Annotated in this window: 48 protein-coding genes and 1 riboswitch (2 of these 49 cut by a window edge); of the genes, 13 read left to right on the top strand and 35 right to left on the bottom strand. The window is 54.7% G+C overall.

Translation table 11 applies throughout. The annotated features are described in order from the left end of the window. The 5 genes in view from mrdA to IQ22_RS10225 are tightly spaced (at most 22 nt apart) and all read right to left on the bottom strand, a layout consistent with a single transcriptional unit that may run on beyond the window. Positions 1-223, bottom strand: the beginning of a protein-coding gene (mrdA, locus tag IQ22_RS10245; protein WP_145141390.1) for a penicillin-binding protein 2. It extends 1,667 nt beyond the left edge of the window; 223 of the gene's 1,890 nt are visible here — the first part of the coding sequence; it begins with the start codon at positions 221-223; its stop codon lies beyond the left edge, outside the window. A 15-nt stretch (positions 224-238) separates the two neighbouring features. Beyond that, on the bottom strand, positions 239-706 hold the full coding sequence (gene rlmH, locus IQ22_RS10240) for a 23S rRNA (pseudouridine(1915)-N(3))-methyltransferase RlmH (RefSeq protein ID WP_145141388.1): 468 nt from the start codon (positions 704-706) through the stop codon (positions 239-241). A gap of 8 nt (positions 707-714) precedes the next feature. Further along, a complete protein-coding gene (gene rsfS, locus IQ22_RS10235) occupies positions 715-1,065 on the bottom strand; it encodes a ribosome silencing factor (RefSeq protein WP_145141386.1) in 351 nt (116 codons plus the stop codon). A gap of 22 nt (positions 1,066-1,087) precedes the next feature. Next, a complete protein-coding gene (gene nadD / locus IQ22_RS10230) occupies positions 1,088-1,732 on the bottom strand; it encodes a nicotinate-nucleotide adenylyltransferase (protein WP_145141384.1) in 645 nt (214 codons plus the stop codon). After that, on the bottom strand, positions 1,732-2,991 hold the full coding sequence (locus IQ22_RS10225) for a glutamate-5-semialdehyde dehydrogenase (RefSeq protein WP_145141381.1): 1,260 nt from the start codon (positions 2,989-2,991) through the stop codon (positions 1,732-1,734). The genes nadD and IQ22_RS10225 overlap by 1 nt, the downstream gene beginning before the upstream one ends. Before the next feature lie 242 nt (positions 2,992-3,233). On the opposite strand from IQ22_RS10225, the gene IQ22_RS10220 reads away from it, so the two are divergent. Next, positions 3,234-4,571, top strand: coding sequence for a bifunctional DedA family/phosphatase PAP2 family protein (locus IQ22_RS10220; protein ID WP_145141380.1), 1,338 nt, complete (start codon positions 3,234-3,236; stop codon positions 4,569-4,571). Here IQ22_RS10220 and IQ22_RS10215 read toward each other — a convergent pair. From IQ22_RS10215 to IQ22_RS10170, 10 genes are all read right to left on the bottom strand, one after another. Further along, positions 4,555-5,133 carry an LON peptidase substrate-binding domain-containing protein gene (locus IQ22_RS10215; RefSeq protein WP_145141378.1) on the bottom strand — a complete coding sequence of 193 codons (579 nt, stop codon included), beginning with the start codon at positions 5,131-5,133 and terminating at the stop codon, positions 4,555-4,557. The two genes, IQ22_RS10220 and IQ22_RS10215, sit on opposite strands and share 17 nt — an antisense overlap. An 82-nt stretch (positions 5,134-5,215) precedes the next feature. Continuing rightward, positions 5,216-5,929: a PqiC family protein gene (locus IQ22_RS10210; protein ID WP_145141376.1), complete on the bottom strand. Its 714-nt coding sequence runs from the start codon at positions 5,927-5,929 to the stop codon at positions 5,216-5,218. A gap of 101 nt (positions 5,930-6,030) precedes the next feature. Continuing rightward, positions 6,031-8,283, bottom strand: a complete 2,253-nt coding sequence (gene parC / locus IQ22_RS10205) for a DNA topoisomerase IV subunit A (RefSeq protein WP_145141374.1) — start codon at positions 8,281-8,283, stop codon at positions 6,031-6,033. A 5-nt stretch (positions 8,284-8,288) separates the two neighbouring features. After that, positions 8,289-8,816, bottom strand: coding sequence for a retropepsin-like aspartic protease family protein (locus IQ22_RS10200; RefSeq protein WP_145141372.1), 528 nt, complete (start codon positions 8,814-8,816; stop codon positions 8,289-8,291). Then, positions 8,813-9,799, bottom strand: coding sequence for an esterase-like activity of phytase family protein (locus IQ22_RS10195; RefSeq protein WP_145141370.1), 987 nt, complete (start codon positions 9,797-9,799; stop codon positions 8,813-8,815). Before IQ22_RS10195 ends, IQ22_RS10200 begins: the two co-directional genes overlap by 4 nt. Next, positions 9,796-11,694, bottom strand: coding sequence for a DNA topoisomerase IV subunit B (gene parE / locus IQ22_RS10190; RefSeq protein WP_145141368.1), 1,899 nt, complete (start codon positions 11,692-11,694; stop codon positions 9,796-9,798). The genes IQ22_RS10195 and parE overlap by 4 nt, the downstream gene beginning before the upstream one ends. A 6-nt stretch (positions 11,695-11,700) precedes the next feature. Next, the gene (locus tag IQ22_RS10185) at positions 11,701-12,309 is read right to left on the bottom strand and encodes a YqiA/YcfP family alpha/beta fold hydrolase (RefSeq protein ID WP_145141366.1); all 609 of its coding nucleotides are present in this window, start codon (positions 12,307-12,309) and stop codon (positions 11,701-11,703) included. A 68-nt stretch (positions 12,310-12,377) separates the two neighbouring features. Next, entirely contained in the window at positions 12,378-13,187 is an 810-nt protein-coding gene (gene cpdA, locus IQ22_RS10180; protein WP_145141364.1) for a 3',5'-cyclic-AMP phosphodiesterase, read from the bottom strand. Between the two features lie 233 nt (positions 13,188-13,420). Next, positions 13,421-13,876, bottom strand: a complete 456-nt coding sequence (locus IQ22_RS10175; protein WP_145141362.1) for a DUF1249 domain-containing protein — start codon at positions 13,874-13,876, stop codon at positions 13,421-13,423. Further along, positions 13,867-14,487: an NUDIX domain-containing protein gene (locus IQ22_RS10170; RefSeq protein ID WP_145141360.1), complete on the bottom strand. Its 621-nt coding sequence runs from the start codon at positions 14,485-14,487 to the stop codon at positions 13,867-13,869. The genes IQ22_RS10175 and IQ22_RS10170 overlap by 10 nt, the downstream gene beginning before the upstream one ends. A gap of 191 nt (positions 14,488-14,678) precedes the next feature. Between IQ22_RS10170 and IQ22_RS10165 the strand changes: the two genes are divergently transcribed. Further along, the gene (locus IQ22_RS10165) at positions 14,679-15,428 is read left to right on the top strand and encodes an RsiV family protein (protein ID WP_145141358.1); all 750 of its coding nucleotides are present in this window, start codon (positions 14,679-14,681) and stop codon (positions 15,426-15,428) included. 368 nt (positions 15,429-15,796) lie between these two features. On the opposite strand, the gene thiC is transcribed toward IQ22_RS10165, so the two are convergent. Further along, the gene (thiC, locus tag IQ22_RS10160) at positions 15,797-17,674 is read right to left on the bottom strand and encodes a phosphomethylpyrimidine synthase ThiC (RefSeq protein WP_145141356.1); all 1,878 of its coding nucleotides are present in this window, start codon (positions 17,672-17,674) and stop codon (positions 15,797-15,799) included. A gap of 85 nt (positions 17,675-17,759) precedes the next feature. Further along, positions 17,760-17,887: riboswitch (TPP riboswitch) on the bottom strand. Positions 17,888-18,011: 124 nt separating this feature from the next. On the opposite strand from thiC, the gene IQ22_RS10155 reads away from it, so the two are divergent. Next, complete coding sequence (locus tag IQ22_RS10155) at positions 18,012-19,472, top strand: TolC family outer membrane protein (protein ID WP_145141354.1); 1,461 nt, start codon at positions 18,012-18,014, stop codon at positions 19,470-19,472. Between the two features lie 4 nt (positions 19,473-19,476). Here IQ22_RS10155 and waaA read toward each other — a convergent pair whose 3' ends face one another. Together waaA and IQ22_RS10145 are read right to left on the bottom strand one after the other, a co-directional pair. Next, a complete protein-coding gene (waaA, locus tag IQ22_RS10150) occupies positions 19,477-20,748 on the bottom strand; it encodes a lipid IV(A) 3-deoxy-D-manno-octulosonic acid transferase (RefSeq protein ID WP_145141352.1) in 1,272 nt (423 codons plus the stop codon). A 39-nt stretch (positions 20,749-20,787) separates the two neighbouring features. Further along, positions 20,788-21,672 carry a LysR family transcriptional regulator gene (locus tag IQ22_RS10145; protein ID WP_145141350.1) on the bottom strand — a complete coding sequence of 295 codons (885 nt, stop codon included), beginning with the start codon at positions 21,670-21,672 and terminating at the stop codon, positions 20,788-20,790. 83 nt (positions 21,673-21,755) lie between these two features. On the opposite strand from IQ22_RS10145, the gene IQ22_RS10140 reads away from it, so the two are divergent. The 4 genes from IQ22_RS10140 to IQ22_RS10125 all read left to right on the top strand — a co-directional run bounded on the left by IQ22_RS10140 (position 21,756) and on the right by IQ22_RS10125 (position 25,074). After that, positions 21,756-22,088: a DMT family transporter gene (locus IQ22_RS10140; RefSeq protein ID WP_145141348.1), complete on the top strand. Its 333-nt coding sequence runs from the start codon at positions 21,756-21,758 to the stop codon at positions 22,086-22,088. A 65-nt stretch (positions 22,089-22,153) separates the two neighbouring features. After that, complete coding sequence (locus tag IQ22_RS10135; protein ID WP_145141346.1) at positions 22,154-23,329, top strand: FAD-dependent oxidoreductase; 1,176 nt, start codon at positions 22,154-22,156, stop codon at positions 23,327-23,329. Next, positions 23,326-24,153 carry an aldo/keto reductase gene (locus IQ22_RS10130; protein ID WP_145141344.1) on the top strand — a complete coding sequence of 276 codons (828 nt, stop codon included), beginning with the start codon at positions 23,326-23,328 and terminating at the stop codon, positions 24,151-24,153. The genes IQ22_RS10135 and IQ22_RS10130 overlap by 4 nt, the downstream gene beginning before the upstream one ends. Before the next feature lie 18 nt (positions 24,154-24,171). Next, the gene (locus tag IQ22_RS10125) at positions 24,172-25,074 is read left to right on the top strand and encodes a metal ABC transporter ATPase (RefSeq protein ID WP_145141342.1); all 903 of its coding nucleotides are present in this window, start codon (positions 24,172-24,174) and stop codon (positions 25,072-25,074) included. Positions 25,075-25,097: 23 nt separating this feature from the next. On the opposite strand, the gene hldE is transcribed toward IQ22_RS10125, so the two are convergent. After that, positions 25,098-26,525 (bottom strand): bifunctional D-glycero-beta-D-manno-heptose-7-phosphate kinase/D-glycero-beta-D-manno-heptose 1-phosphate adenylyltransferase HldE, encoded by a 1,428-nt coding sequence (gene hldE, locus IQ22_RS10120; RefSeq protein ID WP_145141340.1) that lies wholly within the window; start codon positions 26,523-26,525, stop codon positions 25,098-25,100. Positions 26,526-27,031: 506 nt separating this feature from the next. Continuing rightward, on the bottom strand, positions 27,032-28,828 hold the full coding sequence (gene msbA, locus IQ22_RS10115) for a lipid A export permease/ATP-binding protein MsbA (RefSeq protein WP_145141338.1): 1,797 nt from the start codon (positions 28,826-28,828) through the stop codon (positions 27,032-27,034). 35 nt (positions 28,829-28,863) lie between these two features. Here msbA and IQ22_RS10110 point away from each other — a divergent pair, with 35 nt between their 5' ends. Beyond that, positions 28,864-29,466, top strand: coding sequence for a lipopolysaccharide kinase InaA family protein (locus IQ22_RS10110; RefSeq protein WP_145141336.1), 603 nt, complete (start codon positions 28,864-28,866; stop codon positions 29,464-29,466). Here IQ22_RS10110 and IQ22_RS10105 read toward each other — a convergent pair. The 14 genes from IQ22_RS10105 to glnE form a co-directional block, all read right to left on the bottom strand. Then, positions 29,463-30,023 carry a serine acetyltransferase gene (locus IQ22_RS10105; RefSeq protein ID WP_145141334.1) on the bottom strand — a complete coding sequence of 187 codons (561 nt, stop codon included), beginning with the start codon at positions 30,021-30,023 and terminating at the stop codon, positions 29,463-29,465. The two genes, IQ22_RS10110 and IQ22_RS10105, sit on opposite strands and share 4 nt — an antisense overlap. Next, complete coding sequence (locus IQ22_RS10100; RefSeq protein WP_145141332.1) at positions 30,020-31,237, bottom strand: O-antigen ligase family protein; 1,218 nt, start codon at positions 31,235-31,237, stop codon at positions 30,020-30,022. Before IQ22_RS10100 ends, IQ22_RS10105 begins: the two co-directional genes overlap by 4 nt. Beyond that, entirely contained in the window at positions 31,230-32,369 is a 1,140-nt protein-coding gene (locus tag IQ22_RS10095) for a capsular polysaccharide export protein, LipB/KpsS family (protein ID WP_145141331.1), read from the bottom strand. The genes IQ22_RS10100 and IQ22_RS10095 overlap by 8 nt, the downstream gene beginning before the upstream one ends. 28 nt (positions 32,370-32,397) lie before the next feature. Then, positions 32,398-33,666 (bottom strand): glycosyltransferase family protein, encoded by a 1,269-nt coding sequence (locus tag IQ22_RS10090; protein ID WP_145141329.1) that lies wholly within the window; start codon positions 33,664-33,666, stop codon positions 32,398-32,400. Then, positions 33,663-34,796 (bottom strand): glycosyltransferase, encoded by a 1,134-nt coding sequence (locus IQ22_RS10085; RefSeq protein ID WP_145141327.1) that lies wholly within the window; start codon positions 34,794-34,796, stop codon positions 33,663-33,665. The genes IQ22_RS10090 and IQ22_RS10085 overlap by 4 nt, the downstream gene beginning before the upstream one ends. After that, positions 34,780-36,537: a carbamoyltransferase family protein gene (locus tag IQ22_RS10080; RefSeq protein WP_145141325.1), complete on the bottom strand. Its 1,758-nt coding sequence runs from the start codon at positions 36,535-36,537 to the stop codon at positions 34,780-34,782. Before IQ22_RS10080 ends, IQ22_RS10085 begins: the two co-directional genes overlap by 17 nt. A gap of 20 nt (positions 36,538-36,557) precedes the next feature. Further along, positions 36,558-37,991, bottom strand: a complete 1,434-nt coding sequence (locus IQ22_RS10075; RefSeq protein ID WP_145141323.1) for a lipopolysaccharide kinase InaA family protein — start codon at positions 37,989-37,991, stop codon at positions 36,558-36,560. Beyond that, positions 37,988-38,743: a lipopolysaccharide kinase InaA family protein gene (locus tag IQ22_RS10070; RefSeq protein ID WP_145141321.1), complete on the bottom strand. Its 756-nt coding sequence runs from the start codon at positions 38,741-38,743 to the stop codon at positions 37,988-37,990. Before IQ22_RS10070 ends, IQ22_RS10075 begins: the two co-directional genes overlap by 4 nt. After that, on the bottom strand, positions 38,740-39,471 hold the full coding sequence (locus tag IQ22_RS10065; protein WP_145141319.1) for a lipopolysaccharide kinase InaA family protein: 732 nt from the start codon (positions 39,469-39,471) through the stop codon (positions 38,740-38,742). The genes IQ22_RS10070 and IQ22_RS10065 overlap by 4 nt, the downstream gene beginning before the upstream one ends. Beyond that, positions 39,471-40,277: a lipopolysaccharide core heptose(I) kinase RfaP gene (gene rfaP, locus IQ22_RS10060; RefSeq protein ID WP_145141317.1), complete on the bottom strand. Its 807-nt coding sequence runs from the start codon at positions 40,275-40,277 to the stop codon at positions 39,471-39,473. The genes IQ22_RS10065 and rfaP overlap by 1 nt, the downstream gene beginning before the upstream one ends. Next, entirely contained in the window at positions 40,274-41,395 is a 1,122-nt protein-coding gene (locus tag IQ22_RS10055; protein ID WP_145141315.1) for a glycosyltransferase family 4 protein, read from the bottom strand. Before IQ22_RS10055 ends, rfaP begins: the two co-directional genes overlap by 4 nt. Positions 41,396-41,489: 94 nt before the next feature. Continuing rightward, the gene (waaC, locus tag IQ22_RS10050) at positions 41,490-42,557 is read right to left on the bottom strand and encodes a lipopolysaccharide heptosyltransferase I (RefSeq protein ID WP_145141313.1); all 1,068 of its coding nucleotides are present in this window, start codon (positions 42,555-42,557) and stop codon (positions 41,490-41,492) included. Next, positions 42,558-43,592 carry a lipopolysaccharide heptosyltransferase II gene (waaF, locus tag IQ22_RS10045; protein ID WP_145141311.1) on the bottom strand — a complete coding sequence of 345 codons (1,035 nt, stop codon included), beginning with the start codon at positions 43,590-43,592 and terminating at the stop codon, positions 42,558-42,560. Between the two features lie 183 nt (positions 43,593-43,775). After that, entirely contained in the window at positions 43,776-46,712 is a 2,937-nt protein-coding gene (glnE, locus tag IQ22_RS10040; protein WP_145141309.1) for a bifunctional [glutamate--ammonia ligase]-adenylyl-L-tyrosine phosphorylase/[glutamate--ammonia-ligase] adenylyltransferase, read from the bottom strand. Between the two features lie 232 nt (positions 46,713-46,944). On the opposite strand from glnE, the gene aceE reads away from it, so the two are divergent. The 4 genes from aceE to msrA all read left to right on the top strand — a co-directional run bounded on the left by aceE (position 46,945) and on the right by msrA (position 55,381). Beyond that, positions 46,945-49,590: a pyruvate dehydrogenase (acetyl-transferring), homodimeric type gene (gene aceE / locus IQ22_RS10030; protein WP_145141305.1), complete on the top strand. Its 2,646-nt coding sequence runs from the start codon at positions 46,945-46,947 to the stop codon at positions 49,588-49,590. A gap of 27 nt (positions 49,591-49,617) precedes the next feature. Further along, complete coding sequence (gene aceF, locus IQ22_RS10025) at positions 49,618-51,606, top strand: dihydrolipoyllysine-residue acetyltransferase (protein WP_145141303.1); 1,989 nt, start codon at positions 49,618-49,620, stop codon at positions 51,604-51,606. A gap of 339 nt (positions 51,607-51,945) precedes the next feature. Then, complete coding sequence (locus tag IQ22_RS10020; protein WP_145141301.1) at positions 51,946-54,639, top strand: putative bifunctional diguanylate cyclase/phosphodiesterase; 2,694 nt, start codon at positions 51,946-51,948, stop codon at positions 54,637-54,639. A gap of 94 nt (positions 54,640-54,733) precedes the next feature. Next, positions 54,734-55,381: a peptide-methionine (S)-S-oxide reductase MsrA gene (gene msrA / locus IQ22_RS10015; protein ID WP_145141299.1), complete on the top strand. Its 648-nt coding sequence runs from the start codon at positions 54,734-54,736 to the stop codon at positions 55,379-55,381. A 1-nt stretch (position 55,382) separates the two neighbouring features. Here msrA and IQ22_RS10010 read toward each other — a convergent pair whose 3' ends face one another. Continuing rightward, positions 55,383-56,228 carry a 23S rRNA (adenine(2030)-N(6))-methyltransferase RlmJ gene (locus IQ22_RS10010; RefSeq protein WP_145141297.1) on the bottom strand — a complete coding sequence of 282 codons (846 nt, stop codon included), beginning with the start codon at positions 56,226-56,228 and terminating at the stop codon, positions 55,383-55,385. A 156-nt stretch (positions 56,229-56,384) separates the two neighbouring features. Here IQ22_RS10010 and IQ22_RS10005 point away from each other — a divergent pair, with 156 nt between their 5' ends. Then, positions 56,385-57,671: the 5' portion of a potassium/proton antiporter gene (locus IQ22_RS10005; protein ID WP_145141295.1), read on the top strand. 450 nt of this gene lie beyond the right edge of the window; the window shows 1,287 of its 1,737 coding nt (coding positions 1-1,287); its start codon is at positions 56,385-56,387; the stop codon falls past the right edge of the window.

Here is a 57,671-nt window from a genome sequence, read left to right as displayed (position 1 = left end):
TACGGTCATAGATCAGTCCACGCGTAGGCGGAATTGGCTGGACATGGACGCGGTTGTTTTCCGAAAGCGTTGAGTGATAGTCATACTGCATGACCTGCAAGTAATACATACGTGCAATCAATACACATGACAGCAACGCAATCGCCACCACGCCAACAATTACGCGCGAGCGAACTTGGCGAGCGTCTTTTTCATGATCCTTGAGACGAATCGGTTGCGGCATCGACGAGAGAAGGTATTACTTGTGGTAAGGATGCCCAGCCAATAAGGTCCAGGCGCGATAAATCTGCTCGCCGATCAATATGCGCACGAGCGGGTGAGGCAAGGTCAATGGTGACAATGACCAACGCTGCTCACTTCGCGCCATGACCTCAGGCGCCAGCCCTTCCGGGCCGCCGACCATAAGGTTGACATTACGGGCATCGAGTCGCCAGCGGGAAAGTGTTTCAGCCAGCTGCTCCGTGCTCCACGGTCGGCCTCCAACTTCCAGCGTCACTATACGCTCTCCAGGCTGAACCTTTGCCAACATAGCTTCACCTTCCAGGCGAATCAGCCTAGTTACGTCGGCATTCTTGCCGCGCGTATTAAGCGGAATTTCTACCAGATCCAGCGGCAGCTCAGGCGGGAGACGCTTGGCATATTCTTGCCAGCCCTCTTCGACCCAACGCGGCATGCGTGAGCCGACGGCAATCAGGCGCAGGCGCACAAAATCACTTATTCGCCATGAGCTGCACGACTTTGCTCGGCGCCTCGCCAGAGACGCTCAAGATCATAAAATTCGCGTGTAGCTGGCAGCATGACATGAACGACCACATCGCCCAGGTCGAGCAGTGCCCACTCGCCAGCTTCCAACCCCTCGCTACCCAGAGGTTGCACACCGCTCCGCTTTACTTTTTCCAATACGTTATCCGCCAAGGATTTCACATGGCGACTGGACGTGCCACTGGCAATAACCATGACATCCGTTACGCTGGTCTTGTCCCGCACATCAAGGGTAGTAATGTCTTGGGCCTTCATGTCTTCCAAGGCATCTACCGCCAGCTGCACCAATTGTTCGCTTTGCATAAATTAAAACCTAACCTCGTATTCAAGTCGTGGCACGGTAAAGTCCGTACCTTTCGATATAGGCCAACACTGCATCCGGCACCAAGAAGCGAACGGATTTTCCAGCAGCAATAAGGCCTCGGATTTGAGTAGCAGATACCGCCAACGGTGTCTGCCATATATAAGTGATCTGCCCGGCCGGCCCCGCGAGATCATGCGGGTCTGCCTGAGTACGTGCGGCTATCAGATCGCACAGCACTTGTGGCGGCTCGCTGTCGGCATCCGGCCGTTGCAATACCAAGATGTGGCATAGCTCTAGCAACTCCTTCCAGCGATGCCACCCAGGCAAGCCACAAAAAGCATCCCATCCCAGCATCAACAACAGCTGTACGTCAGGCCCTAATTCGTCTCTTAGCGCCTCTAGCGTTTCAATCGTGTAAGACGGCCGCTCACGGCGAAACTCGATGTCGTCAACCTTCAGGCACTCAACATCCTTAACCGCTAGCTCGACCATTGCCAAACGCTGCCGGGCAGAAACCTGAGGCTCCCCCCGGTGCGGCGGACGGGCACCCGGAATCAGACGCAATTCATCCAGGCCAAGCAACTCGGCTACTTCAAGCGCGCTACGCAGATGCCCGATATGAATCGGATCAAAGGTGCCACCGAATAATCCGATACGTCTAACCATCAGGAGCGTAATTGACCGTCACCGATTACGATGTACTTTTCACTGGTAAGTCCTTCCAGACCGACCGGCCCACGGGCATGTAGCTTGTCGGTAGAGATACCGATTTCGGCTCCAAGCCCATACTCGAAGCCATCAGCAAAGCATGTAGGAGCATTTACCATGACCGAACTGGAATCCACTTCAGCCAGGAAACGCTGCGAATGGCCCAAGTGCTCAGTGACAATCGCATCTGTATGGTGTGAACCATAGTGGTTGATATGAGCCACAGCGTCGTCCAGTGTCTGTACAACCTTGATTGACAGGATGGGAGCCAGGTATTCGGTACTCCAGTCTTCTTCGGTGGCTGGTTGCGCATTGATGACAGTACGGGTTTTAGTACATCCCCGTATCTCGACACCTTTTTCTTCCAGCGCTGCGGCAAACCCAGGCAGGAAATCAGCGGCGACCTGCTCGTGCACTAGTAGGGTTTCCATAGCTCCACAGATCCCGTAGCGATAGCATTTTGCGTTAACAGCAATCCGCAAGGCCTTTTCCAGGTTCGCCTGCTCATCCACATACACATGGCATATACCGTCCAGGTGTTTGATGACTGGTACACGCGCATCCTGGCTGATTCGCTCGATCAGCCCCCTGCCGCCTCGTGGCACAATCACATCCACATATTCAGGCAAGGTAATCAAGGCACCAACCGCAGCGCGATCAGTCGTCTCAACCACCTGTACCGCCGCCGCAGGCAGGCCAGCATCGGCCAAGCCTTTCTGAATGCAGACGGCAATGGCACGATTGGAGTGAATCGCTTCAGAGCCGCCGCGCAGAATAGTGGCGTTACCGGATTTCAGACAAAGACTGGCGGCGTCGATCGTGACGTTTGGCCGAGACTCGTAAATGATACCAATGACGCCTATCGGTACACGCATCTTTCCAATCTGGATACCGGAAGGGCGATACCCCATATCACGGATCGAACCAACCGGGTCAGGCAAAGCTGCAACCTGGCGGAGCCCGGCGATCATGCCATCGATACGTGCAGGCGTTAGTGCCAGCCGATCCAATAGTGCAGGCTCAAGGCCTACAGCACGTCCCGCAGCCAGATCCTGCTCGTTTGCCTCGATAAGTGACGGTCGTGCCTGATCCAGCGCAACGGCAGCAGCCAGCAGGGCCTGATTTTTTTGGGCCGTCGAAGCCCTAGCCAGCAAACGCGACGCCTCGCGGGCCGCACGGCCCAAACGGATCATGTAATCGAGCACAGACTCAGTCATGGCGGATAGGATTTGGCTGAAAAGTAAACAATTATAGCGGTGTATGAGCACGCCGCCCAGCATCCTTTTCATCTGTCAAACGCCAGGGCCTTCTGATCAATGGATGTTTGTCATATTTCTTTCTCGAAGTGACGTCATGAATCTGTCACGATCTTTTACAGCCCGACTGGCTGACCTACTGAACCGTCAATGGCATAGTCAGTCGAACACGCAGTCTTATCCGTTTGGCTTTTTAGCGCGACATGATCGATTTCTTTTCTAGCTTTAATGCCTGGCTTGGCAGCCATCCGCAATGGCTTGGAATCGCTCTTTTCCTAACTGCCTGTCTAGAGTGCCTTGCTCTAGCCGGCCTGCTCGTACCCGGCACCTTCATCCTGTTCGGGATGGGCGTACTGGCCGGCACGGGCGCGCTTGATCTGAGCGCAACGCTGCTGCTCGGCTTTTTAGGCGGGCTTTTAGGCGATGCCATTTCCTATTTTCTGGGCCGAACATTTCATCAGAACATCCGCGCCCTGCCCGTCCTGCGCAGCCACCCGGAGTGGATTGGCTCGGCAGAGAATTTTTTCCAACGCAATGGCGTGGTTAGCCTGTTAGTAGGACGCTTCATTGGCCCTTTGCGCCCCATGCTACCCATGGTGGCAGGAATGCTCGACATGCCATTCCTCCGCTTTGCGCTGGTGAGTCTGGTAGCCGCTGCGGGATGGTCTGTTGCCTACCTCCTACCAGGCTGGATGACGGGTGCTGCGTTTCGGCTTCCACTGCCCCCAGGCTTCTGGCCACAAACCGCTATTATCGCTGGTAGCGTTACAGCGCTTCTTCTGGTCATCATGCATGCCACGCTACATGGGCACAGCCGAACGACTTTTATCTCCGCTGGCCTTACTGGCGTTGCACTCCTGGCGCTACTGCTAGGCTGGAGTCATTTGCGCGCCTTTGACGAAGGGCTCATGACACTTGTCCAAGAACATCGTCAACCTTATTTAAATGCCTTGGCCGTTACTATTACCCGGATGGGCGATTTTAAAACGCAACTGATCGTCGCCGTGGTGCTCATCCTGTTACTGGCTTTTTTCCGACACTGGCGTGGTATGTGCCTCGCCATTGGAGCCTTGCTGGGCACTGCTGTTGCTAACGGAACGCTGAAAAACACCTTAGCCCGCGCACGTCCGGATATCCTGGCCGAGCCTCTAACCACCTATAGCCTACCCAGCGGCCATAGCTCGGCCTCGTTCGCTTTTTTTCTGACCCTGGGCATTCTTGCTGCACGTCATCACTCACCACGGGTACGTCTGGCCTGGCTTATCATAGCGGCACTACCAGCCCTGATCATTGCAACAACACGCGTATACCTGGGCGTGCATTGGCCAACCGATGTTTTAGCGGGAGCCCTGCTGGCAGGTGCATGCTGCGCCTTGAGCCTGGCCTTGGTTCAACGTGAAGCACGCTTGACGCCCATCACACAGCCTTTCTGGTGGATTTTGCTACCGCTACTGATTGCAGTATTCGCCGTTTCCGCTGGCTGGGCCTTGCCTGCCGCTATCGAGCGTTATATGCCAGCCGTACTTATTCCTGCAGGGTAGATAACAAAGCATGCAATTGGTCAAGCCGCTCTCCCGGGTCACTCAGGGAAAGCAGCTCTATTTTTTCAGCCGGTTCGAATGGCAGCAAATAGGCCAATTGATATCCCAGGGCCTGTTGTCCGCTGGCATCACCTTTCATATTCAGGGCAGTAACCATAGGATGATCCACGAGGGCGGATAACAAGGCGACCAGGTCGTCATGACGTGCAGTCAGGGGACGCTCACCCGGTTCCTCCAACCACTCGATTTCACCTATGACAAGTTGATCGCGCTGCACGTCCGTATCGAGAATACGAAACCGCCGTCCACCTTCAACACGTATCCCAAGCAAACCATTAGAGCGTTGCTGCCAGTCCTTGATGATGGCTTCACAGCCTATTTCACCTAACTGACTAGGCGCGGCACCCACTTCTCGCCCCTCGAATATTGTTACTATCCCAAACCCACTGCCCTGTTTCAGACAGCGACTGATCATGTCCAGATAGCGGGGCTCGAATAATTGCAGATCCAGAGGACAACCCGGGTAAAGCGTCGTCGAGAGAGGAAACAAGGGTAAGTTCATAAAACGCCTCGACTATCAACGGTACCCTGTTATTGACGTCTTATCGCCCACTACGTGCAATAGCAGGCGAAAAAACACGCTGTTAGAACCGATACACTTCGGCTCCGGTGCGGATAGGCATGACCTGAGGAACGCCCTGTACAGGTATCTCGGCCTCCTGTGTCACCTGAGGCTTGATCGGTTTAGGTACAGCCGTTTTCTTTACCTTTAGAGCTGCTTGCCGGGCAGTACTTACTGCCATTGCCATTTGCTTGGCAAGCTGTTGCAAGAGCACGCTTTGAGCTTTGACTTGATCGGCTTCGCTGCCATCGTGCGTCTGTTGAAGATGTACCAGACGACTACCGCTGAGCCGTACATCACCGTCAAGTAAATGCCAGCGTGCATCGAGTATCGCCGGCTGCTCGGGCCCTGAATCCAGCCGCAAAATATCCAAATCCACTACGATTTCAGGCTTGTATCCCTCTGGCGCATCGCCAATGATCACGCGATTGCTATCAAGCCGCCAAGCCAGCTGACGCAGCAATACTTGCTGCAAGTCCTTTGAGAAAGAGCCAGCCCAACGTGCATGACTAGACGACAGGCTACCATCCGTTTGACGCTGCATCAGCGTAGAGCGACTCAGGTAGTCGGCAATGTCCACCGAGCGGATCTGCACTGCCATGCCTGCCTTGGCTGTGGGTGCAGTCGCTGCGCCACTGCCTAACTGGTAATAGTGTGTTGGATACAGGCTGGCACAACCACTTAGCACCATGGAAAGAGCGACTGCCCCCAATGCAGTCCTATACGTTCGCTTCATCGAAAACCCATTATCGAACCGCATCGACGCGACTCGAGCACCTCAGACGAAAGGAGACGGGAAATCATCCTAGAAATTCGCCCCGTCTGCCAGCCACTCCTTTAATTTTCGATATCTAGAGCATCTACTCGCTGGAAGCCACGGGGCAATTTGTTACCACGGCGGCCACGCTCGCCTTTATAGTGGTCCAAATCATCCCCCTTGAGGGAGAGGGTTCGCTTTCCAGCCCGCAGGACCAGTACGGCTCCAGCGGGCACAACAGCAAAGTCCACCATATACTCTTCTCGACTGGCTACGCGATCCCCTGGAATACCGATAATCTTGTTGCCCTTGCCCTTAGCAAGCTGCGGCAGGTCGGCCGCCTTGAATACTAGCAACCGTCCCTCCGTAGTAACGGCAGCGAGCCAGTCTTCTTGAATATTACGCACGCTCCGCGGCGCCATGATCCGAGCACCGCTCGGCAGGCTGATTAATGCCTTGCCAGCCTTGTTCTTCGCTTGTAGATCTTCGCCTTTGACGACAAATCCATACCCTGCATCAGAAGCCATAACATATAACTGACCGTCTTCAGGCAAGAGCACTGTTTCAAAGCTTGCTCCCGGTGGAGGCATGAGACGTCCTGTCAAGGGTTCGCCTTGACCACGCGCTGAAGGCAACGAATGCGCAGCGAGAGAATAACTACGCCCAGTCGAGTCGATAAAGACAGCGAATTGATTGGAGCGCCCCAGCGCAGCAGCCTTGAAACCATCACCAGCCTTGTAGGACAAACCTGTAGCGTCTACATCGTGCCCTTTAGCACTACGCACCCATCCTTTCTCAGACAATACGACAGTAACCGGCTCGGTCGGCATCAGCTCTGTCTCGGACAAAGCCCGAGCTTCGGCTCGCTCGACAATGGGCGAGCGACGATTATCGCCGTAGGTTTCGGCATCCTTTACCAGTTCGTCACGAACAAGCTTACGCAGCTTTTTGTCACTTCCTAACAATGCCAGCAAGCGTTTCTGCTCTTTCAGGAGCTCGTCCTGCTCACCACGAATTTTCATTTCCTCGAGTCGGGCCAACTGCCGCAGACGGGTGTCGAGAATATAGTCGGCCTGGGTCTCACTCAGCTCGAAGCGCTTCATGAGAACTTGCTTGGGAAACTCTTCTGTACGGATGATGTGGATGACTTCATCCAGATTAAGAAAGGCGATCATCAAGCCTTCCAGCAAATGCAGGCGACGTTCGACCTTGTCCAAGCGGAACTGCAAGCGTCGACGTACCGTACCGATCCGGTAGGTCAGCCATTCACCCAGCAACTGGCGTAGGTTTTTGACCTGGGGTTTGCCATCCAGACCAATGACGTTCAGGTTGACGCGATAACTGGATTCGAGATCTGTCGTGGCAAACAGGTGCTGCATCAACTCATCGAGATCAACACGATTGGAGCGCGGAACGATAACAATACGGGTCGGGTTTTCATGATCAGACTCATCACGCAAATCCGCCACCATGGGCAGCTTCTTGGCCTGCATCTGACCGGCGATCTGCTCGAGCACCTTGGACCCCGATACCTGATGCGGCAAAGCCGTAATTACAACCTCGCCCTCCTCCTTACGGTAAACAGCCCGCATGCGCACAGAACCGCGACCGGTTTCATACAACTTCAGAAGATCAGCACGCGGGGTAATGATCTCGGCTTCGGTAGGAAAGTCGGGGCCAGGTACATGTTCCGCCAATACCGCCACGCTGGCCTGTGGCTCGTCCAGCAGGTGCACACAGGCAGCAGCTACCTCTCGCAGGTTATGTGGAGGAATGTCCGTGGCCATGCCTACCGCAATGCCTGTCGTGCCGTTGAGCAGCAGGTTGGGCAAGCGGGCCGGCAAGACAGCCGGCTCGTTCATCGTACCGTCGAAATTGGGTACCCAATCAGCTGTACCCTGTCCCAGCTCTGAGAGAAGTGTCTCGGAGTAGCGCGACAGACGTGCCTCGGTATAACGCATTGCGGCAAAAGACTTAGGATCGTCCGGTGCCCCCCAGTTACCCTGGCCATCCACAAGGGGATAGCGATAGGAAAACGGCTGCGCCATAAGCACCATGGCCTCATAGCAAGCGCTATCGCCGTGAGGATGGTATTTACCAAGCACATCACCCACCGTACGGGCTGACTTCTTGTGCTTGGCATCAGCGTCCAGGCCCAGCTCGCTCATTGCATAAACGATGCGGCGCTGCACAGGCTTTAGCCCGTCACCAATATGTGGCAAGGCCCGGTCCATGATGACGTACATGGAGTAGTTCAGGTACGCCTGTTCAGTAAAATCGGCCAAGGAGCGGCGCTCAACGCCGTCCATGCTCAGATCGAGGGATTCGCTCATGCGGGTCACTCTTGGGTCGTATGCTGACGCAGCAGCAACGTGCCGCCGCGTTGGGTGAATTCAAGTTGGCGCAGGGCGCTCATGCCGAGCAGCACCTGCTCTCCATCGATATTGGGCGCGACCAGGGCGCGGACATCATTTAGTACGATATCGCCTAGGCGCAGCTCCGTGATCCGGGTACGCCAGCCTTGTACACGGCCATTGGCCGTACTCAAGATGACAGCTCCTCCCCTAGGCAACTTCAGCTTGGCAGCCAGCTCAGCCGACAGTGCGACATCCGTAGCCCCGGTATCAACGATAAAGGTTACGCTTTCCCCATTGAGGGAGCCGCTGGTCACGAAATGGCCGGAGCTATTACTGAGCAGGCTGACTTCAACATAGCCTTCGGCATGCCGGGACACTGGCGCCTGGTTTGGATTCTGCCGATGCATCTCGTAGTCACCAAACCAACGCGTAAGCAGCCAGAGACCCAGCCCCCACGCTAGGATCAGCATGACCCGGCCTAGCCGCTGCCCTGCTGCCTTTCCGCTCACGGTAAAACCCAGCCGCCAGTTGGTGTTGCGTAATGCAAGACATACGAACGGGTATCGCCGTCGGCACGGGCCAGATCACCGGTATCAAGCCCAATCCAAGCGCCGCGCTCGTCAATCCACAAGGCTTCGGCCAAGCCCCAGTTCTGCTTGTAATGCCGCGTGGGTGCCAGTAGCGTCGCAGCAAAGGACCAGCAGCGCTCGGACCGCCCGCTTTTGGGGTCACGTCGACATACCTGATGGGCTGCGCGCTCCAAGGTAAACAGCTTGCCCTGGTAGTAGGCGATATCGGAAAAGTCGACAGGTAGCGGGCCACGCTTGCCGAGCGCTGGCGGAATAGGCTTGGTACCACCTTCCGCAAAGATAACGCACTGCTTTTGGCATACCCAGCCGTCGCCCTGCTTGAATAACGTCAGAAGACCTCGGCGCTGCCGTTCGGCAGCTAGCCAAAGTTCCTGACCATCGGGGCTAACCGTCAGACCCTCATAGAGAGAATTGAACTGAGTCAACAAGCCACGGCGATTCGCTTCGGACATTAACTGATCCGGCCACTTGATCCAAGATTGCTTTCCCTGCACCGGATCTTGCAATACGGCTGCAAAGCCTTCGCTGACTAGGTAACGATTACCGGCACGGTCACAAGTAATCCCTTCAAGATCCAGACTACCGCCACGCCGCCCCTCGGCGATGCGAACAAACACGCGTTGATTCCAGGGCAAATGAGATTCAGGCGGTGACAAGGCCGTAATAGCATGCGCCTCAGCCTTCCAGATTGGCCCTTCCGAATGCAATCGGTAATAGCGATCATCATCCCGGTCAGATACTGCCCAGAAATTACCCTGGCACACCGCCAGCCCTGACAAGTTACCGCCGCGCATGCCCTCGACAGGATACTCAGCCACCAGTTTCAGCTCGTCGATGGCTTGTGCCGATACTGCTGTGGCATTAAAAGCCAATAGAAAAAGCCAGGCTTTCCACTTCCTCAAACGAGCACCTCGGCCAGGTTACCCTTGCTTTCCAGCCAACTCTTGCGGTCACCGGAACGTTTCTTGGCGAGAAGCATGTCCATGATTTCGACAGTGCCTGGCGCGTCTTCCAAAGTCAGCTGTACCAGGCGCCGGGTATTAGGATCCATGGTGGTCTCGCGTAGCTGCAGAGGATTCATTTCGCCCAGCCCTTTGAAGCGCGTCACCTGTGGCTTACCACGCTTTTTCTCGGCGGCCAGGCGATCCAGGATGCCGTCCCGCTCGGCGTCGTCCAAGGCATAGTAGACTTCTTTGCCAAGGTCGATACGGTACAGCGGTGGCATGGCTACATAGACATGACCAGCCTCTACCAAAGAGCGGAAATGGCGAACGAACAAGGCGCACAATAGCGTCGCGATGTGCAGCCCATCGGAATCGGCATCGGCCAGAATACACACCTTGCCATAGCGCAGCTGAGACAAATCCGCCACACCGGGATCGACACCGATGGCAACAGCGATGTCGTGAACCTCTTGACTACCAAGGACTTCGCCACCGTCGACCTCCCAAGTATTCAGAATCTTGCCCCGTAAGGGCATGATGGCCTGGAACTCCTTGTTACGTGCCTGTTTGGCGCTACCGCCAGCCGAGTCGCCCTCTACGAGGAACAGCTCAGAACGCATCGGATCCTGGCCAGCGCAATCCGCCAGCTTGCCAGGCAAGGCCGGCCCCTGAGTAATCTTTTTACGCTCGACCTTCTTGCCAGCCTTGAGGCGACGCCCTGCATTGTTAATCGCCAGCTCTGCCAGTTGCAGCCCTAACTCAGGATGGGCGTTGAGCCAGAGACTGAACGCATCCTTGACGACGCCGGACACAAAAGCCGAAGCCTCGCGAGACGACAACCGCTCCTTGGTCTGCCCAGAGAACTGCGGCTCCTGCATTTTCATGGACAAAACGAAAGCGATCCGCTCCCACACATCTTCCGGTGCGAGCTTCAGGCCACGCGGCAGCAAGTTACGAAACTCGCAAAATTCACGCATAGCATCGAGCAGGCCTTGGCGCAGACCATTTACATGGGTCCCGCCTTGCGCCGTCGGGATCAGGTTGACATAGCTTTCCTGAACCGACTCCCCGCCCTCCGGCAACCATAGCAGCGCCCAGTCTACACCTTCCTTTTCACCAGCGAGACTACCAAAGAAGGGGGCTTCTGGCAGGCGGAGCGCATCGCCTACGGCATCCACAAGGTAAGAGCGAAGCCCATCCTCGTAATGCCACTCCAGACGCTCTCCGCTGGCCTTGTCTTCAAAAGCTACAGCAAGGCCCGGACAGAGTACGGCCTTGGCTTTGAGTACATGCTTCAGGCGACTGACCGAAAACTTGGGCGAATCAAAGTATTTGGGGTCCGGCCAGAAATGCACGCTAGTGCCGGTGTTACGCTTGCCAACGCTGCCCACTACACCTAATTCGCTGGCTTTGAAGCCGTCGGCGAACGCCATGGCGTATTCATTACCGTCGCGTTTAACCTTGACTTCGACACGCGTAGACAAGGCATTCACTACGGAAATACCAACTCCATGCAGGCCACCGGAGAACTGATAGTTCTTGTTCGAGAACTTACCACCCGCATGTAGTTTGGTCAGAATCAATTCGACGCCCGACACACCTTCTTCCGGGTGAATGTCTACCGGCATGCCACGACCGTCGTCGATGACTTCGAGCGAATTATCCTCATGAAGGATGACCTGTACGCTACGTGCATGTCCTGCCAGGGCTTCGTCGACGCTATTGTCGATAACTTCCTGAGCCAGATGATTAGGTCGCGTAGTATCAGTGTACATCCCAGGGCGCTTGCGCACCGGATCAAGACCGGAAAGGACTTCGATCGCTTCGGCGGTGTAGGCGTTTTGTTGGGCCATAAGTCTCTATTTGAAGTCTGAAAAATCGGTATCGCGCCAGAGCGCAGATGGGAAACCGGCAAAGGATAGTAAGGATGGCAAATGTTCGGCAAACCGCTGAAAACCATGATCGCCACCCGCCTCGATTCGCAGGGCGCAGCCATGATAAAAGGCTTCTGCTTCACGATAATCCAGCGTTTCGTCAGCTGTTTGTAGCCAGACTTGGTAGCGCGCCGGGTCACAGGGTGCGGAAACATCCAGCGAAGCCAGGGCCGCTACGTGTTCCTCCGTCAGAACCCATTCTTCGCCGCTGTAGTAATTCTTCTGCGGTCCCAGGTGATCGTCGATCAGATTCCAAGGTCGCACGGCTGGGTTAATTAGTATGGCTTTCAAACCATACCGCTCAGCCAGTACGGTCGCATAGTAGCCGCCCAGAGAGCTGCCTACCAGCAAAGGCTGACCTAACGCTGCGATGGCATTCTCGAGCTGAACCATGGCCTGGCGGGGATTATGATGTAAGTCAGGAGCCTGGATTTGCGTCTGCAAGCCCAGCCTGCCCATGTATTCCACCAGCTGACGCGCCTTGAGCGAAGCGGACGAGCTGTTGAAGCCATGAATATACAGGATGGATGGCACCGGTCACTCCACTGTATGAATAACCAGTATATCTTACTCTTTTTTGCGCTGCGCTTGAAGCCCGACGATTAATAACCACTGCCATTAAAGTCGATTCCAAAGTCTACGCCCTCGACACGCGATATACCGGTTTCAAGCGAGCCATCCGGTTGAAGTCGTAACCAACGATAGCCCGGAGCCTGTATACCTACCTTGAAATCGTCACTACCCGGCTCGAATTGCAGTCCGGTAGAGGGAGATGCCAGTAACCTAACGCCATTACGTACTTCGTCGTATTCCTGATGGATATGCCCCCAAAGCACGACCCGTACCTGCTTAAAGCGATCGAGCACAGCGAACAGCGCCTCCGGATTCTGAAGGCCCAAAAGATCCATCCATTGGCAGCCCACTGGCACCGGATGGTGATGAAAACTGACCAGGGTAGGACGCTCGGGTGCCTCGCTCAAAGCACGCTCCAGCAGCTCCAGTTGATCAGGCTCGAAGCGTCCCGGCACTGCGCCTTTAATCGTTGAGTCAAGCAGGATCAGCCGCCAGGCACCTAGATCAAGCACCGGATCCATTAAGTCGGTACCGGCACAAAACGCTGCCATCACATCAACCTTATCGTGATTACCCGGCAGCCAGCGTGCGGGTGCCGCCAACGAGGCCGTTGCATCATGAAAACGTTGGTAGGCTTCCAGCGTGCTGTCTTGAGCCAAGTCGCCACTGGCCAGGATCAGATCAATGTCCGGCTGCTCGATCCGTACTTGCTCGACAACACGCTCCAGGCTATATCCCGTATCCAGCCCCAACAGGCGGCTTTCTTGAGAAGCGAAAAGATGACTATCAGTGAGCTGAACCACAAGCGGTGCTGTGAGAAAATCTGGCGACTTAGCCAAAGCCGTCTCCTTGAATCGCGGCGACTACAACAACGTACAGAGTGCATGCAGGCGCACCCAATAGGCGGTGCACAGTTCACACTTAGGATACTTTGATATGCCTTCCTTTCGAAGGCCCTACCCTTAATGATCCAAAACGTACCAGCGAGGCTTCATAGAAAGGCTCGTAGCAAGACTGAGCATTGGCAGGAAATGGATACTGCTCTATGGAGCAGATGGTGGAAAACAGCCAATCAGCGCTGCAGGACGGGTTCAGATTCATGCCCGCATGCCAGACAATGGCTTAGCCATTCTCCCAGAAACATATTCAGCTGCGTTTTTTCGTCCGGTTGATTCATCAACTGGTTCGGATACGGATAAATGGCCCGTAGCCGCCGGGTTGCCCCTGCACTGACTACTTCCGCCATACGCGCATCATGATAAACACGCACCTCCAACTTAGGAGCCGGCAACCACGGTAACCCCAGCTCCTGACTTACCTGCAACGTCGTCGTATAGGGACAGGCTTCGGTCACCTCCAAAGCTAATACGCCCAACAGCCGCTCCCCTTGTGAAAGCGCAACGCGCCGCGAAATGAGCGCCTCACGCATCTTGGGCAGCAGCTGCATCAAGCGCATGTAGTTGGACTCGCACGTAGCCTGAAGGCCCGGCAAGTCAACTCGGTAGCGATCACGCCCTTTCAAACCCATAAACCTCGTACCTCAGCGCGATTGAGCGCCAGCCATTGCAAGGCAATCATTGCCGCTGCGTTATTGATTTTTCCATTTTTCACGGCGTCCAGCGCATCCTCGAAAGGAAGAGCATGTACCCGTATATCTTCTCCTTCTTCAACCAGACCGTGCACGCCGCCGACGCCCTCGCTATCGACTCGGGCCAGAAACAGGTGCACCAGTTCGTCACTGCCACCAGGCGAGGGGAAATAAGTGGAGATGGGCCATAGCGATTGCAAGGTAAGACCAGCCTCTTCCTGAGCTTCGCGATGAGCTACTGCTTCAGGCGACTCGTCAGCCTTATCAATCAGACCTGCCACCGGCTCGAGTAGCCAGGGCGTAACATGTTTATCCATCGCACCGACCCGGAACTGCTCGATCAGAATGACGATGTCACGCTGGGGATCGTAAGGCAGTACACAGACAGCATCGTGGCGGACGAACAGCTCACGGTCGATGAGCGGCCCCATTTCCCCCGAAAAGAGACGGTGTCGTAAATATAGACGATCCAAACGGTAAAAACCTTTAAAACAGGCCTCACGTCGCTCAACCTGGAAGTCGCCTGGGGCTGGACGCTTATCTTCGATCATCAGAGCCTCTCTGGACTTCGTTAAGGAACAATCGCACCATCCTAGCGCGCTCGCCGCCGCGATGCAGCCCCTCGGCTCTACCGCTTGGTAGGCGAAAAGAGGGATACCGATCACGGCCTGATAACGAACTCAGGCTGCCGTAAAGACTCGAAGCACTTTCGAAAACAGACCCAACCCTGCCAAGGAGCCCCATGCGTCTGCACAAACTGTTCATCGTCACCGCAGTAGCTTTTTTATTGAGCGCCTGCCAAAGTTTATTCGGACCGAACTTCAGCAAGCCCCTCGAGGCCGAACACATCAAATGGGAGCATCGCCCCGCCGGATGTACCAGCAGCGATTGTCCCTTCGTCAATATCGATACGCTGCGTTTCAATGATGAACGACTCAATGCCGCCATAGTACGTGCATTGCTAGAGAAAACCCGCACCGAACCAGACGCACCACTACCCGCCTCGCTCGAAGCCTACGAGCACTATTTTCTGAATCGGGCACAGCCAGGCTGGAGCAGTTACTTGCAGGCTAGTATCCGTGAGCAGCATGACGGCTTAACCATTATTGAGCTGTCTTCCTACCTGGACACTGGCGGCGCCCACGGAATGCCGGGCCGCGGCATGCTCAATTACGATCGGCAGCAGCAGAAAGTGCTTACACTACAGGACATGCTCCTACCCGGACAGGAGGGTGCCTTCTGGAAAGTGGCTCAGACAGCGCACGAGGCTTGGCTGGTCGCGAACGACTTACAGAACAATACTGAATTCCGCAAAAACTGGCCTTTCGAGCGTACAACTAATATTGCACTCGACTTTGGATCGATGACGCTGAAATACGATGTCAGCAGTCTCGGACCCTATGCGATGGGCCATCCAATCATCAAGATTCCCTATCCACGTCTTAATGGAATTTTGCACCCGGAATACTTCCCGGGACGCCGTAGCCATTGATTCGCCGAGCTTGGACAGGCGCTCTGTCCAGGCTTTTTCTTCTCTACCGTAAAGCGATTCGCACCATACAATCGGCAGAGAAGATCGACCGGAATCGAAACTACTGACGTGGCATCAAGCACAGCGCGACATTGGCCAGAGCAGCACAACGGGGCTGCTTGCTTGATTAGAGCACCTACGAGGTGATGGATGTATAGAGCAGCCCGAACATAAGGCCAGATACTCGACGTTAACCGGCACGAAAACACCTGCTAGCAGCAAAGCCAATCGCAGGTCGCAGAGTAAAAAAGAAAGAGCGGCTATGCCTGAAATGATAAAGCCGCGTCAGATGATGCGGCTTTATCCGTACAAAGATTACTTCCTAGAAGTTATACCTGCTTATAAATCACGCCTCCTTCATCCTTAAAGCGTGCTGCCTGCTCCTGGAAACCGGCCTCGATGGCCTTCTGCTCGTCAGTCAGGCCGTTTACCTGTGCATACTCACGCACTTCTTGGGTAATTTTCATGGAGCAGAACTTTGGTCCACACATGGAGCAGAAGTGCGCGACCTTGGCTGACTCCTTGGGCAACGTCTCGTCGTGGAAAGCCCGTGCGGTGTCAGGATCCAGGCCTAGATTGAACTGATCCTCCCAACGGAATTCGAAGCGCGCCTTGCTAAGTGCGTTATCGCGGATCTGCGCGCCCGGATGCCCCTTGGCAAGGTCGGCCGCATGGGCAGCGATCTTGTAGGTAATGATACCGGTCTTCACGTCATCCTTGTTTGGTAAGCCCAGATGTTCCTTGGGCGTCACATAGCAGAGCATGGCACAGCCGAACCAGCCGATCATGGCGGCGCCGATGCCTGAAGTAATGTGATCATAGCCAGGCGCGATGTCGGTGGTCAGCGGGCCAAGCGTATAGAACGGGGCTTCGTCACAGCATTCGAGCTGCTTGTCCATGTTCTCCTTGATTAACTGCATCGGCACATGACCAGGGCCTTCGATCATGCACTGTACGTCATGCTTCCAGGCCAGCTTTGTCAGCTCGCCTAAGGTTTCCAGCTCGCCGAACTGGGCAGCATCGTTGGCGTCGGCGATAGAGCCTGGGCGCAAACCATCCCCCAGAGAGAAGCTAACGTCATAGGCCTTCATGATTTCGCAGATCTCTTCGAAATGCGTATACAGGAAGTTTTCCTGGTGATGCGCCAAACACCATTTGGCCATGATAGAGCCGCCTCGTGAGACGATCCCGGTTACGCGCTTGGCTGTCAGCGGTACATAGCGCAGGAGTACGCCGGCATGAATGGTGAAATAGTCCACCCCTTGCTCGGCCTGCTCGATAAGCGTGTCGCGGAAAATTTCCCACGTCAGGTTTTCGGCTACACCACCTACTTTTTCCAATGCCTGGTAGATGGGCACTGTGCCGATCGGCACCGGACTGTTGCGCAGGATCCATTCGCGCGTTTCATGGATGTGCTTGCCGGTTGACAGATCCATCACCGTATCGGCACCCCAGCGAATCCCCCAGGTAAGCTTTTCCACCTCTTCTTCAATAGAGGAGCCCAGCGCACTGTTACCAATGTTGCCGTTGATTTTTACCAGGAAATTACGGCCGATAATCATCGGCTCCAATTCGACGTGGTTGATGTTCGCGGGAATGATGGCGCGGCCGCGGGCCACTTCCTCACGAACAAACTCCGGCGTTATTTCTTTCGGAATGCTCGCGCCAAAGCTTTGCCCTGCATGCTGTTGCACTAGAAGACCGGCCTCACGCGCCTCCTGCAGCTTCATATTCTCGCGAATGGCGATGTATTCCATCTCCGGCGTGATAATACCCTTCCTGGCGTAATGCATCTGGCTAACGTTATGCCCAGGTTTAGCCCGGCGCGGTGTTCGGACATGAGCAAAACGCAAGGCATCAAAACCTGGATCATCCAGCCGGGCACGCCCGAATTCAGAGGAAAGCCCTGGCAAAATTTCGGTATCACCACGCTCGTCGATCCACCGTGAGCGAACATCTGGCAGGCCCTGACGCAAGTCGATGCGTACATCCGGATCGGTATAGGGGCCAGACGTGTCGTAAACGAACACTGGTGCATTCTTCTCACCACCAAAGGCCGTTGGCGTTTCGGCCAGGCTGATCTCACGGACCGGCACACGAATATCCGGGCGAGATCCGGTCAGGTAGACCTTGCGGGAGTTAGGAAACGGCTGGGTGGATTGACGATCAACCTGTGCGAAATCGGTGACGTTATTCTGTTTGTTCATCAAGGCTCTCCTGGTAGGCGTATTGCCGGAGGAAGAACCTGATACACAGGAACAGGCAGATGCCTGAAAAGGTGGCCAGCCCAGACAGGCTTGACCTCTTGTTCCCTACGCGGGTTGGTACGTCGTATACGACGAGCCTAGCCCGATCAGGTTCAACGGGATCCGGGACTACCCGATCTCAGCGCTTCGTATGACGCACCCCGACAAGAACGTCAGCAGTGTAAACACAGAACGCGCCGGTTACCAAGCAGTTCACGAAGTATTTCTACCCTTGGGCGATACGGCACCAGAGGCTACACTCGCTTGATACTCTGCAGGGCTCTTGCCTGGACATATCATGCTACGTACGTTTCTTGTTGCTGCCTTGAGTTGCGCCAGCAGCCTGGTCTTGGCTCAATCGTCTCTTTCAAGCACACCGCAGACAGGTCTATTAGCCGTTTATCAGGAAGCCGTGATCAACAATTCGGATCTGGCAGCCGAACGGGCAGGACTTGCCGCTCAACGCGAAACCATTGTCCAGGCACGTGCCGGACTTTTACCGCAGCTCAACCTGGGAGCTCAGGTCAACGATACGCATATGAGTCTTGGCCTTGAGCAAAACAGCTCTCTAGGGATTCCGGGAGGCCGTTACTCGGCCGACCGTAGCGCCCAGATGATTCAGGCCAGTCTAAGTCAGCCTTTATTTCGGGCAGACCGCTGGTTTCAATGGCAAGCGGCCAAATCAGGTACGCAGCAAGCCGAACTACAATTTTCTGCCACTCAGCAGAACCTGATCTTGCAGACAGCTGAGGGCTACTTCAGCGCCCTGCGGGCTCAGGATGCATTGGCTACAGCCCGTGCAGAAGAGGCTGCCTTTTTTCGACAGCTCGACCAGACGCGTGAACGTTTCAAGGTCGGCTTGACCGATGAAACAGATGTACTTCAGGCACAGGCCAGTTACGACATGGCCAAGGCTAATCGTTCGCTGGCCCAGCGCTCCGTTGAGGACGCCTTTCAGGGCCTGGTCCGACTGACCAACCGCGACTACAACGCGTTGGAGGGCATACGCCATGACCTGCCAATCCTGCCGCCATTACCAAACGATGCCAAAGCTTGGGTGGACCGGGCGATTAGCCAGAACCTGCAGTTGCAGGCCGCTCACTTCGCGGTGAACACTGCCCAGGAAACCTTGCGGCAGCGTAAATCCGGCCACCTGCCTACGGTCGATGCTGTGGCCCGCTATCAGAGTGGAGACAACGATGCCTTTAACCTGCCCAATCCAGGCATGGACATTTTTGACAGCCCCGTCAGCCAACGAAGTATCGGTGTGCAGATCAACGTTCCTCTCTACAGTGGCGGACTGACAAGCTCGCAGGTTCGCGAAGCGTATCAGCGCCTGGACCAGAGCGAACAGCAACGCGAAAGCCTGCGCCGGGAGGTGGTCCAGAACACGCGCAACTATCATCGCGCTATTAATACTGACATTGAACAGATTACAGCTCGTCGCCAGGCAATAGCTTCCAGCCAACGCGCACTGGAGGCAACGCAGATCGCCTATCAGGTCGGCACGCGCAGCATCGTTGACGTGCTTAACACTCAGCGCCAGCTGTACAATGCAGTACGCGAGTACAACACGGCCCGGTACGACTATATTCTGGACAACCTGCGGTTAAAGCAGGCCGCTGGCATTCTTAGCCCCAATGATCTGCTTGAATTATCCCGCTATCTCAAGCCGGACTACGATCCCGACAAAGACTTTCTGCCAGCCGATCTGGATAAGCCTGTCAGTACTGATCAGAGGCCATCACTACGGCCTTAAATGATCAGAAACTCTTTTTGAACAACGCATCGAGGCCTGTCAACAATCGCTCAAGCGCACCTTGATTAGCCTTGAGAACAGACAATCCGCCCTGGCGCATCTTTTCGGCTCGGGGCTCGTCCTGAAAAAGGTCAAGTACTGCGCTAGCCAATGTCTCGGCGTTGGAAACGTCTTGCAAGGCGCCAGCCTCACGCAGCTGGGCAGCGATGTCGAGAAAATTGAACAGGTGCGGCCCGGACAGTACAGGCTTCCCTAAGGCCGCTGGCTCAAGCAGATTGTGCCCCCCTCGCTCGATCAGACTTCCACCCACGAAAGCCAGGTCAGCCAGTGCATACAGAAACAGCAACTCACCCATGGTATCCCCCAGGTAAACGGCTGTATCGGGCGATACCGCTTGCTCCCGCGAGCGTCGTCGAGTCTCGAAGCCCTTCCGCTGGCACAGGGTAAACACCTCATCGAAACGCTCAGGATGTCGAGGAACTAGAATGAGCAAGGCATTAGGGCTCTGCTCTCGTACACGGCGATGCACGTTCAAGAGGATTTCATCCTCACCGGCATGGGTACTGGCCGCAATCCAAACAGGACGATTGCCCCAGGTCTGGCGCAACGCCGCGGCGCGCACTGGTAGATCCGGCGGTAAGGCTAGGTCGAATTTGATCGACCCGGTAACACTAACATGCTCATTACGCGCCCCTAACGCACAGAATCGCTCAGCCTCGGTCGACGTTTGAACGGCAATCCAGTCCAGAGCTGCCAGCATGGGCTGCGTTACACCACGCAGCCTTCCATAGCCACGTGCCGAGCGGGCCGACAGGCGTGCATTTGCCAACACAACCGGAACCCCTCTCTGCCCACACTGATGGATATAGTTGGGCCACAGCTCGGTTTCCATAATTACGGCCAGTCGAGGGCTCAACCGATCCAGAAAACGTGCGGCGGCACATGGCACGTCGTAAGGTAAATAACAATGCTGGACACGCTCACCAAATAGCGCGCGGATACGCTCTGAACCTGTCGGTGTCATGCAAGTCACTGTCACAGGAACATCGGGGTAACGCTCAAGCAGAGCGCGGACCATGGGCGCGGCAGCAATACTTTCACCAACCGATACAGCATGGACCCAGATACCATCCGGGCGCATGGCCGGTAGCGACCAGGCAAAACGCTCCCCCAGACGCTGACGATAGAGCGGTGCCTTGCGTGATCGAAGCAGCAGCCGGAGAGCGATAACGGGCAAGGCCAGATAAAAAAGCAGGCTATAGAGAGTTCTGTTCATGGCCACGGAGCTTATCTCGCTTCGCACAGAAAGGCGATGTTAACCAATCGCGGCCAGCTCCACTGCAAAGCGTTCAGCCAACCACTGCGCTGCAGGACCCAGCGGCTCATCGCGCCGCCAGACCAACTCCACAACCAGCGGCGGCGGCGTCCAGTCGCTAGCCAGCTCGACCAGATGATTTAAATAGGTGGGATAGCGTGCTACATGACGCGGTAACCAAGCCCATCCCAGATCACGCATTAACAACTCGGCTGTGGCATAAAAACTGTCCGCCCGCCACACGTGAGGACTGATAGGCTCGCCTCCCGGATACCCACTCTTGTAGGGTGCGATAAGAATCTGCCGATACTGGGCCAGCTGCTGTCTGGTCACACGCGGCTGTAGGGCCAGCAGGTGTCCTGCCCCACAGACTGTTACCATTTCTACATTATCCAGTCGACGGCGCTCCAAAGCATCCGGTACGTCTTCATGATGAAACATGAGTCCAAGATCGGCCCGGCGCTCAAGTAATTTGCGAGATACTTCCCCCTGGGCACTGCTGGCAAGCTGTACATCCAAAAAGGGATACGCCTGAGCCAGCGCCTCAAGACTATTGACCACTGGCTGATAGGGCATCGCCTCATCATAAGCTAACCGCAGGCGGGCCTCTTCGCCTCGCACCAGCCCTAGAGCCCGGCTTTCAAGCCGCTCGCAATGCTTAAGGATTTCTCGCGCCTCGTCGAGCAATACACTCCCGGCTTCGGTCAATTTGGGTTGGCGTCCGCTGCTACGCTCAAACAGCACAACCCCCAGGTCTGCCTCGAGCAAAGCGATGGTAGTACTGATTGCGGATTGTGCCCGTCCAAGGCGGCGAGCCGACGCCGAAAATGAACAGGTCTCGGCAGTCATTACAAAGATACGTACCTGATCAAAACTCCACTGCACTCAACCTATCTCCTTTATAGATAGGTAATGACTTTATCCCATCTGCAGAAGATTTAAACTGCCTTCTTCCTTAGGAGACACTTATGATTGGCTACGTCTATCTGTGTATTGCTATCCTCGCGGAAGTTATCGCTACGGCAGCTATGAAAGCGCTTGATGGCTTTAACAAACCCCTGCCGCTCGTTCTGGTCGTGCTCGGTTATAGCGTAGCTATTGGCTTGTTGTCCCAAGTTGTGAAAACTATTCCTGTAGGGGTCGCCTATGCCATCTGGTCCGGCATGGGCATCGTTCTGGTCAGCGTGGCTGCCCTGTTTATCTACAAACAAAAACTCGATATGCCTGCACTGCTGGGCATGGCCTTGATTGTGACCGGCGTGGTCGTCATTCAGCTCTTCTCCAAAAGCGTGAGCCATTAAGGGGAGCCTCTCAGATAGGCGTCAAAGGCTTATACTGCACGCCTGTTTTTAAGAGAGTCTCGTATATGACCCCTGCTTCGAGCACCGACATCCTGATTGTCGGCGGCGGTATTGCCGGCTTATGGCTCAACGCCCGACTGCGCCGTGCCGGCTTTGACACGGTACTGGTCGAATGCGGCACGTTGGGCGGCGGGCAGAGTATGAAGTCGCAGGGCATCATTCATGGCGGAGCGAAATATGCGCTGCACGGCGCTTTGACCGGCGCCTCGGAAGCCATTGCCCATATGCCCCAGCGTTGGCGTGAAAGCCTTGCTGGTACCGGCGAGCTGGATTTACAAGGCGTGCGGGTGCTGTCCGAAGCACATTACCTTTGGTCTCCCGGCGGGCTGGCAGGAAACCTGACCAGCTTTTTTGCCAGCAAGGCCGTACGTGGCCGGGTTGAGGCCGTAAAAGGGCAAGACCTCCCGCCCGCCTTGCAGGACCGTGCATTCAAAGGCAAGGCGTACCGCCTGGCCGAACTCGTGCTCGACGTGCCTAGCCTGATAAAACGCCTGGCTGATCTGGCAGATGACAGTCTACTGGCCGCACGGCATCTGGAACCTCTTAACGAAGGGGGCAAGTTGGCCGGTCTGATCGTTGATGGTCACCCGATCCACGCGCAGCGGGTCGTAATTAGTGCAGGTGCCGGCACAGAGGACTTGCTCCAGCAGCTGGGTCTCCAGCAACCCGCCATGCAGCGTCGGCCGCTACACATGGTCCTGGTCAAGGCCCCTACCCTAAAACCACTCTATGCTCATTGCCTGGGCAGCGGCCCCAAGCCGCGGATTACCGTCACAACCCATCCAGCGGCGGATGGTCAGTGGGTTTGGTACTTAGGTGGGGATTTGGCCGAAGCAGAAGGCGTAGCACGGTCAGAGGCCGAACAGATCACGACCGCACGTCATGAGTTGAACAAGCTGGTACCTTGGATTGATCTATCCCAAGCACAATGGGCAACCGTGCGGGTCGATCGTGCAGAGCCAGCACAGTCCAGCCTGGTACGACCCGATAACGCCTTTCTTGCGGAGCAGGATCATTTGATGGTCGGCTGGCCAACCAAACTGGCTTTGGCTCCAGATTTTGCCGATCGGGTCATTTCGGCACTCGACCGTGACGGCATTCAGCCCGGCGTTCATGCGCCGCTACCACCTCACGCTATGCCTCTTCTGGGCCAACCGGTTTGGGACACGCTCTTCGTATGATTACTCTCCATGATCTCTATCGCCCATTAGGCAGCACGGGCCTGACCGTCTCCCCCCTAGGGCTTGGAACCGTCAAGCTGGGCCGCGACCAAGGGGTAAAATACCCCAACGGCTTTACGATCCCAGATGACCGGGAAGCTTTGCAGTTATTGAGTCTGGCACGAGATTTCGGTATCAATCTTATCGACACGGCACCTGCGTACGGCCATAGCGAAGAACGGCTAGGCCAACTGCTCAAAGGCCAGCGTGAACATTGGGTCATTGTGAGCAAGGTTGGCGAAGAGTTCGAGGCAGGCCAGTCCTATCATGACTTCAGTCCAGCTCATACCCGGCTGTCCGTTGAGCGGAGTTTGAAAAGGCTGCGAACTGATCATATCGACCTTGTATTGGTCCATTCGGACGGTCGTGATGTTGAAATTCTCGAACAGTCCGGTGTATACGAAACGCTTCAGACGCTTAAAAAGGAAGGCTTGATCAGGGCATTCGGGCTATCAGGCAAGACCGTCGCCGGTGGTCTGTTGGCTCTGGACCAAGGCGACTGCGCTATGGTCACCTACAACCTGAACGAGCAAGGCGAGAAGAAGGTTATCGATCAAGCCGCTTCAATGGGCAAAGGTATTCTCGTCAAGAAAGCTTTAGCCAGCGGTCATATCTGCCTGAAGCCCAATGAAGATCCGGTCGAAGCCAGCTTCAAGCTTGTCCTGGGTCACCCAGGGGTTGCCAGTGCCATCGTTGGAACCATCAGTCCGCTGCATCTGTCGCATAATGTCCGTGTCGCCGCCCATGTTATTCGATCTCATGAGGAGGCATACGGCACGCTCTAATAACAACAGGAGTCTGCCATGTCCCTTTTGATCGCACGTCAGAACCCCAAGACATTCAAGACACTACCGTTAATGGTAGAGGCCACACCCGAGCGACTCATCTACCAGTCCTTGGGCAAGCCACTGAACTTTACCGAGATGCTGGCCCGACGTCAGCCGGTCGAAATTGCTGACAGTCAGAACTTTTCCCAGGAACTGGCCAACTTGGGCGTATCTGTACGAATAACGCTGACGTGGCAAGGCTGTGACCATTGGCTGCTGGTTCGCCAGCATCGTGCGGACCGGGGCGATACAGTCCTCAAACTTATTTCAGGCTATATTCCGGCCCATGAGCTAAACCTCCCTTTGCTGACTGCCGTACAGGAAGTTGCAGAGGAGTGCTTGTTTGAAACACCCGAAGGCTGGCTTCAAGGCCGATTTCTCGACACCTGGCTACCAACTCCCTATGAAGGCGCCCTGCGCTATCGGGAAAACGGGCACTTTACCTTGACACCCCGCACCGGGGCCGCCCGGCCTGTGCATTGCGGCAGCCTGGCCCTGATCGAGCGGCCACGGGCCTATATACATACACCAACAGCCTCATTGCAACTGGTCTACGACATGCAGATGACTCTGCCCAAGGACGTTCGTAAACCCAGCCTTTATCATGTGGATGACAAAGAAGAAAACGGGCAATTGATCGCTCGACTGGACCGACGGCGGCCGGACATCTACTTATTGGCTGTCCAAGACGGAAGACCCACAGGCGAATTGTTCACGTTGTTCCAGGGGCAGCGGCTCCCTGTCAGTACTCGAGGATTATGGCTTTCTGAAAGCTTTGCCGAACAACATGGTTGGCTGGTCCATGACTCACGGGTGCGCTGGCAGGACTGGCTGGACCGACTCAGCGCAACGCAGAAAGGCAAGCAGGTGGCGTCCTGAGTGGACGCCACGTTGGAGAGGCCTCAGGTACGGTTGCGAATGCGCTCAACAATGGCTGTGGTCGAACTGTTCTCGACCACACCCAGCACTTTTACCTCACCCCCATATTCCTGAACGATTGAAGCACCGACTACTTCGTCGATACTCTTGTAATCGCCCCCTTTCACTAGAATATCCGGATGCACCTGCCGGAGCAGCTCTTCTGGCGTACTTTCACTAAACGAAATGACCCAATCCACGGCACCCAGGCCGGCCAGAACCGCCATGCGACGATCGATACTGTTAATTGGTCGTCCCGGCCCTTTGAGACGCGTAACCGAAGCATCATCATTGACCGCCACAATCAGGCGGTCACCCAGGGCCCGCGCCTGCTCCAGGTAGGCCACATGGCCTGCATGCAGAATGTCAAAGCAGCCATTGGTGAAAACGATTTTTTCGCCATGGGCCCGCGCATCCTCCACAGCCATCTTCAACTGCTCGAGCGTCAGAACTCCACGTTCTGTACCCTCTTCCCGCTGCACTGCTCGGCGCAGTTCCGGTGCACTGATACAAGCCGTTCCCAACTTGCCAACCACAATTCCCGCTGCCAGGTTAGCCAACGCTACAGCTTTAGGTAAATCCTCACCGGCAGCCAGAGCGGCAGCCAGTGTAGAGATCACCGTATCACCCGCTCCTGTTACATCGAATACCTCGCGGGCCCGTGCTGGCAGGTGCAAGGGCGCCTGATCGGGCCGAAGCAAAGTCATCCCGTTTTCGCCACGGGTGACTAATAAGGCGCCTAGATCAAGATCAGCCATCAGCTGACATCCCTTGCTGACCAGGTCTGCCTCGTCGCTACACACACCTACAATCGCTTCAAATTCGGACAAATTAGGTGTGATGACACTAGCGCCCCGGTAAATGGAAAAGTCCTTACCCTTGGGATCGGCCAGCACAGGAATATTGCGTGCACGCGCCAGCTGAATCAGTTCCTGGTGGTTACGCAGAGCCCCCTTGCCATAATCGGAGAGCACTAACACCTTGACACCAGCCAGCATGGAGCGGGTATCTGCCGCCAAGGCCTGGGTATCGGTATTGAAAGCCTCTTCAAAGTCCACCCGCAGCAGCTGCTGATGACGGCTCATGATTCTCAGCTTGACGATCGTGGGCTGACCCTCGATCCGCTGGAAACGCGCCTCGACACCTGCTGCCTTCAGGCTATCGGTCAAGGCATCAGCTGCCTCGTCTTGCCCCGTAACGCCAACCAGCCAAGCCGGAGCTCCCAGCGCCGCGATATTCAACGCCACGTTTGCGGCACCGCCAGGCCGATCCTCATGCTGCTCAACCCGCACGACCGGAACAGGTGCTTCAGGCGAAATCCGCGAAGTAATTCCATGCCAGTAACGGTCCAGCATCACATCGCCAACTACCAGCACGGGGGCTCGATCGAAACGGGGCATGGTCAGCTTCATGAGGCGAACTCCAAACATCAAAAATGGCGCGGATCATATCACACGGTTTGTTATGCCCCGAGTGACTCATTTTTCACCTGCTGCACCCCAAGAGATCAGGCCAACGGATTGCTTTATGAAAACTTGCCTCGGCCAGCCAGGGATCAACGACGACTCAACATTATCGTTTGGATTCAGCCGGACAAGCATTACTTAAAGAAAGAAGCACATTCAGATACGCTGCATAACTGTCGTTATTACATGGCCCAACCGAGCAGTTGCTCTAGGACATAGCAACGCTGTCGCGCTCCTATACCAGCGCCCTTGATAGCCTGGTTGTATTAGCGCCTCATACCTATACGTTACTAACTTGGCGCCTACCAAATAGCGCAACGGCACACAGATCACGCTGGCAAGACGGGCTATGGCGTCGAGGGTGCCACAACTCGCGCCTTAGCATTGCCAAGGCTTCGAGCCGTGTCGACTTTACTCCTAACACTGTTCACGTCATATCCTGAACAAGCCCATCACACGCTATGCTGGGTTTGCTCTTTAGGCGGAGTAGGTTCTGTTTCGAATTGATTGCTGTGCAGCCGTGCATAATAGCCATTGTGAGCCAGCAACTCGGCATGCGTTCCACGCTCGACAATACGCCCCTGATCCATGACAAGAATCAAATCGGCTTTCTCAATGGTACTCAGCCGATGCGCAATAACCAATGTCGTTCGCCCCTTCATGACATGATCCAGTGCAGCTTGAATATGCCGTTCAGACTCGGTATCCAATGCGGAGGTAGCCTCGTCAAGAATTAGGAGAGGCGCATCCTTGAGCAAGGCTCGAGCAATAGCCAGACGCTGCCTCTGGCCACCGGAGAGTAGAACGCCATTTTCACCTACAAGCGTGTCGTAGCCCTGCGGCAGATTCTGGATAAACTCATCAGCATATGCAGCCTGCGCCGCTCGTTTAACCGCCTCGAACGGAGCACCGGCCAGATCACCATAGGCAATATTGTTAGTCACCGTGTCGTTGAATAGCGTGACATGCTGAGTGACAAGCGCGATATGACGACGCAGGTTGGATAGCTGATAGTTTTGAATATCCAACCCGTCAAGGCGTATTTCGCCCTGTCCGTGCTGATAAAAACGCGGAATCAAATTAGCTAGCGTTGACTTGCCACTGCCCGAGCGACCAACCAGAGCAACCATCTGCCCAGGCTCGGCAACAAACGAAATGTCCTGAAGGACTGGTTTTTCCGTACCTTCGTACTGGAACGTGAGATTTCGAACTTCCAGACGTCCCTGAACCTTATCACACACTACAGTGCCTTCATCTCGCTCAGCAGCTTCATCCAACTGCTCGAAAATGCTTTCAGCGCCTGCCAGCCCCTTCTGAATCGTAGCGCTGACTTCGGATAGCTGACGAATAGGCTTAGGCAAAAGGCCGGCCGCCGTAATATAGGCAATCAGCTCACCAGGCGTAGAATCACCCCGCAAATACAAGACCATATACATCAGCAAGGCCATACCGACATAGATGACCAGCTGTAGCAAAGGCGTGTAAATCGATTGCGTCCGGGTCATGCCCAGGCTGCGACTCATGTTATCCGCGCTAGCCTTATGAAACCGTTGACGCTCGTAGCTTTCCCCATTAAAGCTACGTACAACACGGAACCCCTGAATAGTTTCAGAGGCCACGTGAGTCACGTCTCCCATAGCAACCTGAATTTTCTTACTCTGCTTACGAAACTTTTTGCTCGCACTGGTCACGATAACCGCAATGATTGGTAAAATAGCCACTAGAATAAGCGTGAGCTGCCAATTACTAATCAATAAATAGCCAAAGAGAAAGACCACGGTAAAACCTTCTCGGATGACGACTTTAATAGCGTCAGTAGCTGCCCCGGTTACCATGGTTACGTTATAAGTAATACGTGAAATTAAGTGCCCGGAATTATGATTGTCAAAATAGCGATTAGGCAGCGTGATGAGGTTGTCAAACAATGCACAGCGCAAATCATGCACAACCCCACGAGCTACCTTAGCCAAAAAATAATTTCCTAAGTACGATCCAACCCCTTGATAAAGCGCAATAAAGACGATCATCAATGGGACGCCTAGCACAAGGGGAATATTGAAGAACACAGCGTCGTTCGGCCTTTGCAATCCATCCAGAAAGTATTTCAAGATATGGGCAAGCATCGGCTGACTGGAAGCGAAGAGCAAAAAGCCAATAATGCTAATTGCGAAATCTCCCCAGTAGGGCAGAACGTATCTCAGCAACCTAATATAAATTTTCAGGCTGGACTGCTGGATAGTGTTGGCCATTCGGTAAGCCTCGTACGACTGGCTAGAGAGAAAAGATGCGGATTGTAACAGCGAATGAAATGCACGTCTGGCTAAGCCAAGGCGAAGTTTTGGAAAAAGATAGTCAAGGTCCGAAGGTAATACGCTTGACTACAGGTCAGCTCTTGAAAATATTTCGCAGCCGCCGACGACCGTTTCTAGCCCGACTATCACCAGAAGCGGAACGTTTTGCACAACATGCAAAAGCCTTACAGGAGCGCGGTGTGGCGACACCTCACATTGAAGAGTGTTGTTGGCTGAATCGTCACCAAGCAGTTAGTGCCTGTTTATATAAGCCTCTACCAGGCACCTCGCTTGAGCACCTGTTCAAGTATGCACGCCAAGAGTTCGACTGCCTTTTACCAGCGTTAGCACACTTTATAAAGCAGCTACACATAAAAGGGATTTATTTCAGATCACTACATTTAGGCAACATCATATATAAGAATGGCAGTTTTGGTCTGATTGACTTTCTGGACATCCGGTTCCGGCCACGACCGCTGAGTCGCTCCCTAATTAAGCGCAACTTTAACCATTTGGAAAATTACTTGATCCGGAGAAAAGTTCAGGATTTCCCATTACAAGCACTGATAGAGTATTACGATCACGCCAACGCTTAGCCGCTAGCGCGTGCCCCTACTACAGCCTGCTTTTGCGTTATATAAGTACAACCGCTAGGTATATCTTTATTGACAAAAGAAGCAGCACCTATGACAACATCATCACCAATCACGATATTGTCACCAATAAGGCAAGAGTGAGCGAAAAATTTGACGTTATCACCTATAACGATCCGCTTTTCCTCACTCTCGTTCTTGATCCCAATCGTGCAATTCTGCCAGATCTTGAAATGCTTGCCGATTACTGCGTAGCCGCTGATAACGATCCCTGTGGGGTGCGCTATCCAAAGCCCCTCTCCTATTGTGGCACCGAGCATAATTTCAACGTTATATCGCCGACTTAACCTTTCGTTAAATAATTTCGCTCGGCGGCGCCAGAATTGACTTTTACTTTGGTGCAAAACATAAGCGAGACGGAACCAGAATAGGTAGGCGTAGCGATTACTCCGCTTGCATTTCTGCCGCAAGCGACTCCAGGAGAACGGCTTTTCAAGCCCGCCAATAATTTCAATATGCCAGTACCGCTTGAGCTCAGCAAAGCGCGAATACACGGTCATGCCGTAACTTCCTCGACCCGCTGCATCGGAATACTCCGCGAAATACTTATGGAAAACAGAATACCGACGGGCAACCAAAAGGTCATACTATAAACGCCAGGCCGCACTAGAATTACATGGTAATTCGCGATAGCGGCGACTACTGCAAAAACGAGCAAAGCAGTGCCTAATCGCGCTATAGGCTGAGCCCTAAGCTTTATACCTTTCATTAATAAAAAAGAGACCAAGCCTAGCAAACTCATGATGCCAATGATGCCGTACTCATAGAAGAATTGTAGATATAAATTGTGGGCTTGATTGAAACAGCGCCCCACGCTATCGATGCAGATAGTAAACGCGGCGCCAGCACCAGCACCCGCTAGCCAGAAGGTACCAAAACGGTTTAACCATTCTGCCCAAATGACATCACGCAACGAAAAGCCAATTGTGCGCTCTATGTGCAACTGACCCCAGAAAAATATACAGGCCACACCAATCGCACCGATACCTAGCAGCATAGCTAGTAGAGACTTACGTCCTCCATACAAAATAAAAAGGACGACAACGGCAGTGATGAGCGCCAGCCAGACTCCACGCGAAAATGTATAAATCACATAGGCCAGAAGAACACACCCAGCCAAAACGAGCAGAGCAGCAAAGGGCAACGACACCTTATGATTAAGAAAAAGGTATACCAAGCAAATCAGGGCAATACTGTAATAAAGCGCGGAAATAATAGGATTTTTAAAATCAGCTAACCCTTGCCACCCTAATTTATAGATACGAAATGCGCGATAGCCTAAATTGCCATGATCCATGAAGTTCGCGATAAGGCTAACTGCCGCGAACAGGACAGCTACTGCAACGAAAGCCCCAATTACTCGCTCGAAGCATTGCTCTTTTTCCAAAAGCAGCATAATGGCAACAAGGTAGCAGGCAATTTGCAAAAGAATCTTTAGCCATTTCACACTATGCTCTTCTGAGCCAGGGTTCCAATAACTAACACCTAAAGCCCAGAAAAACATTATCGCGACAAATATGCTTCCTATATCCCACTGAATAAGCCGATAGGCTCTAGTAAGACACAGCGACATCAGAACGGGTAAAAATAAAAGCAGGTTTACAAAGGTCGCATAGCGGCTACCATCGGCGATCAAACACAGGCCAGCCAACTGAACGAACATACCTAGAGCTAGCCATAAGTAGAGATAGCTGTTTAGCCTACTCTCAATCATGTTCGCTTCCTGAATGCCCTAAAAGTGCTTTTTCCATTCGTCTGGCGACTTCTCGTAAATGTGTATCGCCACTATCCTGCCAACGTCCAGGCACACAGTATTGATTTGACAAATAGTGCAAAAACGCAAGGCGAACTTCGCTATTTAGCATCCAGTCAGGGTACCGTTTGACCAGCTCGATCAACGACTCGAGGCTATCAGCATGCTCACAGACACCCTCTACTGTATAAAAAGCCTGCCCCAGCGTTACCACGGGCTTGCCCAATAAAATAGCCTCCAGCCCCACAGTCGAATTGATGGTAAGCACCGCCAGGCTTTTTTCGATCAATTCTTGAGTACTGTTTCCATTAGCGAAAAAAAGCCCCTCGTGCGTAGCATCGTGCAGGTCTGGATATTGCTCCCGACTTGAGGGGTGTTCTTTCAAAACGATGGGAATCCCGCAAACTTGGTTCAATTGACGGGCCCAGTTGAACAGCTCACGCATATTGCGGATATAAGGAGAAAAATACCTGACCTGTGAATCTCTATCGTCTTGAAAAGGAATAAAGAAGAATCGCTCGGGCAGTGCTACTTCTTGCTGCCCACTTGCACGCGGCTTGCGCGGAATAAGCTTTACTGCCTGGCTCTGATCTGCCAAATCCACAGTGGCAGCATAGTCTTGGTAAAAACGTCCATCTCTAGGTACAGAGTTATGGAAATTTACCCCTTTTGTGTCCAGTGTGGTCGTATTAGGCAATAGGCCATTTTCGAAATAAAACCGAGGGGCTTCCTGGGGAAGAAGGCCGGAAAACAACTGACAATAACGATTGGACCCGTTCCATACTGCAAGAGCTTGGGGCTTTTTACGTTTAATCCAAGCCTGCATACGTAACGCGACCCAAAGCATTTCCAAGCGCAGAGCAAGCCTGTAATAGACGCCATGATACTTTCCCTTAATCTGTCTTTCCTGGCACTTTTCCTCTATCAGCTTGGGAAAGTCGAGTCTTAAGACAGCGCGATCAAGGCTCTTCAGACTAGGTAAAGGCAGATCTTGCAAAGTAATGACTTGGCTGCTTACCGCTAGGACATTGGAAATATCCTTGAAATAGCGATTTTGATGCTTGGCCAGGGAAAAAAAAAGAATATCGGTCATAGTTCACGCGCCGCTAGGCATCAAAAAATCAAACAGTTCCTTTCAAAGGATACGCCACCATGCCTGCTGGAGCCCGAGCGTTGCGAAACAACTCATCCAGTATTTCTAGCGTGGTTTCCAATCCCTTGACACCATGGGCCAAGTGGTACTCTGCAAAATGCTCAGCTAAATTGACCTGGCTATCGTAGTCGCGCTCGATCTGCTCGATTCTGTCATCAAGCTCCTGCTTCGTCCTGACCTCGGCACCTAAGCGTATCTGCTCAAAAATATCTTCATCAGCACTGAGATTGACATGGATAAGAGGCCGTCGAGCCAGTCCCGCCTCGATAACAGCATTCGACATGATATTGATTACAATAGAGGCACCTCTCAATGCCTCCGCTAACGTACAGGCCTCTGGCAACAGAACGACATTACTTATCTTTCTCGAAGTTTCGCTCCAGTATTTGGCCTTACTCCTGGGATGCCGCTTTACCTGAACGTGGTACTCAGGATGGCATTCAGCCCAACTCGCTAACAAATCATAAGTTGCTTGATAGCCGCGTTCTTTTTCCTTATCTGGCCCAACACCCAGGATAAGTAGCGTTCTATTGGTCCAGTGAGTCGGCGGCATGTTATAGGCCTCGTCGACCATATGCGATCCCGCCAGAAGCACAGTAGAATCGCCGAAGATTAGCTGTCTGCGCTTCAGTGCTTCATATGAGCTCTGGCCGAACAGCAGATAATAGTCATAGTCATTCATACCCAGACGACGGGAATGCTCCACAGTTGTGGCATGAGCCAAGTGCACCAGCAAAGCATTTCTCCGGCGTAGCGAGAGACGCAAGAACGGCGTGTATAAGCTACCGTTGCGATCATTTAGCAGCAGTCGAGGCTGGTAACAGGAGACGATCCATTCGGCATAAGCTGCATAGCCGAAATAACGCAACGGCACCGCTACACCCGGATCTACCAAGTGCCGCTCGTGCAAGATCATGCTGCGTGATTCAAGAGCCGCTTCCGTCAGTTGATATCGCTGGGCCAGGCGCGCCAAAAAGGTTTTTTTCCGCTGAAAGGAAATAACCTTTTCCGCTGACTGCAGCATGAGTACATCGCAAGGCGCAGCATTTACCTTCGTACTCACGCAACGTCGAGCACGGTAGCCAAACCACAGATCTGCTACAGCTTCTTTCATGAAGCGCAACAGAGCTCCGAGAAGCCCATAATGCTCACGTAAGAGCCGCCAGCGGTAACGATCCAGCGCGGCGGCCTTACTTTTCCAAGCGGAAGACATTTCTATGGAAAAAGGAGCCGTCATTCTACACTACGCGTCAACTTCACCACCTGCGGCAGGCTCCAAAACTGGCGTTGGGCAGCCTCGTAAGAAAACAGCGTCTTCAAACGTTCAGACATGGCCATACTGCAGGCCTGCCTTTGACGTTTATCTAGCTGAGAAAGACTAATCAACCCCTCGGCAAGTGCTTGGTTATCCCCTAACGGGAACAAAACCCCAACTCCTTCGACAATCTCCCGCGCACCGCCGCAGCCTGTAGCTATCAAGGGAATATCGGCTGCCATGGCCTCCAGCAGTACCATGCCAAACGGCTCATGGTCCGAACTCAACGCAAAAGTGTCAAAAGCCTGAAAGTATAAGCGCGCATTAGGCACCTGACCGATGAACAAGACCTGTTGAGCTATCCCCAGCTCCCGGGCTTCCTCTTTAAGATCTTGTTCGAGGCGGCCGCTACCGATGATAACCAGTAGTGCATCCTGGTTGAAATATGGAAGCGCCTGGGCGAATCCCTTTAAAAGAGTCGACTGATCTTTGTCCGGATGTAGGCGACCCACATTGCCCAGGATCCAAGCCTCTTGTGGCAGACGTAACTGCTCGCGAGCAGCATAGCGGGTTAGCTGCTGTGCTCGTAATGTTTCTACATTGATCCGGTTGTACAGCGTCTCGATACGCTCGTGCGGCCATTCCGGCAGCACAGCACGCAGCTCGTCGCGCACCGCATTAGAAACGGCCAGTAAAGACAGCCTTTCCCGGAATAATTTAGCGAACATACGCCGGGTGAAACGTTGGTAGTCACCATAGGCATGACTAACTCCGATAACCGGCAGCTTAGTAGCCAGACAGGCAATATAGGTGGGCTTAAAGCGGTGCGCGATGCAAAAACGAAACCCACGCGAGCGGGCAATCTCGCGCAAGTCCTGGATAGCCTTAAGCTTCAACCCCCGCACATCAGCAGAGCTGTATTCTAAGAAAAGCACCTCATCCGAAGCGCACTGGGCCGCTACGTCGGCATCGGCAGCTCCGGTCAGGAATACCGTAGTAACACGGTATTCAGTACCCTGAAACAGGCTTGCATACTGTCGGGCACAGTCTAGAAAAGGACCGTCATACCCGTGACAGAACTGGAGTACGCGTGGCTCAGCTGATCGTGTCATAGGCATCCGCACCGTCTTTCACTACGAGGATATCCTCCATGATCAAGTACTGCAGATCCGATCCATAGAACATGTTGAGTGCATCTGTTGGTGAACAGATCATTGGTTCACCACGACGGTTCAATGAGGTGTTAAGCGAAACACCATTGCCCGTCAGGTTTTCCAGTTCCTTCATCAAGTCGTACCAGCGCGGATGATGACGGCGCTCCAGCACTTGAGCACGGGACGTTCCATCTTCATGAACGACTTCGCCTACACGGTTCTTCCACTCATCATTAACCTCGAATGTAAAGGTCATGAAAGGCGATGGATGATCAACCTTCAGCATCTGCGGCGCGACGGTATCCAGCATCGAAGGGCAGAAGGGCCGCCACCGCTCGCGAAACTTGATTTGCTCATTAATGCGGTCGGCTACGCCCGGCACGCTAGGGCAGCCGATGATTGAACGACCACCCAGGGCGCGAGGGCCGAACTCCATACGACCCTGGAACCAGGCTACGGGGTTGCCGTCCACCATAATTTTGGCAATACGCTGGGGAACATTGTCGATCCTGCGCCATTGGGGTGCGTTTGGATGGCGAGCACAGGCGGCGATAACATCTTCATTACTGTAGGAGGGTCCCAGATAAACGTGTTCCATCTTTTCAACGGGCACGCCACGCTGATGAGAGACATAAGCCGCTGCCCCCACAGCCGTCCCTGCGTCACCGGAGGCCGGCTGGACGAATAGCTCCTTGACCTCAGGCCGTGCGATGATTTTCTGGTTGAGCTTGACGTTCAGGGCGCAGCCACCTGCAAAAGCGATCTTACCTGTCTGCTTGATAATATCGCCCAGGTAGTAATCCATCATCTCCAGCGCAAGCTTTTCAAACAGCGCCTGCATGCTGGCCGCGTAATGGATGTACGGATCGTCCGCGATATCGCCTTCCCGCTTGGGACCGAGCCATTCGATAAGCTTGGGCGAGAAGTAATAGCCCTTGCCCTTTTCCTTGTAACGGCGGAAGCCGATCACATTAGCGTAATCGGTATTGATAATCAGCTCGCCATTCTCGAATTTGGCCAGGCGAGAAAAGTCGTACTTGGTCGGGTCGCCATAGGGAGCCATTCCCATGACCTTAAATTCACCGTCAAGCATTTCGAAGCCGAGGAATTCAGTAATAGCTCCATAAAGCCCGCCCAAAGAATCCGGATCGTAGAACTCCTTGATCTTGTGGATCTTGCCGTTTTCACCGTAACCGAAAAACGTCGTGGCATATTCGCCCTTACCGTCAATACCCAGGATCGCCGTCTTTTCGGTAAAGCCCGAGCAATGATAAGCACTGGACGCGTGAGCCAGGTGATGCTCAACAGGCTCGATTTTGACTTTCTTCAGATCAAAGCCCAACTGCTGCAGACACCACTGGATGCGCTTGTGGTAGCGCTTGTATCGACGATTACCGAACAGAATGGCATCCAGGGCACGGTCCGGAGCATAGGCATACCGCTTGGCGTAGTGCCAGCGGGCCTCGCCGAACAGACTGATCGGCGCGAACGGAATAGCTACCACATCGACATCTTTCGGCATGATGCCCGCCTGCGCCAGGCAGAACTTGGCCGACTCATAGGGCATGCGGTTCTTGGCATGCTTATCACGCACGAAGCGCTCTTCTTCAGCCGCTGCGATCAACTTACCGTCAATATAAAGCGCCGCGGAAGGATCATGGCTCAGGGCGCCGGACAGGCCCAGAATCGTCAGTGCCACAGGTTAAACCTCTAGTGTAGTCATCCCTGCTCGGACAGGGAGGGAATGCGTTCATCAAGCAGCCGGTACAGGGCGCACTCCTTGGGCCAGTTGCGCAGGAAGCGGGCACGATCTCGGGCATAAGCCCGGGCGAACTGAGTGGCACTTTCATGTTGGGTGACGGCATCCAGGTCAATCAATAACCAATGATTGTCATGCCACAACACATTATGACCTTTCAGATCGCCATGACTGATTCGCTCACGACGCAATCCGGCAAACAGATCATCCAAGGCAGCCAGCTCATTTTCAGGGGGCTGACTATCACGGTACGGCTCAAAACGGGCAAGTATATCCTGCCCCGGTGCATAATCGGTAATGAGGTAGGCACGCCCACGCAAACCCAGCCAGCGCTCCTCGCGCATGGCAAGCGGCTGTGGCGTTCCAAGCCCTAAAAAACGCAGGCGGTTGCCCTCGATCCAGCTATGCCAGGCACGGCTAGGCCGCCAAAACCGACTCAGGCGGTGCTTGAAATGCTTGATGTTGTAACGCTTGATGATAAAGACACGGCCTTGATGCTCTACGCGAGCGACTGTCGCGGTACCGCCATCCTTGTAGCGGTGGCCTGCAGCAATAAACCGGTCGGGCTCTGCCAGCAAGCCGGCAACCACAGACTCCTGGTCTCGGCGTACGATACATAACTCACGCCAGGATCGACGAACCGCAAACAGACTGCAATCCCGCCCGGCTTTATCGAGATAATCTTTCAACCGCCAACGGCGTACACGCTGGGTCTCCTGCTCGATGGCCTGTAGCGGAAGCGCATGTTCACTATTGACGAGCAGGTAGTGGACTAACAGCTCCTCCATATAGGCATCCAGACTGGCAGGGAACTGAGCAAAAAAAACGCCTAGATTCGCGATAGCCCTCTTCCGGGGAAGCGGCTGCCCTGGTGTTTCAGCCTGGATACCGGCACCGTCAATGAGGTAGAGCTTTTCACCACGCTGCAAGAGATTATCGAGGTGCAGATCCTCCTGCCAGAGGCCTTTACTGTGCATTTTTCCAATAGCTGCAAGCGCATCACCCAGCACGCGCTGCTGGGCCTCGCTCAGAAACGACTGTTGGGCTACAGCCTGCCATTGGCAGTCCAGGCTACTGGCATTTTCGATAAAATCGAACAGTAACCATCCACCTTGTTCACTTACGTGACCTGTTGCCAGCATATCCGGTGTTGTCAGCCCCTGCTGCCCAAGCAGCAGACACCCCTCTCGCTCACGCTGATAATGCCGCTCGGCACGCGCTCCGACCAGCAGTTTGGCAAGGACCATCCGGCCTTGCCAGCGTGCCTCGCCGACATAGCGCTGTCCTGGAAGCACGCGCAATAATGACACCAGCGTTAACACGCCGTCTGGCAACTCCACCTCAAGGGGTAGCTTTGGCGAACGCCCTGCCCGACTTAACTCGGCCAGCCTCATGCGCGGGACTCCTTATAGCGCCGTCGGGAGCCGAGCCGCTGTAACCAGGTCGAGACCTGGCGACTTTCAGGTTCGGCTTGAAGATAACAAGCCAGAAACAGTCTGACTTCCGCCTCGCTCCATTCGGGCACACGCCGGAGCAGCGGCTCCAGATCCTTGACCCGGTCCTTGCTTCCAAAAAAGAGGCGACGCGTTTTTTCAAGATCAATCAGGCGGGCGGCAAAACCTTCACCTCGCTCCTGCAAAAAGACGTGCTTAGGATAAAAGCAGCCATGCATAAGGCCAGCCGCATGTAGCGTTCGCGCCAGCTCCCCAACACTGTACAAAATGTTTTGACGTGTTACTTCGGGCAGTTCGGGCCAAGAAACAAGCCAGCTGTCCAGATCTTGCCAGTCATCCAACGCACGCGTCAGCAGGATGGCCTGCCATTCGCTGCCATGCTTTCTTTCACTAAAAAAAGCTGCACTCAGAGCAGGAATGCCTAGCGCTCGGTAACGCTGGATATTACGAAACTCGCGGGCGAACGTTGGCTCGCCTTGAGGGTGGAACAAGTCATGGGTCAGGTAATTACATTGCCGTTTAAGAAAATAGGCTTGCTCACCTAACTGCAAACGATAAACCGTACTCCACCCACCACGCCGAGTATTAGGCTCATCTACAGCATCCAATTGAAGCGACCAGAGCGCCTCAAAGCCTGCCAGGCCGTGACGCTGCAACAGGGCAGCATCCTCAGCCGCCAAGAACTCGCTCATTCGCGCCCCTTGAAATAATTCAACACGCGCGCGATGCGCTCTTTATCGGAGCTTCGAAGACGCTCCCGCCCCTTGTAACGCAGGTAGAAGCGCAACCGCTGTGTACGTGACAACTTGTATTTGGCTACTTTGTCCAGGCAGGCCAGATCCTTGATGATCCGTCGCCTTAACCAGGAGCCGAACCAGAAGGTCCCACTCGGACAGTCGATTAGGTAAAGCACACCCTCGCGATCGACCAGCAGATTGCGCCACTTCAAGTCATTATGGGCGAAATGATGATCATGCATCTGGCGAGTAATATGGGCGAGTTGGGAACTTAAGCGGTCAACCCAAGCGGCATCGCTCAACCGCAGGTCATCACTTTGGGCCATAACGGCTAGATCATCAGTGTTCGGGATTTCCCGCGTGATCATGGCGCCTCGCTCGAACTGTCCGCCAGACCGCTCCAGCCCCCAAGCAACGACGTCGGCCGTGGGGATTCCCCATTTTGCAAAGCGCTTAAGATTCTGCCATTCCGCTTTTACCCGCGGACGACCCAGGTAACGTCTCAGGCCCTTTCCAGCACCACTGTAACGCTTGACGTAATAACGAACTCCGTCATGGGATACTCGAACCACCTCGGATAACGGATCTCGGGTCAGACGCTCCCCCTCTAAAGCAAATACCGTTTCGAGGGAGGTGAATGCCGGAATATGCTCTACGGAGGGATCGATATGCCAATCGGCCATCACAATCGTCCTCCGTAACGCTTTTTACGATCAAGCAGGCGCGCTGCCTTGTGCTCCAGGCGTCGTAGCAGAGGTGCTTCCTGGGCCAGGATGTCCCGCAGCGGCCGCTGGAAGTACACACGCAAAAACCGTAAGAAGTCCCGCTGAGTTAAACCTATACCCTGGGCCGAAAAATAGAGGCCGGCCAGATCCTTGTCGCGCCAGCGCATCGGAACCTGGGCCCGAGTCTGAGCTCGGTGTAAATCGATTAGCGACAAGCGCAGGAAACCGGGCTCTATCGGCCGATCCGTATGCAGTAAAAAATGACAGATATAGCAGTCCCGGTGATTAACGCCGGCACGATGCATAGTTCCCGTCATATCAGCCACTTTTGCGATCAGAGCCCGCTTGACACTAGGCGGTGGCGGTTGAGCGGCCCAGCCCAACGTGTAATCTTCCAGACTGACCGTAGGCGCCAATTCTTCGGTCACGATGAAGGAGTGTTGCCCGGCAGGATTGCTACCCCGCTCACCAAAAGCAACAGCCGTCATAGTAGGCACGCCTACCTCATGCAAACGTCGAAGGGCTCGCCACTCTTGAGCAGCGCCTAGAACGGGGCGCTTGAAATGCAACAGGTTCTTGGCAATTTCTCCCCAGCCGATACCACGATGGATCTTGACGAAATAGCCTTTTCCATCGACCTCGGTCCGTAACGTACGACGCCCTTCCAGTTCGCGGAAGACTTCTCCCTGCAATTGTTCAACCGACTCGAACGCATCACGTCCCGCCCACAATGAACGGAACGGCTCACTAAGAACAAGTTTCACGAACGAGGCTCCAAGATCACGTCAGCGGCGCGCTCCGGCATGCTGTAAAGATCAGCCGTATCGGCATAAGCAAGCGCATGGCGTGACCATTCAGCCCTCTGGGCATCATCGGTGAGCATATCGGCCAACATGATATTCAGCTGCTCCTGATTGAAGGGGCTAGGTACTACCCGACCACAATCGGCGTCATGAATATAGTGAGCATACCCGCACACATCAGTTACTAGAACAGGAAGGCCAGCCACCAATGCTTCCAGCAGTACCGTACCGGTATTTTCGTTATAAGCAGGATGCATGAGCAAATCAGCGCCTAACAGGAAACGCGGGATATCGCTGCGTCCTTTTAGAATATCGACCTGATCCGAAATACCCAGCGCCTTGCTCTGCATCAGGAAAGGCTTAGGGTCGTCCTGTCCAATCACCATCAGGCGTGTCCGCTGCTTGAGCGCCTTCGGCAAGGAAGCTATAGCCCTGAGCGAGCGATCCAGCCCCTTAGTTTTAAAGCCGGAACCTATCTGTACAACCAACAGACTGTCATCTTGCAAGCCAAACTCCTGGCGAAAGGCTGCACGAACTTCTTGAGCATCTGCTGGCGCACGACGATCAGAGGCAATACCCGGCGGCAGAAGATGAAAGCGTCGGGCTGGCGTGGCGTAGTGCTTGACGAAAAAAGGTTGCTGTACTTCAGAAATCATCAAGATTTCCGTCTTTGACTCCGGCGCGAACACGGCACGCTCATATTCGGCAAAATGGCGATAACGGCTCCAGCGACGATACAGTGGATTGCGCAGGGTTTGCGCCTTTTCCTCGAAACAAGGATCGGCGGCATAATAGACATCCAACCCCGGCATCTTATTAAAGCCGACAACCCGATCGACAGGGTCACTAGCCAGATCGGCCTGCAACCAGGCAGTGAATTTTTCATTGCGTCGGTGATTGAACATAGCCCTCACCGGCCCAACACGCAGGTCGAATCCTTCAGGTACAGGCCCTTCCCAAATCAACGTATAGACACGTATCGCGTGGCCACGCCGCTGGCACTCCTGAGCGATGCGCATAAAATCACGCTGCAAACCGCCAAAGGGAAAATACTTGTAAAGAACAAAAGCCAGACGCATCAATACATGCTCATCAATGGAGGCGACCCGCCATCCTGCGCAGTACCAGCAAAGGTAGTGAGGAGGATGGCGGTCCCTAACGAATTCAGATGGATCAACATAGCCGCTGACCTTTATTGCCCAGCAGCTTCTCTAATGAAGCAAAGACCCGCGCCGGGTTCACACGGGAAAAACACAGTGGCTGTTCCTCAGCGACCTTGAAGAGTCGACGGTCCTCCTCGGTAGGTGCGTAGGTGCATTGCTTTTGCAGACAGGGCGCGCATACCCAATCACTGGTCAGATGAACCTGAGAGCGACCATATGCGCCGGTCAGCTTGGCGTCCGTAGGCCCAAACAGGGAAAGCGTCGGAACATCGAGCGCAGCTGCCAGATGACCTAACCCAGTATCCACCGCCACGCAGGCCTTGGCACCTGCCAGAACACGAGACACTCCCGCAAGAGACATCTTGGGGAGCACCGTGACATTCTCAAGGCCTACAGCGATCCGCTCGGCGCGGGCACGCTCCGACTCGCTCCCCCACGGCAATTGAACATGCCAACCCTTAGCCTGGATGACCTCAGCCAACTCGCGCCAATAACGCTCAGGCCAGTGTTTGGTAGCCCAAGTCGTGCCATGCAGGAACATAACATAAGGAACATCTGGCTGAGTCAGAGCCAGGCGCCCGTGATCAAGACCGTAGTCGCCGATCGAGTCGGGCAATGGATAGCTCAGCGCCTGGGCAAACAACTGCCTGACCCGCTCGACGGCATGCTGCCCCCAGGCGACCTGGCAGGTTCGATCATAGAAACGACTGGCCAAGGGCTCACGTGCGGATGCACGATTCAATCCCACCACAGGTGCTTTCGCATACCGTGTTAGCCAGGCGCTTTTCAATAAGCCCTGTGCGTCGATGACCACATCATAGGGTGTCTCACGCATACGTGTTTTAAAACGCGCCCACTCGCCACTGGCAAGCGTCTTGTACATGTTTTTGCGCCATCGACGTATCGCGACCGGTATGACTTGTGCCACCGCTGGATGCCAGGAAGGAATTTCAGCAAATCCTTCCTCCACTACCCAGTCGAAACGGATACCAGGAAATATACGGCTCGCATCGGTAAGAGAGGGCAAGGTATGAATCACATCCCCCAAGGATGAGGTCTTGATCAGCAATACGCGCACTTATTCAACCTCGACCGGATCGGCCACCAAGCGATCCAGCGCCTGCAAGGCCATGGTCGGCTCTAGCAAGCGCATGCAGTTGTAATGGCCGAAGCGACACGTTCGGTCAAAGCAGGGGCTGCATTCGATGCCCAGCCGGACAATCTCTACCTCCTCGGCCAAGGGCGGCGTGAAACCCGGCGATGTCGAGCCATACACAGCTACCAGAGGCCGGTCGAGCGCCGCCGCCACATGCATGAGCCCGGAATCGTTGCTGACTACGGCGGAGGCGCAGGACATTAGATCAATCGCCTCAGCCAATGTCGTCTTGCCAGCCAGGTTCATAACTTCTTCACGCAGCCCGGGAATAAGACGTTCACGAATTTCTTCACACCCGGCATGATCCTTTTGCGAACCAAACAGCCAGACCTGCCAGCCCACACGGATCTTGGCCTCGGCTACTTCGGCATAATGGGCAGCCGGCCAGCGCTTGGATTCACCAAACTCAGCCCCTGGACACAAGGCCAGCACAGGTCGATCCAACTCCAGACTAAACGCCTGCAGGGCCGCCTCGCGCGTAGCCGGGTCGATACGCAACCGTGGGCGCGGATAAGGTTTAGGCAGCGTTGTATTCGGCGGATAGGCCAGTGCGATGAAGCGTTCGATCATCAGCGGATAGCGTGCCTTATCCAGGGTACGAATATCGTTCAGCAGACCGAATCGCATCTCGCCACGCCAACCGGTACGCACCGGAATCCCTGCAAAATACGGAACCAGCGCCGATTTGAGCGAGTTAGGCAGCAGAATCGCCTGATCATATTGACCGCGCAAGCTACGCCCGATGCGTCGGCGAGTCGCTAACTCGAATGCGCCGTGCCCCAGCGGAAAGCTTAGCGCCGAATGTACTTCAGGCATGCGCTCGAGCAACGGCCTACTCCAATCCGGGGCAAGCACGTCGATAGTACAGTCGGGATATTGCTGACGCAGACTTGTGAACAGCGTCTGCGCCATAACCATATCGCCTACCCAAGAAGGGCCGATTATCAGAATTCTCATAACGTCATGCTACAACAGATGAGGCCTCCCCATGGAGACTCCCTGGAGATGCTTACCGGTTCATCATCCACTCATGCCTGAAAAGCGGGAGCCGACGGATGACACGAACGCATCTGCCCTACCCTCGAAAAGGTCATCGTCGTCCTGCGCATCCTCATGAGCGATTCGTAATGTTCAATAGCGCTAGGCAAGCCCGAGCGTTTTCCATATCCGCATGACGCCATGCCGCTCGTCATGAAAAAGCGTGCCATCCACAATACCGGGTTGTTTTTGCAGTGCCAGACGGTGCGCAGCGGAGCGATAGACCTTGTAGGCTTCCTGTAACAACTGGACATCCGGAGCGGCCATCAAACCAGCCTGAGCCAGGGCGTCCAGAATGCGGATATTGTCAGTAAAGCGCAGCAGGTCAGGATGCTGCCAAGACCAGACAAGAGCCGCATATTGCACCATAAATTCGATATCGACGATACCGCCAGCGTCCTGTTTGAGGTTAAAGCTAGCACCCGCCTCAAATGCATTAGCCGACAACCCTCCGCGTGTAGCCTTGGTACCAAGGCTTTCACGCATCTTGGCTCGCATGTCACCGACCTCACGGCGTAACGTTTCTTCATCACGTTTACGCCCCAATACAGCAGCACGTACGGTATCGAAACGGGCAGCCACCTGTGAGCAGCCAACCAGTACACGGGCACGTACCAACGCTTGATGCTCCCAGGTCCATGCCTCGTGAAGCTGGTATTGCTCAAAGGCTCTGATCGTACTGACCAAGAGACCCGACACACCAGAAGGCCTGAGTCGCATATCAACCTCATAAAGCGTCCCAGCGGTTGTCGAAGTGGTCAGCAGGTGAATAATGCGCTGCCCTAGACGCGTATAAAATTGGGCCCCATCGATGGGCTTGCCGCCTTCAGTCTCGGCCAATGGATCACCGTCATGAATAAACACCAAGTCCAGGTCAGACCCATGCCCGAGCTCGATGCCGCCTACCTTGCCATAGCCTACGATAATGAAGTCCGGGTCGCAGGGCGAGCCGTCAGTCCTCAATGGATGCCCGTGGCGTTGAACCATCTGGCGCCAGGCCAAGGCTAATACCTGCTCCAGAATGGCCTCGGCCAGCCAGGTCAGATAGTCGCTCACCTTCATTAACGGCAGTGTCCCGGCAATCTCCGAGGCGGCCACGCGCAAGCCATGAGCCCGTTTGAAATGCCTTAACATTTCCATCTGCTGCTCCAGATCATCCTCTGGAATACGCGTCATGCGCTCGCGCAATTCGGCTACCAGCTCAGGCTTTTGCGGAGGTCGATACAGGCGTCCCTCGTTCAGCAATTCATCTAATAGCGCTGGGAAGCGCGCAATCTGCTCAGCGACCCAGGCACTGGCCGTACACAAGTCGAGTAAACGCTCGAGCGCGCCGGGGTTTTCCGTCAATAGAACCAGATAAGCCGAACGGCGTGCCACGGCCTCGACCAGGGGCAGTACGCGATCAAGCGCCTGATCAGGGTCTTCACGGGTTGCGATCGCACTCAACAGCCGCGGCATAAAAGCGTCCAGGCGCTCCCGTCCCATACGTTGCATGGCACGAACCTGATTGCTGTTCGCCAGAGACAACAGCCGCGCCAGGGCAGAGGCCGGTGCACTGAAGCCCGCTTCGCTCAACTGCTGAACCGCCAGAGGTTCTTCCAACAGGCCTTCCCACAGAGGTAGCCACTCGCGCCCTTCGGGCACTGTAGCCCCACCGTCCTCATCGGGATCAGCAATCACCTGCTGGAAATGCCAGTCGATCCGGCTACGCCAGTCGCTCAAACGCTCCATGAAGGCCTTCCAGTCAGAGAAGCCCATGATGAACGCAACCCGTGTACGGTCGAGGTCATTGTCTGGAAGCATTTGGGTCTGACGATCCGCGATGGCTTGCAGCGCATGCTCGACATAGCGCAGGAAGCAATACCCTTCACGCATTTCGTCAACTGCGGCAGCGGGAAGGTAGTCGTGCTCACGCAGGACGTTCAGCACCGTTAGCAGAGGTCGCTGCTGCAGAGCCAGCTCCCGCCCTCCATGAATCAGCTGAAAAGCCTGGGCGATAAATTCCACTTCACGGATTCCGCCAGCGCCCAGCTTGATGTTTTCATCCATACCCCGCCGTCGGACTTCCTGCTGAATCAGCTGCTTCATGTTGCGAAGCGCCTCGATGGCAGAAAAGTCGAGATACCGCCGGTAGACGAAGGGCCGCAATAGTCCAAGCAGTTGGGCACCCGCCTGCTGATCACCGCCAACGACCCTGGCCTTTATCATGGCGTAACGTTCCCAGTCCCGCCCCTGATCCTGATAGTACTGCTCCATGGCTGAAAAGCTCAGAGCCAATGCACCAGAGGAACCATACGGGCGCAGGCGCATATCGACCCGAAACACAAAACCATCCACCGTAATGGCGTCCAGCGCCTTGATAAGCCGCTGCCCCAAGCGAATGAAAAATTGCTGGTTATCCAGTGAGCGACGCGCACCAACAGTCTCGCCGCCCTCTGGATAGGCAAAGATCAAGTCGATATCCGATGACAGGTTCAATTCACCGGCCCCGAGCTTTCCCATGCCCAAGATAACCATGGACTGCGGCTCGCCGCTGCGCTGCCCCGTTGGAACGCCTGACTGTCGGCATTGGTTCTGGTAAAGCCAATGGTACGCAAGGTCAATGCATGCATCGGCCAGGGCGGACAGGTCACGGCAGGTTTCCTGCAGATCAGCCTGCCGCGAAAGATCACGCCAGACGATTCGAATCTGGTGCCATGTGCGGAATCGGCGGAGCTGGCGACCCAGTTCCGCCTCGCTGTCGCATCCATTTAATCGCTCAGCAAGCTGTTGCCGGACGACACCATCTGCCAAACTATTCTCCAGCAGACTGCTGTCAGCAAGATCAAGCAGCATCAACGGATCGCGCCGTATCTGTTCTGCCACAAAGTCACTGGCCGCCACGACACGTAACAATACCGTTCGTCGCGCTCCTGGCCATTGCTCGAAACGCTCCGCAGCCTGTGGATGCGCCTGCAAGGCCTCCTTGAAGTCGGCCAGAGCCTGACGGGAAAGGGGTAACAGTACGTCGGGAAGCTCAGATAAAGCGGGCAGGCTCATGGTCTATCCTGTGCGTTCAGTGGCTGATACAGAGTATCTGTGCGACATTTTGTCGTGGTTTTGGCAAGGACATTGACCTGAATAGCTGAAACGATGACCGATTTGTAGTAAAACTACACGCTGATCGGAACCATCCGGTCATTTTCATCCAAGAATTAACGCTGCCCCCCAAGAGGCTGGCGGCGACACCGAGGCAACCGATTCTGGAAGCCTTTCCGCCATGGAGCAAGCCATGCAAGACCTTGATCCCGTCGAAACCCAGGAATGGCTGGACGCCCTGGAGTCCGTACTTGACCGCGAAGGTGAAGACCGAGCCCACTATTTGCTGACCCGTATGGGTGAGCTGGCAACTCGGACTGGCACGCAACTGCCTTACGCGATCACCACCCCGTATCGCAACACAATCCCGGTGACTAAAGAAGTCCAGATGCCGGGCGATCTGTTCATGGAACGGCGGATCCGCTCACTGGTACGCTGGAACGCACTGGCCATGGTAGTGCGCACTAACCTGCGCGACCCTGACCTTGGCGGTCACATTTCTACCTTTGCCTCGTCGGCTACGCTATACGACATTGGTTTTAACTATTTCTTCAAGGCACCGACCGAAGAGCACGGCGGCGACCTGGTTTATTACCAAGGCCATGCTTCTCCGGGCGTATATGCACGTGCCTTCCTCGAAGGCCGCCTGACCGAAGACCAAATGAATAACTTCCGTCAGGAAGTAGACGGCAATGGTCTGTCGAGCTATCCGCACCCGCACCTGATGCCTGACTTTTGGCAGTTCCCGACCGTGTCCATGGGTCTAGGCCCAATCACGGCGATTTATCAGGCACGCTTCATGAAGTACTTGGAAGATCGTGGATTCATCCCTGCCGGCAAGCAGAAGGTCTGGTGCTTCATTGGCGACGGAGAGACCGACGAGCCTGAAACACTTGGTGCCATCTCCCTGGCTGGCCGCGAAAAACTGGACAACCTGATTTTCGTAATCAACTGCAACTTGCAGCGTCTAGACGGTCCTGTTCGCGGTAATAGCAAGATTATCCAAGAGCTGGAAGGCGTCTTCCGTGGTGCTCAGTGGAACGTCAACAAAGTTATCTGGGGTCGTCTCTGGGATCCGCTTTTCGCTCGCGATGAAAACGGCATCATGCAGCAGCGCATGGACGAAGCCATCGACGGCGAATACCAGAACTATAAGGCTAAGGACGGTGCGTACGTCCGTAAGCACTTCTTCGGGGCTAACCCTGAGTTACTGAAGATGGTTGAGGACATGTCCGACGAGGACATCTGGAAACTCAACCGCGGCGGTCATGATCCTTATAAGGTTTATGCAGCCTACCATCAAGCGGTCAACCACAAAGGCCAACCTACCGTTATTCTTGCCAAGACCATCAAAGGTTATGGTACCGGTGCCGGTGAAGCGAAGAATATCGCTCACAACACCAAGAAAATCGACGTGGAAAGCCTGAAAAAATTCCGCGACCGCTTCGACATCCCGCTGAATGATGACCAGCTGGCCGACCTGCCCTTCTTCCGCCCGGCTGAAGACAGCCCGGAGATGAAATACCTGCGCAAGCGTCGCGAAGCCCTAGGTGGTTCCGTTCCGCAGCGCCGCACGACTAGTATCAGCATTCCAACACCACCGCTGGATACCTTGAAGGCTATTCTAGACGGCTCGGGCGACCGCGAGATTTCTACTACCATGGCCTTTGTGCGCATCCTGTCGCAACTGGTCAAGGATAAAGATCTGGGTAGCCGCATCGTACCGATCATCCCGGATGAGGCTCGTACCTTCGGTATGGAAGGCATGTTCCGTCAGCTCGGCATCTACTCCTCCGTCGGCCAGCTCTATGAGCCTGTCGATAAGGATCAGGTAATGTTCTACCGCGAGGATAAGAAAGGCCAGATCCTTGAGGAAGGCATTAACGAAGCGGGCGCCATGAGCTCCTTCATTGCTGCGGGTACGTCCTACAGCACGTATAACCAACCGATGCTGCCGTTCTACATCTACTATTCGATGTTCGGCTTCCAGCGTATCGGCGACTTGGCGTGGGCCGCTGGCGACAGCCAAGCGCGGGGCTTCCTGATTGGTGGAACAGCTGGTCGTACTACGCTTAACGGCGAAGGTCTGCAGCATGAAGATGGCCATAGCCACATTCTGGCCTCGACTATCCCGAATTGCCGCACCTATGACCCCACCTACGCTTACGAGCTGGCAGTGATCATTCGTGAAGGCATCCGCCAAATGACCGAAGAGCAGAAGAACGTATTCTTCTATATCACGGTCATGAACGAGAACTACCAGCAGCCCGCCCTGCCCGAAGGTGCCGAGGAAGGCATCATCAAGGGTATGTACCTGCTGGAAGAAGAAACCGGCGACTTCAAGCATCGTGTTCAGCTCTTGGGCTCGGGCACTATCCTGCGTGAGGTTCGTGAAGCGAAAGCCCTTCTGCGCGAGTACGGTATCGGCGCTGATATCTGGAGTGTTACCAGCTTCAACGAGCTACGTCGAGATGGCCTGGCAGTTGATCATTGGAACCGCCTACACCCGCTTGAAGAGCCGCGCAAAGCCTATATCCAGCAGTGTCTGGAAGGCCGCGAAGGTCCGGTTATTGCTTCCACCGACTATATGAAGCTGTTTGCCGACCAGGTTCGCCAGTGGGTTCCCGCCAAGGAATACCAAGTGCTGGGTACTGACGGCTTCGGTCGCAGCGACTCGCGCAAGAAGCTACGTCACTTCTTCGAAGTCGATCGCAACTGGGTCGCACTGGCTGCTCTACAAGCCCTGGCCGACCGCGGTGCCATCGAGCGCACGGTCGTAGCGGATGCCATCACCAAGTTTGGTATCGATCCGCTCAAGCGCAACCCGCTTGACTGCTGATGCCGCCGGTGAAAAGGAGAAATTATTGTGAGTGAAACCATTCGCGTACCTGATATCGGCAGCGGCGAAGGCGAGATCATTGAAATTCTGGTCAAGGTAGGCGACACGGTCGAGGCTGAACAAAGCCTCGTCGTGCTCGAATCCGACAAGGCCAGCATGGAGATCCCGGCGCCGAAAGCCGGCAAGATCGCCGCGCTGCACGTCAAGCTAGGTGACACGCTGAAAACCGGCGACCTGCTGTTGGACATGGAGGATGGAGCATCGGGTGAAACCGATGCAGGCGAGCCCATGGCTGTTGCTGCAGGTGCTGCTGACGATGAAGTCGAAATGCCGACGCCACCAGGCGACGAGGATCCATCCGCGTCCGCCAAGGAAGGCGATCAGGCAGGCACAGGCGCCGCCCAGGAAATCCATGTGCCGGATATCGGCACCAGTGGCAAGGCCAACATCATCGAACTTCCAGTCAAGGTCGGCGACCGTATCGAAGCCGAACAGACCTTGATTACGCTGGAGTCCGACAAGGCCAGCATGGAGATTCCCTCACCCGCAGCCGGCGTAATTGAAAGCATTGCCGTCAAGGTGGGCGATGAAGTCGGTACGGGTGACCTGATCCTGGTCCTCAAGGGAAGCGGCAACGCCTCCTCCGCGCCGGCTCAATCCACCAGCAACAAACCTGCCGTGCAGGCAGCCGAGCCTGAACTGCACGAGACGGCCGACGAAGAACCAGCCGGCGAAAGTACTGAAGAGATCAAAGTGCCCGACATCGGCTCGACCGGTAGCGCCAATGTGATCGAAGTGATGGTCAAGGCAGGCGACACGGTAGAAGCGGACCAATCGCTGATTACCTTGGAGTCCGACAAGGCCAGCATGGAAATTCCGGCGCCCAAAGCGGGCGTGGTGGAAAGCGTTTCCATTAAGGTAGGTGATCAGGCCAAAACTGGCGATCTGATCCTGACTTTGAAGGTTCAAGGCGCAGCACCGAAGAAAAAGACTGAGAAGCCTGCACCTGCTCAGCAGAGCGCAGCTCCGGCACAAAAGCCGGCCAGCCCGGCTCCAGCCAAGGCGCCTCAAGCGGCTGCGCCTACCGGGCAGCCTGGCAAGAAAGTTCATGCCGGCCCGGCTGTGCGCATGCTGGCACGCGAGTTTGGCGTAGAGCTGAGCGACGTGACACCAACCGGCCCGAAAGGACGCGTCCTTAAGGAGGATGTCCAGGCCTATGTGAAGGATCAGCTGCAAAAGAGCAAATCTGCTCCGACTGCAGCAGCTGCTACTGGTGGCGCAGGCATTCCGCCGATTCCAACCGTGGACTTCAGCAAGTTCGGCGAAATCGAAGAAGTTCCGATGACGCGTCTGATGCAGGTAGGTGCTACCAATCTGCATCGCAGCTGGCTGAACGTGCCTCACGTGACCCAGTTCGATCAGTCCGATGTCACCGAGCTGGAAGCCTTCCGCGTTTCTCAGAAAGCTGTCGCTGAAAAAGCCGGCGTGAAGTTGACGGTTCTGCCGTTCCTGCTCAAAGCATGTGCTCATGTACTTAAGGAACTGCCGGACTTTAACGCTTCGCTCGCCCCTAGCGGCAAGGCCATTATCCGCAAGAAGTACGTGCACATTGGCTTTGCCGTAGATACGCCGGACGGCTTGCTCGTTCCGGTGATCCGCAACGTTGATCAGAAGAGTCTTCTGCAACTCGCAGCCGAAGCGGCCCAACTGGCCGAAAAAGCGCGAACCAAGAAGCTCACTGGAGACGACATGCAGGGGGCTTGTTTCACGATTTCCAGTCTCGGCCATATTGGCGGTACCGGCTTTACGCCAATCGTGAATGCTCCTGAAGTAGCAATTCTGGGTGTTTCCAAGGCCACGATGCAGCCAGTTTGGGACGGCAAGGCTTTCCAGCCACGCCTGATGCTGCCTCTGTCGCTATCCTACGATCACCGAGTGATCAATGGTGCTGCAGCGGCTCGCTTCACCAAGCGTCTGGGTGATCTGCTTGCAGAGATTCGCAGCTTATTGCTGTGATAGATGGTGTGCCTGGAATGGACTGGCCGTAAGGCCAGTTATCCGAAACCCTGTCGCTTGGCAGGGTTTTTTTTAAAGAATCTGATGCGCTGGATCGATACAGCTCATACGAGAGAAACGTTAGAAGCCCTATCTGAGAGGCTTGCCAGCGCCGAGTCCTTCATGCAACCTTGCGCATTGGATGAAAGCCCTATCGAATGCATTGTTTGGATTGGCAGGACGCCGGATTGAGTACCCTTCGCTTATTGACGTGCCAGTCTTTTTATTCATGGATCGAGTCCGCTCGGTTACTTTTTTTCGCCTGGCACGTCGAGTAGCCATTTTGAAACGAACTTTCGCATGAAGAGCCATCCAGATGCGACAACCCTGTCGGTGGCCGAGGCTGTCACGCCGCTGCCCGATCCTAGACGGCTGGGTATGCTGTGCTTCGAGCGGTTGAACGAGCCCAGCTGGACGCTTCTCTATCTGGACCAGTCCTGTGAGCAGAGGCTTGGCCTTCCGGCTCATGCGTTATGCTCGTTACTGGATTCACCTTTTGCCAGCCTCATGGAGCCTGTCGCACGTCATAGCCTGCATGAAGATATCCAGCATCAACTGGTTAAGAACAAGCGCTATGCGGTTCGCTACTCTCTGCATTGCCCTGACGGAGTCGTGACCTTAATTGAACTGGGAGAAAGTATTCGTCGTCATGGGCGAGAACTTCTTCATGGCTATATGATTCCGCTTGAGCGGGACATGGCAAGCGACCCGCAACTGAGCGAGTTGATCGCTCAGAATACCGACCTGAAAGCCTCTTTGGCTCTGCTCGAGCAATCCTGCATATATGAGCAGGCCCATATCGAGCGGACCCAGGCACAACGTCATCTCCTGATGCAACTGGCTCAGCAGGCCTATCGCTCCAGCGATCCCTTGCTAGAAGCAGCGCAAAGAATGACCCGTGCGAGCTGCGAAGCCTGCTGTGTGACACGAGCCAGCATCTGGCGCGTCGTGGAGAATCGTCTACAGCGGATCTATTTGTATGAAAGCGTCTCCAGTGGGCTTGCGACACCTGATTACTGGGATTTGACAGCGCTGCCACACTACATGGAGGCCCTAGCACAGGGTCCTATCGATGCCAGCGATGCTCAGAGCGATCCGCGAACCATTGAACGAGCTTCGGATTATCTGATACCAGCTGGCATTTTATCTCTACTTGATGCAAGCATTCGTGTGGATGGCAAGATAGTAGGCGTATTGAGCCTGGAGCAAACCGGAGCACTGCGCCCCTGGCATGACGATGAAATCACCTTCGTCTGTGAACTAGCCGACCAGTATGCAAAAGTGTTAAGCAGCCATGAGCGCCGTAATGCAACCCATGCTCTTCACTTGTTCCAACGGGCAGTCGAACAGAGTGCCAATGCATTTCTTCTGGTCAATCGAGAAGGCATCATTGAATACATCACTCCTAGTTTTACTGCCATCACGCAGTATTCCTCGGAAGAGGTTTGTGGTCAGCCGATCACAACGCTACCAGCCCTCATAAACTGGTCCGACTGCCTGCCCGACGCCTATGCCGCGCTGGAAAAGCAAAGCAGCTGGCAGGGTGAAATACGCTGCGAGCGCAAGAATCATGAACTCTATTGGGGCCAGCTGTCCCTCTCCAAAGTGTTTTCCGACAGCGGAGAGCTGACCCACTATATCGGCATTTTGGAAGACGTAACTCAGGCCAAGTTAGCGCTGCAAAGCATAGAGCAGCTGGCTCATCGCGATACACTGACAGGACTTGCTAACCGGAACTATTTCATTGAGCGTCTCGAGAAACGCTTGGTCGAGCGGCAGGAAAATCTCAATTGTCTACTCCTGATCGATATTGACCGATTCAAGCGCATCAACGATAGCCTAGGTCACCAGGCAGGCGATAACCTGCTTGTAACCCTGGCGCGACGACTGCAGACTACCTTGGGTCAAGGCACGCTGATTGCCCGTATTGCCAGTAACGAGTTTGCCGTATTACTGGAAGACAAGACGGTTAGCGAGGGGCTCGATGCCGCCAGTTCCCTGCTGATGACACTCGACAAACCTGTTCACGTAGACAATCTGTCGACCTTGGTCAGTTGCTCGATTGGCCTGACAGTTACACCTGATCATGGGATGGACCCACAGACGCTTATGAAACATGCCGGTCTTGCCCTACACAAGGCCAAGGCCAGCGGTGGTAATCGGGTTCAGGTATACACGGAAACCCTAGTAGCCGAAGCCAGCTACAAACTTTTCATGCAGGACAATCTGCGCCGCGCGCTCGAGCTTGACGAACTCGAGCTGCACTATCAGCCAAAACTTTGTCTGCGTAGCGGGCAATTGCTAGGCCTCGAAGCCCTGATTCGCTGGCGCCACCCAGAAAAAGGCATGATCCGGCCCGACCAGTTCATTAGCGTGGCCGAGGAAACCGGACTGATCATTCCCATAGGGAAATGGGTTATCCGGGAAGCATGCCGGCAGATTCGTCAGCTGGATATGGCAGGTCTACCCTGCTTGCAGATTGCTATCAATTTGTCACCCAAACAGTTTACCGATCTGGAACTGGTCAACTCCATCCGCAGCATTCTCTTGGAAGAGCGCCTACCCCCTCATCGTTTGGAGCTTGAGTTGACTGAAAGCCTGTTGCTTGATGCCACTGATGAGACCCGACAACAACTAGAGGATATGAAAAAGATCGGTCTTTCGCTGGCCATGGACGATTTTGGTACAGGCTACTCGTCGCTCAGCTACTTGAAAAAATTTCCAATCGACGTCATTAAGATTGATCGAAGCTTTATTAAGGATATTCCCGATAATCAGGATGATATGGAGATCACCTCCGCAGTGGTAGCCATGGCGCATAACCTGCGTCTTAAAGTTGTCGCCGAGGGTATCGAAACAACACAGCAGCTGAACTTTCTGCGTCGTCACCACTGTGATGTAGGCCAGGGTTACTTGTTCGATCGTCCTATCCCTGGCAAAGAACTCGTGGAAAGCCTGCGCCGCTATATGCGGGAGATCAAGACGTCACGTTGAAACCAGGGCGCCTATTTACCGCCCATGAATAATATCCGCCGGTCATCGAGCGTCTCTACGTTCGAAGCCGTCGATGTACAGTGTGGAGAGTCCTATGGTCCTGCGCTCACAGATCCTGACGCAAAAGAATGCACTACCTACCGCTGAGCAAGCCCTACCTGGCCGGGCAACGCCTTTGGTTGTACCCGCACAGCACTATGTCAATGGGCATTCACTCAAGCCCCCCTTCCCTACTCATATGGAACAGCTTGTGGTAGGGCTAGGCTGCTTCTGGGGCGCAGAAAGACGCCTATGGCAACAACCGGGCGTATGGACCACTGCAGCAGGCTATGCGGGTGGCTACACCCCTAACCCTACCTACGAAGAGGTATGCTCAGGCCTGACTGGCCACACGGAAGCAGTCCTGGTGGTTTACGATCCGCATGAGACCTCGTTAGAAGCCTTACTCAAGGTTTTCTGGGAGGCCCACGACCCGACGCAAGGCATGCGTCAGGGAAACGACATCGGGACGCAATACCGCTCGGCCATCTATTACGAGACGCCTGCCCAGCAAGCAATCATTGAAGCCAGCCATGCTGCTTTCCAAGCGGAATTGGCGCGGGCTGGCTATGGGGATATTACGACCGAAATCGCACCGCTTACCACGTTCTACTACGCCGAGCCCTATCATCAACAGTATTTGGCTAAGAATCCCGGCGGCTATTGCGGCCTTCGCGGCACTGGGGTTTGCCTACCGGCCTGAGTCAGGCCGGTCGCTCTTCAATCAGCCAGTCCAGTCGCCAGCCTGACTGGCTCTGACATAGCTGCTTAGCCAGCCAGGGTAGTACCTGCCGAAGTTCCTCCTCCAGTCCCCACGGCGGATTGGCAATGGCCATTCCTGACCCATTAAGACCGATGGGATTGTCGACGGGGTGAACTGAAAGCTCCGCTCGTAATAGCTTGGGTGCTCCGCTTTTCTGCAACTCTTGATAAAACCGTTTAAGCTGACGTTGATCCTTGATGGGATACCAGATCATCGCCACGCTCTGCCGCATACGACCAATGCTTTCTTTCAAGGCTAGCGCACAACGCGTCCAATCGTCTGCCTGTTCAAAAGGCGGATCAACCAGTAGAACCGCACGTTTTTCCTGAGTGGGCAGCAGTGCTTTCGGCAGCAGCCAGCCGTCACGCTGATGAATTACCGTTCGACGATCCTGTGCCATGTTGGCCTTGAGCAGCTGACCATCGTCCGGATGCCATTCATTGAACAGCAGACGGTCCTGTGGCCGCGTAAGGCGGCGTGCAACTTCAGGCGAGCCCGGATAAAAACGCAGCTCACCGTCAGGATTCATGTCCCGAACTATGTCTAGATAGGATGTCAACGGAGCCGGAACATCAAAAGCCGCCCATAAGCGTGCAATGCCCTCTCTCCACTCCCCTGTCCGCGTGGCCTGGTCACCCATCAGATCATACAACCCCAGACCGGAATGGCTGTCCAAATAAGCCAATGGGGTTTCCTTGCGCCCGAGCAGGCCAAGTACCCGCGACAGAATAAAATGCTTAAGCACGTCCGCATGATTGCCGGCGTGAAAGGCATGGCGATAATTCATGATGAACTCCTTTGGGCCGCATAGTTTAGCGGAGCAGCCTTCTCATCGCATGCATATGCAAGAATCTGGCATTATTTTTGACAACATGCCAACCCAGCAGGTTAAATCCAGACTCAAGCGCCCCGGCGCCCCATTCAATGACGCAGGAGCCCTGATTTGGACGCCGTAACAATCAATAGCTTGTTCTTGATTGGCGCGGTGCTGGTTGGCCTCTCCATCCTAGTAAGTTCCCTTTCGTCCCGCCTGGGAATTCCGATTCTGGTGATCTTTCTTGGCGTAGGCATGCTTGCTGGCGTGGACGGTCCTGGGCAGATCAACTTCACCAATTACCCTTTGGCCTATCTGGTAGGCAACCTCGCGCTCGCCGTGATTCTGCTCGATGGTGGTTTACGTACTCGGGTTTCCAGCTTTCGCGTGGCCTTATGGCCAGCTCTTTCTTTAGCTACTGTAGGTGTACTTATTACGGCCGGACTGACCGGGGCCGTTGCCGCCTGGCTATTCGACCTGAGTGTTTTTCAAGGGCTTTTAATCGGCGCCATTGTAGGCTCCACCGACGCGGCAGCCGTTTTCTCGCTGCTGGGCGGACGCGGGCTCAATGAACGTGTCACAGCAACACTGGAAATCGAATCCGGCAGCAACGATCCAATGGCGGTGTTCCTGACCGTTACCCTGATTGAAATGCTGGGTAGTGGTCATACTGAACTGAGCTGGATGCTACTTTGGCATTTCATTCGAGATTTCACTATTGGTGGTGTACTAGGCCTATGCGGCGGCTGGCTGCTGCTGCAACTCATCAACCGGATACAGTTAGCGGACGGCCTTTATCCTCTGCTTGCAGTCAGCGGCGGGCTCCTGATCTTCGCCTTGACCAATGCAGCGCATGGTAGCGGCATTCTGGCGGTTTACCTGGCCGGACTGGTCATGGGCAATCGCCCTATCCGTAGTCGCCATGGCATGTTACATATGCTTGATGGCATGGCCTGGCTTTCACAAATCGGGATGTTCCTGGTCCTTGGCCTTTTAGTTGAGCCTCGCAGCCTACTGCCAATTGCCCTGCCGGCCCTGGGTCTTGCCCTCTGGATGATTCTGGTAGCGCGCCCCCTCTCGGTCATGCTGGGCCTGCTTCCCTTCCGTGCGTTTCACGACCGGGAAAAGCTCTTTATCTCCTGGGTAGGCCTGCGTGGCGCAGTACCGATCATTCTGGCGGTTTTCCCAATGATGGCGGGCCTTCCGCAAGCACAGTTGTTTTTCAACGTTGCCTTTTTCATCGTCTTGGTTTCCCTGTTGTTGCAAGGCTCCAGCCTGCCGCTAGCCGCTAAACTGTTGCGTGTTACCGTCCCTCCGGAACCCGCCCCGTTTTCTCGGGCAGGCCTGCAAGTACATCCCACCAGTGAATGGGAGCTATTCGTCTATCGGCTAGGAAAGGAAAAATGGTGCATCGGC

The sequence above is a fragment of the Pseudomonas duriflava genome (genome assembly GCF_007830155.1).
GTDB classification, from domain to species: domain Bacteria; phylum Pseudomonadota; class Gammaproteobacteria; order Pseudomonadales; family Pseudomonadaceae; genus Chryseomonas; species Chryseomonas duriflava.
Note: the sequence above shows the minus strand (reverse complement) of the source record. Positions and strands in the feature narration are given on the sequence as shown.

What these genes read in the sequence shown, in the direction of transcription:
- IQ22_RS10070 (WP_145141321.1), bottom strand. Translation starts at nt 38,743, where the DNA reads ATGAGCGAGTTCTTGGCGGCTGAGGATGCTGCCCTGTTGCAGCGTCAC.
- aceE (WP_145141305.1), top strand. Translation starts at nt 46,945, where the DNA reads ATGCAAGACCTTGATCCCGTCGAAACCCAGGAATGGCTGGACGCCCTG.
- msbA (WP_145141338.1), bottom strand. Translation starts at nt 28,828, where the DNA reads ATGGCCAACACTATCCAGCAGTCCAGCCTGAAAATTTATATTAGGTTG.
- IQ22_RS10170 (WP_145141360.1), bottom strand. Translation starts at nt 14,487, where the DNA reads ATGATCGAAGATAAGCGTCCAGCCCCAGGCGACTTCCAGGTTGAGCGA.
- hldE (WP_145141340.1), bottom strand. Translation starts at nt 26,525, where the DNA reads ATGAAGCTGACCATGCCCCGTTTCGATCGAGCCCCCGTGCTGGTAGTT.
- IQ22_RS10220 (WP_145141380.1), top strand. Translation starts at nt 3,234, where the DNA reads ATGATCGATTTCTTTTCTAGCTTTAATGCCTGGCTTGGCAGCCATCCG.
- nadD (WP_145141384.1), bottom strand. Translation starts at nt 1,732, where the DNA reads ATGGTTAGACGTATCGGATTATTCGGTGGCACCTTTGATCCGATTCAT.
- msrA (WP_145141299.1), top strand. Translation starts at nt 54,734, where the DNA reads ATGGTCCTGCGCTCACAGATCCTGACGCAAAAGAATGCACTACCTACC.
- parE (WP_145141368.1), bottom strand. Translation starts at nt 11,694, where the DNA reads ATGGCCCAACAAAACGCCTACACCGCCGAAGCGATCGAAGTCCTTTCC.
- thiC (WP_145141356.1), bottom strand. Translation starts at nt 17,674, where the DNA reads ATGAACAAACAGAATAACGTCACCGATTTCGCACAGGTTGATCGTCAA.
- IQ22_RS10065 (WP_145141319.1), bottom strand. Translation starts at nt 39,471, where the DNA reads ATGGCCGATTGGCATATCGATCCCTCCGTAGAGCATATTCCGGCATTC.
- IQ22_RS10085 (WP_145141327.1), bottom strand. Translation starts at nt 34,796, where the DNA reads ATGACACGATCAGCTGAGCCACGCGTACTCCAGTTCTGTCACGGGTAT.
- IQ22_RS10090 (WP_145141329.1), bottom strand. Translation starts at nt 33,666, where the DNA reads ATGACGGCTCCTTTTTCCATAGAAATGTCTTCCGCTTGGAAAAGTAAG.
- IQ22_RS10020 (WP_145141301.1), top strand. Translation starts at nt 51,946, where the DNA reads ATGAAGAGCCATCCAGATGCGACAACCCTGTCGGTGGCCGAGGCTGTC.
- IQ22_RS10215 (WP_145141378.1), bottom strand. Translation starts at nt 5,133, where the DNA reads ATGAACTTACCCTTGTTTCCTCTCTCGACGACGCTTTACCCGGGTTGT.
- IQ22_RS10140 (WP_145141348.1), top strand. Translation starts at nt 21,756, where the DNA reads ATGATTGGCTACGTCTATCTGTGTATTGCTATCCTCGCGGAAGTTATC.
- IQ22_RS10110 (WP_145141336.1), top strand. Translation starts at nt 28,864, where the DNA reads ATGCGGATTGTAACAGCGAATGAAATGCACGTCTGGCTAAGCCAAGGC.
- IQ22_RS10210 (WP_145141376.1), bottom strand. Translation starts at nt 5,929, where the DNA reads ATGAAGCGAACGTATAGGACTGCATTGGGGGCAGTCGCTCTTTCCATG.
- IQ22_RS10125 (WP_145141342.1), top strand. Translation starts at nt 24,172, where the DNA reads ATGTCCCTTTTGATCGCACGTCAGAACCCCAAGACATTCAAGACACTA.
- IQ22_RS10075 (WP_145141323.1), bottom strand. Translation starts at nt 37,991, where the DNA reads ATGAGGCTGGCCGAGTTAAGTCGGGCAGGGCGTTCGCCAAAGCTACCC.
- IQ22_RS10175 (WP_145141362.1), bottom strand. Translation starts at nt 13,876, where the DNA reads ATGGGTTTGAAAGGGCGTGATCGCTACCGAGTTGACTTGCCGGGCCTT.
- IQ22_RS10010 (WP_145141297.1), bottom strand. Translation starts at nt 56,228, where the DNA reads ATGAATTATCGCCATGCCTTTCACGCCGGCAATCATGCGGACGTGCTT.
- parC (WP_145141374.1), bottom strand. Translation starts at nt 8,283, where the DNA reads ATGAGCGAATCCCTCGATCTGAGCATGGACGGCGTTGAGCGCCGCTCC.
- IQ22_RS10130 (WP_145141344.1), top strand. Translation starts at nt 23,326, where the DNA reads ATGATTACTCTCCATGATCTCTATCGCCCATTAGGCAGCACGGGCCTG.
- IQ22_RS10165 (WP_145141358.1), top strand. Translation starts at nt 14,679, where the DNA reads ATGCGTCTGCACAAACTGTTCATCGTCACCGCAGTAGCTTTTTTATTG.
- IQ22_RS10100 (WP_145141332.1), bottom strand. Translation starts at nt 31,237, where the DNA reads ATGATTGAGAGTAGGCTAAACAGCTATCTCTACTTATGGCTAGCTCTA.
- IQ22_RS10135 (WP_145141346.1), top strand. Translation starts at nt 22,154, where the DNA reads ATGACCCCTGCTTCGAGCACCGACATCCTGATTGTCGGCGGCGGTATT.
- IQ22_RS10095 (WP_145141331.1), bottom strand. Translation starts at nt 32,369, where the DNA reads ATGACCGATATTCTTTTTTTTTCCCTGGCCAAGCATCAAAATCGCTAT.
- IQ22_RS10155 (WP_145141354.1), top strand. Translation starts at nt 18,012, where the DNA reads ATGCTACGTACGTTTCTTGTTGCTGCCTTGAGTTGCGCCAGCAGCCTG.
- rsfS (WP_145141386.1), bottom strand. Translation starts at nt 1,065, where the DNA reads ATGCAAAGCGAACAATTGGTGCAGCTGGCGGTAGATGCCTTGGAAGAC.
- IQ22_RS10225 (WP_145141381.1), bottom strand. Translation starts at nt 2,991, where the DNA reads ATGACTGAGTCTGTGCTCGATTACATGATCCGTTTGGGCCGTGCGGCC.
- IQ22_RS10105 (WP_145141334.1), bottom strand. Translation starts at nt 30,023, where the DNA reads ATGACCGTGTATTCGCGCTTTGCTGAGCTCAAGCGGTACTGGCATATT.
- waaF (WP_145141311.1), bottom strand. Translation starts at nt 43,592, where the DNA reads ATGAGAATTCTGATAATCGGCCCTTCTTGGGTAGGCGATATGGTTATG.
- glnE (WP_145141309.1), bottom strand. Translation starts at nt 46,712, where the DNA reads ATGAGCCTGCCCGCTTTATCTGAGCTTCCCGACGTACTGTTACCCCTT.
- waaA (WP_145141352.1), bottom strand. Translation starts at nt 20,748, where the DNA reads ATGAACAGAACTCTCTATAGCCTGCTTTTTTATCTGGCCTTGCCCGTT.
- IQ22_RS10055 (WP_145141315.1), bottom strand. Translation starts at nt 41,395, where the DNA reads ATGCGTCTGGCTTTTGTTCTTTACAAGTATTTTCCCTTTGGCGGTTTG.